The sequence below is a fragment of the Aliivibrio sifiae genome, assembly GCF_002954715.1.
GTDB classification, from domain to species: domain Bacteria; phylum Pseudomonadota; class Gammaproteobacteria; order Enterobacterales; family Vibrionaceae; genus Aliivibrio; species Aliivibrio sifiae.
Genome location: NZ_MSCP01000002.1, coordinates 678,253 through 735,923 on the forward strand (window position 1 = coordinate 678,253; position 57,671 = coordinate 735,923).

The window sequence follows — 57,671 nt, forward strand, 5'->3', positions numbered from 1 at the left end:
TAACGGATTTGCTAAACCAAGACACAATATTGAATGTGATTAAGAACAAGCTTTACTTTATATAGAGCACAGCTTTCCAGATTATTATATTTCCTCTGCTATTACTGGCTACGGGAGATATAGACAAAATTTGCTTGGCGACCATAGCGTTATGGACCCACCTGATCCCATGCCGAACTCAGAAGTGAAACGTAATAGCGCCGATGGTAGTGTGGGGTTTCCCCATGTGAGAGTAGGACATCGCCAGGCTTGAATTTGGTTTTACTTTTCTAAAGTAAAATAAGACAAAGTTAAGTCATTAAAATAACTACAGGGGTGTAGCTCCAACTGGCAGAGCAGCGGATTCCAAATCCGCGTGTTGGGAGTTCGAATCTCTCCACCCCTGCCATATTAAAGAAGGCCCATATCGAAAGATATGGGCCTTTTTACTATCAGTGGTTTGAGAAAAGAGCCGCGGATTCCCCCACCATAAGAACACGCGTGTTGGGAGTTCGGATTTCTCCACCCTTGCCATATTAAAGAAGGCCCATATCGAAAGATATGGGCTTTTTTGCTATCAGTGGTTTGAGAAAAGAGCCGCGGATTCCCCCACCATAAGAACACGCGTGTTGGGAGTTCGAATCTCTCCACCCCTGCCATATTAAAGAAGGCTCATATCGAAAGATATGGGCCTTTTTACTGTTTGTAGCTTGAGAAAAGAATCATGAGTTACCCTTTATAAGAAATGCTATATCGAAAACGATGAGCTTTTTCTTTTCAAATGCCGTCAATTTGTTAGAATATCGCGCATATTTAAAGGAGAGTAATACAATGTCAATGTATGTAGTGGGCCATAAAATCCCAGATTCAGATTCAATTTGTGGTGCAATCGCACTTGCTTACTTAAAAAATCAAATTGGCGAAGCAGCTATTCCAGCTCGTTTAGGTGAACTTTCTCCTGAAACAGCATTCATCCTTGATAAGTTTGGTTTAGAGTCTCCAGAATTTAAAACTAGTTATGCTGGTGAAGAAGTTTATATTGTTGACCATTCTGAGTTGACTCAAGCACCTGACGATATTGCAGAAGCGACAATTGTAGGTATCGTAGATCATCATAAACTAGGTGATTTGACGACTTCAACACCATTAGAATGCTGGATCCGTCCTGTTGGTTGTAGTAATACGATCATTAAGATGATGTACGATTTCTATAATGTTGAAATCCCTAAAAACATTGCAGGTATTATGTTATGTGCAATACTAAGTGATACAGTAATTTTTAAATCACCAACATGTACAACTGCTGATATTAAATGTGTTGAAGCACTAGCAGAGATCGCTGGTATCGAAGATTTTAAAGCATTAGGTATGGAAATGTTTAAAGTGAAATCAGCAGTTGAAGGCACAGCTGTACGTGACCTTGTTATGCGTGATTTTAAAGACTTTAACATGAATGGTGAGCTTGTTGGTATTGGCCAACTTGAAGTTATCGATCTTTCTGTATTTGATGCAATTAAAGCTGAATTAGAAGCTGATATTGCTGCAATGAAAGTGGAAGGTAACCGTCATACTATGATCTTGCTTTTAACTGATATCATGAAAGAGGGCTCAGAGCTATTAGTTGTAAGTGATAATGATGAACTTACAGCTAAAGCTTATGGTAAAGCGACTGAAAATGGCCGAGTTTGGCTTGATGGTGTTCTTAGCCGTAAGAAACAAGTCGTTCCTCAACTACAAGTAGTATTTGCGTAATAGCAGAAATACAAAATTAAAAAAAAGCCCGTACAAATGTATGGGCTTTTTTTATAAGGATTAGATAGCAGCTTCACTTTGAGGTGATTTTATCACGAGCCACATCCCATCTTTTTTGACAACTCCGCAATCTGAGCAGATCACTGTTTTTTGATTCTCTGAAATGAGCAATTCATCAGAAAGGCAGTTCGGACATTCATTAATTTCATTCATGTCATATTCCTTAATCGGCAGTATATATAATGTTTATTATCTCTTTATTATTTTGTATTCAATACTAATCTAACGGCTGATTTAAATCGGTTCAATTAGTGAGATAACCATAAATATATTACAAGAAACATGTCGTATTGTTTGTGTGAAAGTTTAGTTTTGTGAACTGACAGCAAATCTTTGCTGTCAGTAATAGGAAGAGAGTATCTGAAGAAGGTAGATTGTTTTTAACGTGGAAGTTTTAGTCGTAGAGTGCGTTTTTTCCAACTTCTAACGACTGAGTATCGCCAAAGTCCACGAATGCCAAAATAACCGATAAGAGCAGAAACAACGGCACAAATAGCGCAACCAAGAAGAAATGGAGGACCAATCGTCGACATTTGTGAACCAATGAATTCCCATGATAATTCAAAGTGGAAATGTTGTGCGGGTGTTGATAATACCCAAGCTCCAATCTTATACGCGCCATAAAATAACACGGGCATAGTAACAGGGTTACTAACCCATACTAATGCAATCGATAATGGCAGATTTACACTACACAAAATGGCTAACCCAGCAGCCATAATCATTTGACTAGGAAGAGGGACGAAAGCCATAAATAAACCGACAGCAAACGCGCCAGCTGCAGAGCGGCGGTTCAAACACCATAAATTTGGGTTATACAATACATTGCCGAATACTTTTAATGCTTTTTGGCGTTTAATTGTTTCGTGGTTTGGTAAAAAACGTTTAATGAATTTTCTTGGCATGAGTTAATGCTTCTTTTTAATGACATACGCATAAAGATCGTAGTCGTAATTCTTATTCTTTTGTCGTCAGCCTATTGGCCAACAAACCTGCCGTCGTTTGCATTTTTACTGTGTGTTTTTAGTTATTTAATAACACTAAAATATTCCCAAGCTAAATTAATACAAGGCATCCTGCTGGGGTTAATCATCACATCCTCACACATAACTTACTATAAAAGTGTAAACAAACTACTTTATAGTCAGGGGCATGATATTACCATCAAAGGTGAAATTCAAAGTCTAATTGCATTTAAAGAAAGAACATCTTCAATTTTAGTGCAAGTTCGTGATATTGACACTTCTCCTATTAAGTTTTATCAATCGCCCTTACTAAGGCTTTCGATTCGAGATTTTAAAAAGTCTTTAGAAAAAGAAATACCCAAAGCTCTTTTTAAGCAAGGTGAATTATGGGAATTTACTGTCAAACTGAGACCTCCGATAGGTCGACATAATGAAGTCGGCTATAAACTTGAAGATTACGCTCTAGCCAAAAGAATCCACTCATATGGTAAAATTACTAATGCAACGTTGATTGATAATTCTTCTTCGATTAGAAACCAGTGGTTTCTTAATGTCTATGATCGTACTTTGAAGCAAGAGTTTCAATCATTACTTTTAGCGTTAACCTTTGGTTACAAAGGTGATATAGATGCAAATGAGTGGAAAGTATTAAGGAACTCAGGTTTAGCTCATTTAATGGCAATATCAGGTCTTCATATTGGTTTTGTCTTTGCTATTGGTTGGTGGTTAGGAAAGATAGCTAGAAGCTTTTTGTCTTACCGAGTTACCGTCTGGTTGCCTGTTATTACTGGTTGTTTACTCGCTACTTTTTATGCATGGCTTGCGGATTTCTCTTTACCTACAATAAGAGCATTGATTGCCTGTCTTTTAGTATCATTAGTTTTGATTCTTCGTTGGAAGTGGCCTAAGCATTTATTATTTCTATGGTGCTTATTGTTATGCCTTGTTATTAATCCCTTTTCAGCATTATCTATGAGTTTTTGGCTTTCGTTTAGCGCTGTATCTGTGGTTCTTTTATCATTGTATTTTTACCAACGATTCTTTATTAATAAATCTCGTCCATTTATGGAGAAACTGCGTCAGGTGGTTTTTATCCAGTGTGGGCTCTTTGTGTTATTAGCACCGATACAGGCTTACTTTTTTTCTGGAGTCAGTTTTTTATCACCAATAATTAATTTAGTCTCTGTTCCTTGGGTTAGCTTGCTCACTGTTCCTTTAAGCTTACTTGCTGTTCTCTCTGGGCAAGTAAATTATTCTATTTCAGAACTCTCTTGGAGTTTAGCTAATTGGTCATTAACTCCAATATGGTGGTTGGCAGAAAAAGCAGATCAGTCATGGTTCGTATTGTCTCATCATACGAATAGCATTCTTATTATTATCATTGGTTTGATTGGTGTCAGAATCATCTTTCCTGTGAAATATTTCTTTCAACCTTTTGTATTTTTATTACTGTGTTCAGTCTTGATTAAACCAGAGAAAAAATGGCAAGTTGATTTTCTGGATGTCGGGCATGGCTTATCAGTACTATTATCAAACCAAGGACATACCGTCATTTATGATACAGGTATGAAATGGAGCAATGGCAGTATTGCTGAAAGTGTTATTGAACCCATTTTATATTCTCGTGGGGTTAAGTCGATTAATGGTTTGATTGTTAGTCATTCAGACAATGATCATGCAGGTGGAAAAACATACTTAACTGATGTATTCAATCCAGCATGGATTAGAACTAGCGAGATAAGGGTAAACGATAAATATTGTATTAAAGGTGAACAATGGCGGGAGGGAGAGATGTTATTTACCGTGATCTGGCCTCCAAAGAGAGTAAAACGAGCTTATAATCCTCATTCGTGTGTGATCAAAGTTAAGGTTGAACAATGGACTTTTTTATTAACTGGTGACATTGATGCTATTTCAGAAATGTTGATACTAAATCAAAATGACTTTGATGATGTAGATGTTTTTCTCGTTCCTCATCATGGTTCAAATAGTTCTTCAACAATTCGTTGGGCTGAAGAGATGAAAGGGAAGGTTGCTGTAGTGTCCACGGGAAGGTTTACTCCTTGGAATTTACCAAATAGAGAAATAAAAGAAAGGTATAAAGAAAAAGGGATAAAATGGTTAGATACTGCTCAATTAGGTCAGATCAATATTACAAGTGACCAAAATAATTTGGTGATTAAAGGTTATTCACTGCTCAATCACAATGTCTGGTACAGAAAGCTATTTGGCGATAATCTAAATTCAGAGTAGAATAAAGGTAATTGTATATGAAGAATAAGTACTTATGACTATTGAAAAAGACGAATCTACATGGGTAACATTTAAACGTTTATGGCCATTAATCTCTCTCTATAAAGCCGGACTATGGGTAGCTATTGTTGCTCTGGTTGTTAATGCCTTAAGTGACACTTACATGATTTCGCTATTGAAGCCATTATTAGATGAAGGTTTTGGCAGTGCAGATTCAGACTTCTTAAAGAAAATGCCATTTATTATTTTAGCTATGATGTTTATTCGTGGTCTTAGTGGTTTTATTTCTGGTTATTGCATGAGTTGGGTCGCGAGTAACGTAGTAATGCGAATTCGCCGTCAAATATTTAATCATTTTATGCATATGCCAGTAAGTTACTTTGATCAAGAATCTACAGGTCGCTTACTCTCTCGTATTACCTATGATTCAGAACAAGTTGCTTCTGCAACCAGTAAAGCGTTAGTTAATATTGTCCGTGAATCGGCAAGTATTATTGGTTTACTTGGTCTTATGTTTTGGAATAGTTGGCAGCTATCTTTAGTGCTTATTATAGTCGCCCCCGTTGTTGCCTTTGCTATTAGTTTTGTTTCTAAACGCTTTAGAAAGATCAGTAAGAGTATGCAAACAGCAATGGGTTCATTGACAGCAACGTCTGAACAAATGCTGAAAGGCCATAAAGTAGTATTAAGTTATGGTGGTCATAAAGTTGAATCAGAGCGTTTTGATAACATCAGTAATCACATGCGTCAACAAGGAATGAAAATGGTGGTTGCTCAAGGCTTAGCAAATCCAATCATTCAAATGATCGCATCTCTCGCATTAGTAACGGTATTATTCTTAGCAAGTGTTGACTCAATTAAAGAAACATTAACCCCAGGTACATTTACCGTTGTATTTTCTGCTATGTTTGGCTTACTTCGCCCATTAAAATCGTTAACCGGTGTGACGTCTGATTTCCAACGAGGTATGGCAGCTTGTCAAACTTTGTTCGAATTAATGGATATGGATAAAGAAAAAGACGATGGCGTGATTACTAAAGAAAAAGTTGATGGTGAAATTAAAGTTGAAAATGTAACGTTTACTTATCCAACGGCGGAAGGTCCTGCGTTACGAAATATTAGTTTTGATATCCCAAGTGGAAAGACAGTTGCATTAGTTGGTCGTTCAGGTTCAGGTAAAAGTACCATTGCGAATCTATTTACCCGTTTTTACGATGTTGACTCGGGTACAATATCGTTAGATGGTGATAAAGTTGAAGACTATAAACTTCCTAACCTTCGTAAACACTTTGCGTTAGTATCTCAAAATGTGCATTTATTTAATGATACGGTAGCAAATAATATTTCTTATGCTTCAGAGGGTAAGTTTACTCGTGAAGAGATAGAAAAAGCGGCTGAACTTGCTTATGCCTCTGACTTCATTAATAAAATGGAGCAGGGTTTTGACACCATGATAGGTGAAAACGGCGCAAGTTTATCAGGCGGACAACGTCAACGTATCGCTATTGCTCGTGCTCTATTGCAAAATGCATCTGTATTAATCCTTGATGAAGCAACATCAGCGTTAGATACGGAATCAGAGAAAGCGATTCAATCAGCATTGGATGAGCTGCAAAAAGACAAAACCGTATTAGTTATTGCACACCGTTTATCTACAATTGAAAGTGCGGATCAGATACTTGTCATCGATGAAGGTGAAGTTGTTGAGCGTGGAACACATGCTGAACTAATTGCACATGATGGTGCTTATGCACAGTTACACCGCATTCAGTTTGGTGATTAATGATTGAGAAAATTTGGTTTGATAACCATTTTCTAGGAAAACTTTTGTGGCCAATATTATGGCCACTAAGTTGCTTATTTAAGTGGTTGGCTTCAAAACGAAAAGCGGATTATCAATCTGGTAAGAAAGAGAGTTATCGTTCTTCTGTTCCTGTTGTCGTAGTAGGAAATATTACGGCGGGTGGTAATGGAAAAACACCTGTTGTGGTATGGCTAGTTGAACAACTTCAATTACAAGGTTACAGAGTTGGTGTTGCTTCTCGCGGTTATGGCGGTAAAGCTCCGCATTATCCTTTTTTACTTACTGATACAACTACACCTGATATTTCAGGTGATGAGCCAGTATTGATAAAGCAGCGTACCAAGGCGGATGTTGTTGTTGCGCCTGTTCGTAGTGATGCAGTAAAAATGCTTGAAGCACAAGGTGTTGATATTATTATTACTGATGATGGCCTACAACACTATGCACTACAACGTGATATTGAATTCATTATTATTGACGGTAAGCGCCGTTTTGGTAATGGAAATTACATTCCGTTAGGGCCATTAAGAGAGGGAGTAGATCGTTTATCAACGGTTGATTTCTTAATTTGTAATGGAGAAATACCAAAAGATAATGAAATATCGATGAAGCTTGAGCCTAATGAAGCTATTAATCTAATTACAGGTGAAAGGCGTGTTATTTCTTCATTATCGAACTTGGTTGCGTTTGCTGGTATTGGTCATCCTCCGCGTTTTTTTGATACGTTAAAATCATTAAAAGCCGACGTGGTTCACACTCAAGGCTTTGGTGATCATAAAGCGTTTGAACCAACAGAAATTGAAAATTTAATGCAGTATGGCGAGCAATTAATTATGACAGAGAAAGACGCAGTTAAGTGTCAGTCCTTTGCTCAATCGTCATGGTGGTATTTACCTGTTGATGCCAAATTCCCAGAAGAAAAGGCACAACAAATATTAGATAAAATTATAGAGGTAAAAGAACAATATGGATTATCGTCTTCTTGAAATCGTTGCTTGTCCTGTGTGTAATGGAAAACTGAACTACGATAAAGATAAGCAAGAATTGATCTGTAAAATTGATCGTCTTGCATACCCAATCAAAGAAGGTATTCCTGTAATGCTTGAGCCTGAAGCTCGTCGTATGACAATGGAAGAGGTAGAGCTATGTCGTTCACAGTCATAATTCCTGCTCGCTATCAATCAACACGCTTACCAGGTAAACCGCTGGCTGATATTTGTGGTAAACCGATGATTCAATGGGTTTATGAAAAAGCATCAAAAGCTGGTGCTGATCGTGTTATCGTAGCAACTGATGATCCTCGTATTGAAGCCGTAGTTAAAAGCTTTGGTGGTGATGTATGTATGACTTCTCCAAACCATGAGTCAGGTACAGAACGTCTTGCTGAAGTGATTGAAAAGTGTGGTATTACCGCTGATGAGATCGTTGTTAATGTTCAAGGTGATGAGCCTTTGATCCCACCGAGTATCATTCAGCAAGTAGCACAAAACTTAGCAGATTCTATTGCTCCTATGGCAACGCTAGCGGTAGCTATTGATGAAGAAGATGATGTCTTTAACCCAAATGCTGTAAAAGTAGTTACTGATGCTGAAGGGTACGCCCTGTACTTTAGTCGAGCTTCGATCCCATGGGATCGTGATGCGTTTGCACAAGGTGAATCACTAACTGCGAACCCATTACTTCGTCATATTGGTATCTATGCGTATCGTGCAGGTTTCATTAATACGTATATTAATTGGCAACCAAGCGTACTTGAAAAAATCGAATGCCTAGAGCAACTGCGTGTGCTTTGGTACGGTGAGAAAATTCATGTAGCAGTTGCAAAAGAGGCACCGGCTGCTGGGGTTGATACACCTGAAGATTTAGAAAAAGTGAGATCTATCATTTTAAGTAATACTCATTCGGATAAATGATTGTAATTATCCTAAAGTAAGTAAAAATAATCAGATACTTATCGATACGTATAAAAAAGCACGAACCTAATTTGGGTTCGTGCTTTTTTATATCAATAGTTTAAAGCTGCTATTTGCCTTTCGGTAATGGTAGAGATTCTGTTATATCATCTACTTTATCCATAACGTCTTCAAACTCAATTTTGTTTGTTTCTTGTGCTTGTTCTTCTCTTGCCATTAAAAGATCTTTAAGATCCATAAACCAGCGACCCATTTGCTCATACCAAAATCGTTCAGATTGTTCTAAATACTTCGCTTTTGGTGCATATTTTTCCCACGGTTGTTTAATTTGTGAGTGCGCTAAGTAATTTGTTGGTGCTGGTGTTGGTGCTAGCCCTAAATTGTGGAACTCTTTCATTGCTCTTGGCATGTGACTAGCAGAAGTGACAAGGACTAAATTGCTTTTACCTACTGAATTAAGGGTTTGAATCGCCTCTTCGTGAGTATCTCGAGCATTTTCTAATAAAAGAATATCTGATTTATTTACACCAAGAGAAAGGGCTACACGGGCCATCATACGCGCATGGCTTACCGTTGTTCCACCATTGTAACCTGATAAGATTAATTTCGCTCCAGGATACATACGGTAGATACGGATCCCTTCTGTTAGCCTCATAACAGCTGCACGAGATAATTCGGAAATGGGAGAAATTTCATCATCAACAACATGACCGTTCCCTAAAACCAAAACATATTCAACAGGCACATCAGGTGCGATGAATGAGGGGTACATGCGCTCAGTTGTTGTTAATAATGGGGCAGTGATTGGCTGAAAAGACAGCATGAAAATCCCCACAAGAGACAATGTTAGTAAAAAAGAGGCAAATCCTTTCCTTTTTGAAAACCATAAAATGAATAGACCGATGAACCCAATTAGGAGTAATCCAGGCAAGGGCATCAGCATTGATGATACAAACTTCTTTAACTCAAACATATTTTTTGACTATTACCGCTGATATAGAATGAAAAACCACCACTTGAGAGCAAAAAACAGCGTCATGCTGTTACTTCCTTGAGCTCTTATGCGACAATGCTTGTTTCCAATAGATAATATCATAACTTAACCACTGTGAATAAAGACCGTAATTTCGACGACATCGCCCACAAATTTGCTAAGAACATTTATGGTTCTGACAAAGGCGAGATCCGTCAAACTATTGTATGGCAAGATATGGAAACCATCTTAGCTAATAGTAAAGCAAGTTCTGCGCCACTTACTGTATTAGATGCTGGTGGGGGGATTGGCCAAGTATCTCAACAAATTGCCCAGTTAGGACATTTCGTTACTTTATGTGATATTTCTTCAGAAATGTTGAAGTTAGCGGAAGAGTCTGTGAAAGACAATGGTTTACTGTCCCAATACCAATTTATTCATTCTGCTGTACAACAAATTGAACAACACGAAGTGGGTAAGGTTGATATTCTACTCTTTCATGCTGTCATGGAATGGTTAGAAGATCCGAAAGCTGCATTGGATATTTTATTAGAACAAGTAAAACCGGATGGGTATGCCTCGATTATGTTTTATAATCATCACGGTTTAGTATTGAAAAATGTGATTTGTGGCAATATTCCTCATGTTTTAGATGGCATGCCACATAGAAAACGGTTTAAGTTACAACCACAAAAAGGCTTAATGCCAAATGAGGTTTACCAGTGGATTGAAGACGCTGGTTATGAAATTCAAGGAAAGTCGGGTATTCGCTCATTTCATGATTACATCGGTAACATGGAATACATGGGAGACTATCAAATCGAAGACGTGCTTAAACTAGAAGAGCAGTTATGCCGTCAAGAACCTTATCTCTCTCTTGGTCGTTATATTCACGTATGGGCGAAGAGAAAATAATAATGATGTACACAAAGGATACACAATGAGTGAGTTTTCTAATGCTGTTACAGACCAAACGGTTGATGAACTGGTTGGCTGGGTAAAGCAGCACGATTTCTCATTGAACTTGCCGACCGAGCGTCTGGCATTTTTGTTGGCCATTGCTGTTCTCAGTAATGAAAGATTTGATGATGAGCTGGGTGAAGGTGAACTTCACGATGCGTTTGGTATCATCAGTGGTTTATTTGGTCAATCCAATGACACCATTGCTTTTCGTGCGAACAATGCAATCAATGAATTAGTAAAACAACGTTTAATTAGCCGTTTTAGTGGTGAAAGTACCGATGGAATGAATATCTATCGTTTAACACCATTAGCTATTGGTATTACCGATTACTACGTGCGCCACCGCCAATTCTCTAAATTGAAGCTTTCTATTCAGTTGGCGATGGTTGCAGAAGAAATCCAAAAGGCATCGCAAGCGGCTGAAAAAGGTGGCGAAGCGAAACATTGGCGTAAAAACGTATTTGGTGTTCTGAAATATTCTGTTGGGGAGATTTTTGATCGCATAGATCTAAACCAACGTGTAATGGATGAGCAACAACAATCAGTTAAAGAAGAAATTGCAGAGCTGCTAAACCAAAATTGGCGGGAAGCGATTTCTAGCTGTGAAAAGCTGCTTGATGAAACCTCTGGCAACCTACGTGAATTACAAGATTCATTGCAAGCTGCAGGCGATCAACTTCAAACGGAATTACTGAATATTCAAGAAATTGTTTATGGTAATGAAGAGTTAGAGTTTATTGATGCCTTGTTGTATTCATTGCAAATGAAACTTGACCGCATTGTAAGTTGGGGACAACAAGCGATTGATTTGTGGATTGGCTACGACAGACACGTACATAAATTTATCCGGACTGCGATTGATATGGATAAAAACCGTGCGTTCAGTCAACGTCTGCGTGATTCAGTTAAAGGCTATTTTGATGCGCCTTGGCTGTTAACGTATGCCGATACAGAGCGATTACGAGATATGCGTGATGAAGCCTTAATTCTACGTGATGACGAAGTCACCGGTATTGTTCCTGATGAGATGGAATATGAAGAGTTAAGTGTAATTACAGATATCTTAGCAGAACAAGTGAGTGAAATGCTTCAACGTCATAAAGCGACGGGTGAAGCGATTGAGTTAGGTACAATGCTTAAAAACTACCTAATGACTTATCCTCATTCTCAGCACTTTGATCTTGCCCGTATAGTGGTAGATCAAGCGGTGCGTCTCGGTTATTCAGAAGCCGATTTCCAAGCCGTTCAACCTGATTGGCAATCTATTAACGAATTCGGTGCGAAGGTACAAGCAAATGTCATTGACAAATATTGAAGAATTTATGCCTGAGAAGTTAGCAAAAGCAATTGCTAATCCATTATTCCCAGCATTAGACAGTTTATTGCGTTCTGGCCGCCATATTGCCAGTGAAGATTTAGATAACCACGGTCTATTGTGTGAATTTGAACATGAACTCGGTATGTTCTACCAGCGCTATCATGCAGAATTAGTAAAAGCACCAGAAGGTTTCTTCTACTTACGTCCGCGTTCTACCTCTTTCATTGCACGCAGTGTTTTGGCTGAAATAGACATGCTGGTTGGTAAAGTCTTATGTTTCTTATACCTAAGCCCAGAGCGTTTGGCTCACGAAGGTATTTTTACTAACCAAGAATTATTTGATGAGCTATTAGTATTAGCTGATGAACAAAAGCTAATGAAGTTAGTGACTAACCGTGCATCAGGTTCTGACTTAGATAAAGAAAAACTGTTTGATAAAGTTCGTACGTCGCTGCGTCGTTTAAAACGTTTAGGTATGATCATTCAAGTTGGCGAGCAGGGTAAATTCCGTATCAGTGAAGCGGTATTCCGTTTTGGTGCTGATGTTCGCTCTAATGATGATATGAAAGAAGCACAATTACGCTTGATCCGTGACGGTGAAGCAGTGGTAGTTCATCAGGAAGAATCAAGCCAATCAAGCTTTGATCTTGATGAAACAGCAAAGTTAGATGATACGCCGGCTGAAGAGCAGCATGAATTAGAATTGGAAGGTGATGCATGAGCATGATTGAACGTGGTAAATATCAATCACTCACCATGGTTAACTGGAACGGCTTTTTTGCACGTACCTTTGATATTGATAATCTAGTAACGACACTTTCTGGTGGTAACGGTGCAGGTAAATCGACGACGATGGCCGCGTTTATCACAACATTAATTCCAGACCAATCGCTGCTTCATTTCCGTAACACAACTGAAGCGGGTAGCTCACAAGCATCTCGTGATAAAGGTCTACACGGTAAATTAAAGCCGGGTGCATGTTATGCAGCACTAGACGTTGTAAACTCTCGTAATCAACGTGTTCTGTTTGCGGTTAAATTACAGCAAGTTGCTGGCCGTGATAAGAAAGTAGATATTAAACCTTTCATTATCGTTGGTCTTCCAAGTCATGTGAAACCAACGGACTTAATGATCGAGGCAGTGTCTGATAATCAAGCTCGTGTTCGTCAAATTAACGAAGTAAAAGACATTGTTGCAGAATACGAAGGTGTTCAGTTTAAAGCGTTTAACTCTGTTACTGATTATCACGCACAAATGTTTGATTACGGTGTTCTGCCTAAGAAACTTCGTAATACCAGTGACCGTTCTAAATTCTATCGTTTAATCGAAGCATCTTTATACGGTGGTATTTCAAGTGCAATTACGCGTTCTTTACGTGATTACTTATTGCCACAAAATGGTGGTGTTAAGAAAGCCTTCCAAGATATGGAAGCGGCACTGCGTGAAAACCGTATGACACTAGAAGCGATTAAGACTACTCAATCTGACCGTGACTTATTTAAACATTTAATTACTGAATCAACCAACTATGTTGCTTCAGATTACATGCGTCATGCGAATGATCGTCGTAAAAAACTTGAGCAAACATTAACGCACCGCGTTGAGTTAATGAATGCACAAAATAGCTTAGTCGGTTTATCTTCTGTATTAAATAATATGCAGAGTGAACTAGAGCTACTGACTGATTCTGAATCAGGTCTTGAGCAAGATTATCAAGCTGCCTCAGATCATCTTCAATTAGTGCAAACAGCCGTTCGTCAACAAGAGAAGATTGAACGTTACTCTGAAGATCTAGAAGAGCTAACAGAGCGTCTAGAAGAGCAAGTTATGGTGGTGGAAGAAGCTGCTGAACAACTAGCGATGTCAGAAGAGCAAGCACAATTAACTGAAGAAGAAGTTGATAGCCTTAAAACACAACTTGCTGACTACCAACAAGCGTTGGATATGCAGCAAACTCGTGCGCTTCAATATCAACAAGCAGTTAAAGCTCTTGAAAAAGCACAGCAGCTAACAGCAAATGATGAACTAACGCAAAACAATGCGGTAGATCTTCAATCTGAATTAAAAGCAAAAGAAGAGCGTCAAACGACAGCACTTCTTGCGATTAAACATAAGCTAGACTTGTCTTCTGCAGCGGTTCAACAATTTGAACGTGGCTTGGCATTAGTTACCTCAATTGCAGGTCATGTTGAGCGTAGCGAAGCGTCAGATAAAGCGAAGGCCTTAATTGAACAAGCTCGTCAGTTCAGCAATATTGCAGAGCGTGCAGAACAGCTTAAAGCGCAATACAAAGATTTAGAACGTGCCGTGCGTTTACAGCGTCAAGCTCAAGAATTAGCGGCTGAATATGCAAAACGCTTTAATATCACGGTTGATTCTGAAATCGTACTTGAAGAAGAACAAGCTCGTCATGAAGAGATGCTTGAAACAGTTCAAGAGCAACAAGAAAACATCGTAGATAAACGCTCAGAATTAAAGCGTCAAGAACAACAACTTCGTTCTGAAGCTCAACGTTTAGAGTCAATTGCACCTAAGTGGATTGCTGCTAACGATGCTTTAAATAAGCTTAATGACCAATGTGGTATTGAGTTAGAAGATAGCCACATGGTTATCAGCCAGATGCAAGAAACGTTAGAAAATGAGCGTGTGCTTTCTACTAACAAAGATCGTCTTGCTACTCGTAAAGAAGAGCTAGATGGTGAGATTGAACGTTTAGCGGCTCCTGGTGGTAGTGGTGATGCTCGTCTTAAAGGTCTTGCGGATACATTAGGTGGCGTACTGCTTTCTGAAATTTATGATGATATTACATTAAGTGATGCGCCGTATTTCAGCTCGCTTTATGGTCCAGCTCGTCATGCTATTGTTGTTTCTGACTTATCTGGTATTAAAGAGAAATTGGTTGATCTTGATGATTGCCCAGATGATCTTTATATCATTGAAGGCGACATTGACGCGTTTGATGACAGCGTATTTGATGCAGACGAAATGGAGAATGCCGTTTGTGTTCATCTAAATGATCGTCAAATGCGTTACTCTCGCTTCCCTGAATTACCATTGTTTGGTCGCGCCGCTCGTGAACAACGTTTAGATACATTACGTGAAGAGCGTGAAATCGCCGTTGAAGAGCACGCAAAAGCGGCATTTGATTCACAAAAATTGCAACGTTTATACCAAAGTTTTAATGGTTTTGTATCGACATACCTTGCTGTGGCGTTTGATGCCGATCCAGAAGTTGAACTGAAAAAAGCACGTGAGCAATTATCACAAGCAAGCCGTCAATTAAATGAATTGGTAGCGACTGAACAACAACATAAATCTCAAATTTTAGCATCAAAAGAGGCATTGTCTCAATTAGCTAAAATTGCACCGCATATTAATGTTCTTGAAGATGAAACCATCACAGAGCGTTTTGAAGAGATCAGTGTTCAAGTTGAGCAAGTATCAGAAGCAGAAAGTTTCCTACGCCAAAATGGTAAAGCCATTGTTGAGTTAGAAAGCTTGCAACGCGCTCTAGAAGTGGATCCTGAGCAATTTGATGCACTAAAAGCTGAACATGAGCAAATTGATACACAGCTACAAAGCATTAAAGCGCAACTGTTTGCTATTTCTGATTTAGTAGAGCGCCGCCATCACTTCGGTTATGAAGATGCGGTTGCATTACTTAATAAGAGCAGTGAACTAAACGAACAACTTAAAGCAAAATTAGTACAAGCAGAACAAGCGCGTACTAAAGCGAAAGAGCAACAAAAGCAATCACAAGCTCAAGCAAACCAATACAACCAAGTAATGGCTTCGCTTAAGAGTTCACATCAAGCGAAACAAGAAACAGTTCAAGAGTTCAAGCGTGAACTGCAAGAGTTTGGTGTTCATGCAGACCAAAGCGCACTAGAACGTGCTGAAGTTCGTAAGGGTGAATTGAACGAGCGTCTACACAGTTCTCGTGGCCGTAAGAGTGAGCTAGAAAAAGGCATTACATCAAACGAGCTTGAGATCAAAGGTTTAGTTAAGCAATCTCGTAAAGTTGAAAAACTGTACAAAGAGCTACGTACCTTTGTGGTTAACGCAAAAGCAGGTTGGTGTTCAGTTCTACGTTTAGCTCGTGAAAATGATGTTGAACGTCGTCTACATAAGCGTGAATTGGCGTATTTAAGTGCAGAAGAACTGCGTTCAATGTCGGATAAATCATTAGGTGCACTTCGTCTAGCAGTTGCAGATAATGAAGACCTACGTGATTCATTACGTGCCTCTGAAGACACAAGTAAACCAGAGCGTAAAGTTCTATTCTACATTGAGGTTTATCAGCATCTTCGTGAGCGTATTCGCCAAGATATCATCCATACAGATGATCCAGTTGAAGCAATTGAAGAGATGGAAACTGAGCTTGGTCGTCTGACTGAAGAACTAACGTCTCGTGAAAACCGTTTAGCACTAAGCTCTGAAAGTGTTGCGAACATTATTCGTAAGACCATTCAGCGTGAGCAAAACCGTATTCGTATGTTGAACCAAGGTTTATCACAAATTGGTTTTGGTCAAGTAACGGGGGTTCGTCTAAACGTAGGTATTCGTGAAACGCACGCGACATTATTAGCTGGTCTGTCTGAGCATCAAGCACAACACCAAGATCTATTTGGTAACCCTCGCTTTACGTTCTCAGAAGCGATTGCGAAACTGTTCCAACGTATTAACCCACATATCGATGTTGGCCAACGTTCACCACAAACACTCGGTGAAGAGTTACTGGATTACCGTAACTATCTTGAGCTAAACATTGAAGTAAACCGCGGTGCAGATGGTTGGTTACAAGCAGAGTCGGGTGCATTATCAACAGGTGAGGCGATTGGTACGGGTCAAGCTATCCTACTAATGGTTATCCAAAGTTGGGAAGATGAGTCTCGTCGTCTTCGTAGTAAAGACATTATGCCTTGTCGTCTATTGTTCTTGGATGAAGCGGCACGTCTGGATGGTAAATCTATTGCGACGTTATTTGAATTGTGTGACCGTTTGGATATGCAATTATTAATCGCGGCACCAGAGAATATCAGCCCAGAGAAGGGGACTACTTATAAACTGGTTCGTAAGATCTTTAAAGATCGCGAACACGTTCATGTGGTGGGCTTGAAAGGCTTTGGGCAAGAAACGCCAGCAAGTAGAGCTCAGCAAACGCTAGAAGAAGCAGAGCTTGCTGAATAGTGAGTTAAGTTTGTAAATAAAATGGCAGTCAGAAATGACTGCCATTTTTTATGATTAATACCTAAGTAGTGATTAACTGCAGAAGTTATAATAACGGTTAGTAAATTAAATAAAGTAGAGGATATTATCAATGTGGCGAACAATTATTGTATTTTTAGCGTACTGGATAATGGCGGCTCATTTTTTACGAGAAGGGAATGTGATTGTTGTTTCAGCGCTTGTAGCACTTCCTTTTACTCTGTTTTTTAATAAAGAATTTGTGTTTAGAATGCTACAAGCAGGTCTTGTTATTGGTGTCTTTGCTGTGTGGCTTCCTACTATCTACCACATCGCTGAATATCGCTTAGCAACAGAACAACCATGGATAAGAATGGCTGTAATTATGAGTTCTGTGATTCTCTTTAATTTATTTTGTGCTTGGAATCTTAATTCGTTAATTAAACAATTGGAGCACAGAAAATGACGAATAACGGCCTAGATAAAACAAATGGACAGTTTGAAAACCCGTTAGTTTGGCCTTTGTTTGAAGTATTACAAGAGACCGTTCAAGAATGGAAGGTTCATACGTTATCTACATATCTTATTGAAAAAGGCTTATTAACACCGCTTGATGAAAGCCCAGATAAAGATCTATTCAAACGTAACTTCTTGATAATGAATGCGCTTTATCAGCTTCAAACCGAACTATATCCAGAGCAGTGGTTGCAAGTAGAAGCGATGAACATTCATTTATTCCCTGAGAGAAGCTCAGGTTATTCTGACCACGTCATAGATACAGCGCACCCGTTGCGAGAATATTATTTAGAATGGACAAATTACCAAGTAGAAGAAGATGAGGTTAGGCGTTTATTGAATGAGTTTTGGAGTAATTACCGTCGTTATTTAGGTGGTTCTACAATATCATCAATGGATCGTATTCAAGCATTAAAGTTATTTGGTTTATCAGAAAGTGCGACAGGAAAAGAGATACGCAAACAATGGCGTAAATTGGCTATGCAGCATCACCCAGATAGAGAGTTGGGTGATGCTGATAAATTTAGAGTGATGTGTGAAGCGTGGAATCTATTACGTTAGTTATTAGGTGACTGGTGATTTAAAGTCTCATCAAACAATAAACGAGCACGTAACCCCGGGTAATTATCACTTAAACTAATTCTACCGTTATGTATTTTCATGACGGTTTTTACTAGAGCAAGGCCTAAACCAAAACCATGCTCTGTTCGGCTAGGATCTAAACGGACTAACTGATCTAACGCCCGCTCTCTATCTTCAGGTTTTATTCCAATGCCATTATCGGCGACAACAACACCAAAACAATCCACAATAACTTCAATCACCCCGCCTTCGTGAGTGTATTTAATCGCATTATCAATAATATTGAATACAGCACGAAAGAGTAGGCTAGGGTTTGCATATAGTAGGCAAGGCATTTCAATGGTTAAATAAAGTTTTTGTTGTTTATCTAACGCGGTAGGCTCTGCAAACTCCATCGCATCCTGTACTATCTTGCTTAATTCACAGGTTTTTTTACTGATTGGTGCGCCACCGTTTTCTAAATGGTAAAGCTCCATCATGCCATTAAAGGTATCAAGTAACAGTGAAAAATCGGATTGTATGTTTTCTAATTGTAATTGATGGTAAGAGGTTAATTTATCATCGTATAACAGATCCTCAATACGTAATTTAATCCGTCCCATTGGGGTTCTAAGATCATGTGCCATATCAATGGTTAATGATTTAAGCTTAGATTCGCTCTCTTCCATTTGCTCTAGCATGTTATTTAAGTGCAAAGCCAGTAAATCAAATTCATTCATATCAGGACCGACTTTTAAACGAACATTTCGTTCACCTAACATCACTCGATTCATGGTTTGATTAACAAGGTTCAATCGTTTGAGGATGTAAACGGCAATAAGAATTGCAATTAAACACAGGGCGATAAATGGAAAAAATGTCCCCCAAATTACTGAAGAGTCTAGCTGTTTTTTAAAGCTTAAATAGCGTTCCTGATCAATACCAACCGTCAATTGAGAGCCATCAGGCAGTTCAATTCTTGTCGCACGCATATTGGGTAAATCATTATTGGCTTGATATTGCTTAATTTGAGCAATAACAGGATAAGAGGTTGCAGAAGTATCGGTTGGTATTGGAAATGCGTGATTAACAATTTGATAAATATAGCGGCTGTTGTCTTTATTGTTATTAATACTTTGTTGAACAGCCTCAATACCTTCGCTATTTGCGATAGATTGAAGTTGTGAGGTTTCTGCTTGTAGCCAATCATCAAGGTTTTTATTGTATAAGTGTAGAGAGGTGGAATACAGCTGATAAAGCAGTAAAGCCATCATTAAGAATAAGCCAACAGCAAACCAAATTAATAGCTTTAAGATGGATGAGCGGTAGAGTTCATCACGCTTGTCTAATAACATAACCTGTCCCGCGTACCGTTTCGATAAGGTTTACTGCACCACCTTGTTCTAATTTCTTACGTAACTTAGCGATGTGCACATCAATAACGTTAGTTTTTGGGTCAAAATGATAATCCCATGCGGCCTCAAATAAGCGCATGCGAGAAACTACTTCGTCAACATGTTCGACAAGAAAACGTAATAAAATAAATTCTTTGTTTTGTAATACGATAGGGGCGTTATTTATCGTTACTTTTTGAGAGCGAAGATTAATAGTTAGGTTGTTTATTTGTATTTCATTCAACGTATTCTCTATTGGTCGATTACGGCGCAAAATAATATTAATGCGTGCGAGCAGTTCAGCTAAAGCAAAAGGCTTAGTGAGATAATCATCGCTACCTGCGGTTAAGCCTTCAACACGCTGGTCTACGCTATCTAGTGCACTAAGAATAAGAACGGGTGTATTGTTATCTGTCGCTCTAATTGCAGATAAAATCTTTAAACCATCAAGATTAGGAAGCATGCGATCTAATACAATTAACTGATACTCGCAGCTAATTGCCATCATTAACCCTTCTTTACCATCACCAGAGCTGTCAACTATAAAGCCTTCTTGTTCTAATGCCTTAGCAATAAAATCACGGGTAGTTTGATCGTCTTCTATAACCAATATTTTCATTTTTTATCTCTATGTGGTGACATCTTATTCTATCAATAAAAAGGGTAAGATTCATAAAAGTTAAAGCTCAAATGAAAGCGAATTGAGTATTTTTAAGAGCTAAATTAACCTTTTTTCTGAACTTTGCGTAAAGAATGACAAAGTTCATATTTTGCTTCTGGTTGAAGGAGCTTCCTTTTTGTATAAATACCCTTATAGCTTATTGGCATTTTTACTGAGGAAGAACCTATGAATAATTATTTTGATGATTTCCCCAAAGAAAACCCAAATAATGGTGTTGGTAAACAATTTAATTTTGAATTAACACAATATTTTCGAGAGCAACAAGAGCAAAAAGCACTCAAAATGGAATTTTTAGAAAAAGTGGAACATTGTCCTCAATGTGGGGTGAAAGCATTAAATTGTTATCATTTTACCGCTGAAATATACCAATGTGAATGTCAGCACTGTGGTGTATACGCGTCAGAAAATAATGAATTCGAAGCGTATCAAGCGATTAAAAGCCTATCAATGAAAGTATAAGCTTTATGTTATTGAAATAGGAGCACACCATAAAGAGCCTTAAAGGGGGAAGAATTAAGACTCTTGAGTTGTACTCTCATAACATCTGGTACGAATATTATGGAGCTTATATCAATTTAACTAAGTATGGTTCGTACTTAATTAGATTGCTATTCGGCTTTTAAAATGACTTTCATTTCAGCGGCAACTTTATCAACTTTTCCTAGGCCAATGATAACTTGTAAGCCACCTTTACCCATTGGAACAACACCTGCTGCACCAATTGATTTCAGTTTATCTTTATCAGCAAGGCCTGAGTCTTTTACCGTTAAACGTAGGCGAGTAATACAGTTATCTACTTCTAGAATATTGTCTGCACCACCAATGGCTTCAATGTAGGCATTCGTTACATCGGTGATATTTTCTTCTACTGAGTCATCTTTGTTCATGTCTTCGCCACGACCAGGAGTTAGGAAGTTAAACTTCTTAATCGCAAATCTAAAGATGGTGTAGTAAAGAACGAAGAATACAAGACCTTGTGGGATCAGCATGTACCATTTAACCGCTAATGGGTTTTGGCTCGAAAGAACAAAATCGACTAAGCCTGCAGAGAAGCCAAAACCAGCCATCCATTCCATGCTTGCTGCGATGAATAGAGATAGACCCGTTAAGATTGCATGAATCAGGTATAACCAAGGAGCAAGGAACATGAAGCTGAATTCTAGCGGTTCAGTAATACCCGTAAAGAATGAAGCCATTGCTGCTGCAAGCATGATAGAGAATACAGCAGCCTTGTTACGTTTTTCTGCGCAGTGATACATAGCAAGTGCAGCACCTGGAAGACCAAACATCATAATAGGGAAGAAGCCCGCTTGATACATGCCTGTTTGACCAGGAATACCAGTACCATTAGCGATAGATTGAGCACCACCAAGGAAGTTTGGAATGTCATTAATACCAACAACATCAAACCAGAACACAGGGTAAAGCGCATGGTGCATACCAACACTTAACATTAAACGGTTAAAGAAACCGAACAGACCAGCACCAACAGCACCCATTGATTGAAGTTGAGTACCAAAAGAGATTAGCGCATCAAAAATAGCAGGCCAAACGTAAAGAAGCACGAATGATAAAGCCATACCTGCGATTGATGTCAAGATTGGAACAAGGCGCTTACCACTAAAGAAAGCTAATGCTTTTGGTAGCTCAACCGTAGAATACTTGTTGTAAATTTCAGCTGAAATAATACCAACAATAATACCGATGAATTGGTTGTTAATTTTAGCGAATGCGGCAGGGACTTGATCCAAAGGAATGTTTTCAAGTTGGGCTACAACTGCAGGAGAAAGAAGGGTGGTAACAACGGTGAAAGAGATGAAGCCTGCTAGCGCCGCTGAACCATTTTTGTCTTTACTTAAACCAAATGCCACACCAATGGCAAATAGCATCGGCATTACATCAATGATTGCTCCACCTGATTTAATTAAAAAAGCAGCAAATACACTGTTTGCGCCCCAACCGGTTGGATCCATCCAGTAACCAACGCCCATTAATATTGCAGCAGCAGGAAGCGTAGCGACGGGAACCATCAGTGCCTTACCTACCTTTTGCATATAACCTAATACATTCATATTGCATTCCTTAAAGTAAAATTTCGTATTTTTATTTTAAGGTCAGGATACAGAGGGTAAGATTAAGGAAAGATTGTGCCAACATTAACTATAGTTAATGTTGGCAGTAAGTTCTTTAATGTGTGAGTTAGATCTAGTTTATTCGAGCTGAAAATTAACCAGGATGACCATCTACTCGTTTTTTACATAGCATAGGAGCAAAATGCCAAACAAATAGTCCAAAGGCGAATGCCCATAGTACAGCTGCTATGTTGATCATATCTATCATGTATTCGGGGAAAATAATTACCCCAACAGAGCGAATTACTGCGGCAAGAATAATGGCAGAGAAAGCAGGCCACATGACAGGTCCTTTATAGATCTCACGACCAGTATGCCCCATAGTGACTCGAGCGATCATAGCCAAAATAACACCGCCTAGTGCCCCAATTGCAAATAAGTGAATCGCGGTATGTGAAATGAATCCATTACTTGCAAAGCCACGAATTAACAAACTTAATGGAATACATAAATAACCCGCATGAAGTGACCATACTAATGGTTCACTCAATGTTTTGTGACCTTTCCAACGAGTCATACGAACTAATTGTGCAGAGCCTACAATTACCATTAAATACGGACTAATCTCTGCTGAGGTAAGAGGAAAAAAGCTAAGAATAAATAGCATTGCCAGAGGGATATTGCATAAGGCTTCTAACCACATCATTGGCTGTGCTTTTTCAAACTGAAAACGACGAGCAGTAAAGAATGGGATCACCCTTGCGCCCATGACTGAAATTAATAGCGTAAACCACCAAAGCATAGATTCCCACACGGCAGCAGAGGTAAATGGTGGTAATCCTTTAATCGTTGCATAACTAGCGAAGTTTACTGCAATAGCGACTAAAAATAGAGGAATAAAGAAAAAATTACGAACGCCTTTCGTCTTAATAACTCGAAACCCGACCTCATACGCAATAGCCAGCATGAATAAGGCTTCAATACTTGAGATTAACCATAATGGCGCTTGTGTCCAAAATAAAACACGAGGTAGTAACCATAACAAGATAATAAAACCGAGTCGTTTATCTGATGTACCTTTAACGCCAGTCCAGTTCTGAACTGCACTTAATACAAAACCAGCCACAATGGCCATAGAAAAACCAAATAGCATTTCATGCACATGCCACCAAAGTGCAGGTACGTCTAAATATTTAGGTTGGCCTGTTTGAAATGCCCATACCCAGATAGTAACAGCAATAATTGCGTAGATACTGCCTAATAAAAAGAAAGGGCGAAAGCCTAACCGTAAGATTGGTGGGATTTTTTCTTCAACAGATTTATCAGTGATATTTATCATTGGGTGATTCTCAATTTATAACGACGAAATAAGTATAACCGATAGTAAAAATAATAACATGTATTTTTTATGCATGTTTAAACGGGGTGTTACCTTTTACATCATTAAAATTCTATTTGTGATCTAATTGTTAAAAAATAGATTGATTGCTCGACAATAAATACGCTTTATATAAGATAAAGGGATAATAATGAGAGATGGAAGAAATCATGAGTCAGGACATCTATTTTGGAACAGAGAAAAAGTTCAGCTTTAAACGCAGTGCTTTAAATGCTGTTACTCGTTTGCACCATTTATTAATTCCAAATCACGCAAAGAAAATGGGGCGAAAATTACTACTAACCCCAGTAAGAACAAAACCAAAGAATATAGAACCAAAAGGGTTAATTAAGAGTAAGTTAAACTCATCTGAAGGAGAACTTAGTCTTTATCAACTTGGTTCTGGTCCTGTGTGGCTAATGGCGCATGGTTGGTCGGGTAATTCTAGTCAGTTCTTTCCATTAATGGAGTATATTGCTTCCCAAGGTTTTACTGCGGTTGCTTTTGATCATCCAGCTCACGGTGAGAGTGGAGGTGAGCATGCCCATTTACCAGCCTTTATTGAAGGGCTAAATGCAGTATTAGATGCTAAAGAAAATGTGGTTGGTGTGGTGGCGCATAGTATGGGTACAGCAGCGGTTCTAGAGTGTCATCATGTAAAGTTAGAACAGGTTCCATTACTTTTAATTGCACCAGTACTAAATTATACGGAGAATCTCTTTAGAAGTATCGAGCGTTCCGGCTACTCAATTAAATTGTTTAAAGCGATAGTCGGTGACATCGAAGATAAATATCAACGTTCTATTGATAGCTTTAATCCTTATCAGCGCTTACAACAACGCACCAGTCAAACCATTATAGTGCACGATAAGAAAGATAGATTTAGCAGTTTTGATCTCTCTAAATCGGCTTCTGATTACATTGAACACGTCACCCTATATCCAACAGAAAAACAAGGTCATGGACGAGTGATGTCTAGTAAAGAAGCGATGAAGGCTTTTGATGATTTGAATACATAACAAGGTGACGATACCTAAGTAATCACAGTAGATATTTTAGGTATCGCTTTCTTTTATCTAAATAATAAGCGCTTTAATGGCGTTTTATCCATAATAAATACAAAGGACGTAGATAGGGCAACGGTTCCAAATACAATTACAAAATCTCGCATTGCCAAAGTGAGTCCCATCATTCCTGTAATATTTAACATTACTACCACACATAATAAGTGACATACATAAATACTAAGTACATGTTTACTCAATGTAAATGTCATTGGGTGATTACCTAAGTTTGGCTTGGATAAAAGAAGTAAAAATAATCCCATGCCAATTAATGGTGTCCCAACTAAGAAATCATGAAGATTAAATGCAACATCATAGTTAGTTAACCAATAAGCTTCGACAAAGTGAATAACGAAACCCGTCAGCAGTAATAAAAATGAGTTAATTGAGGATAGGGTTATGTTACGACGTCTAAATTCAAAGCCAATCACTACCATTAACGTACTAAAGAAAGGGCCATTACGAGTAAAAAAGGGCGTCCATACCTCAGTTAATGTTTGATAACTTCCGCCCATAACGCCATAAGTATACAAGATAACCGCAACAGGAATAAGCAAAGACGATTTATTAAAATGAATGAATAATGCGATAATCGCAACCGCGATAACTAATGCAGGGATAAACCACAAATGTACCATACCGCCTTCCATTAAGGCATTTAGAGAGTTTTGAGTTAACCAATTCCAGTAACCAGTACGTTCAATTAAGTAACCATCAGTTGCAGCTCGTTGCCAGTTAAATGGCATCGCTAAGCATAAAGCACTCCATACCAGCCAAATCTTCAATAATGGTGATGAGTATTGTTTTAGTGTTTTTCGCGGTGATGTAGATAGTTTTGGTTGAATCAAATAACCAGACAGAATAAAGAAGAAAGGAACGGCGAAACGAGTTAATTGATTAAAAATATAACCAAAAACGGGAACATCATCGACTAATAAATAGGTCATGAAGATTTGAGAGTGCAGAGCAATAATTGCGAATAGAGCAAACAACCTTCCAAGTTCTAAGCTCGCGATTTTATGAGAGTTTTTCATTAAAAGAACATCCTTGAATTTTTGCGTAATCTACCAAGTACTTTTAACTAAATATATGCGTTAGATTAATTCGTTGAGATTTTGATACTGGTTGTTTTCATAAATGAGAGAGCTTTCACATAAAACCGTTGACCTTACCCCTAGTGGAAGCATTACTATCTGGTCAATTCGTTATTACTGGGTATTATTTGTGTTCATTTCTTTTTCTAAATGGTTGGTAACAAGCGTTACACTGATGGCATTAGTGTTATCTAGTGTTGCTTACAGCTATCCAATGAAAATGGAAGGTATGATGAATATGCAGATGAATGTAGTTCAAGATTCTGGTTCAATGAATGACATGAGTGATTGCATGCCAGAGTGTGATTCCACACAAAGTAACTCTTCAGAAAATAATGAAAATAGTTATATACAGTGTGATATGTCATCAATGTCGATGAATAACAGTCATCATTGTTCTGATAAAGGTGATAGCTGTTGTAAAACTATTTGTGTTGTATCTGTTTACGCTTTACCTATCGGTCTTACCGCTTATACCAATGCAATGACATCTGTCGTTACCTATGCTCAATATAATGAACAAAAACGTTCATTTACCTCTTCATCTCTTTATCGTCCCCCAATAGCATAATTCCAATTAAATCAATTCTCTAAATAAGATATCTAACGCTTATTTGTCGGTTTAATCATGGCAGTGATCCGTCTTTATGATCATGCCACTATTGGAATGATTCCATGAAAAATATACTACTTACACGCTCTAAAAAGGTGTGGTTAGCTTCTGTGATCTCGTTGGTACTTTCAAGCCAAGCTATTGCTGAAAGTCAGTTAACAACGCTCATTGAACAAGCATTGTCTTCTGATGCAAGTCGAGAGCAAATATATGCGCAATCACAAGCACTACGCTCCACTGGTATTGCAAGTTCAACGCTTGCTGATCCAACACTTAAAATCGGTTTTGGTGGCTTACCTGTCGATAGTTTTAAGTTTGATGAAGATCCAATGACCAATATCTCTGTAGGACTTATGCAGAAGTTTGGACGAGGCTCAAGCTTAGATTTACAACAAAAGCAAACTGGGCAACAAGCAGATGTGTTAGCAATGCAAATTCAAGTTCGAGAGCTAGATGTCGCAAATTCAATTACTCAATTATGGATAGAGTTAGGCTTCTTACAAAAAGCTGAGGTGATTTTACATGAAAATCGTCAGTTATTATCTGAGATGGAAACGTATATTAATACTAATTATTCTATCGGTAAAAGTGAAAGTCAGGATCTGCTGCAAGCACAACTTCAATTAACTCGCTTAGATGAAAAACTGCAAACAAATCGCCAACTGCAAGGGCGGATTTATGCGCAATTAAGTGAATGGTTACCCAACTTAGCTGATTATTCCTCAAAAGAAATAAAACCATTAAAGTGGTTTACATTAGAGCGATTATTAGCGACTAAATCACCTCAAGATACTGAGTATTATGACTTATTAAGTGAAAATCCAACCGTTAAAATGAGTGAATTAACAATCACGGCAACTAAAACCAAAGTGGATATAGCTAATGAATCCTACTCTCCCCAATTTGGTGTCGAGGTAATGTACGGTTATCGTCAAGCGAATGGAATGGGGGGACAACCCGCCTCTGATTTAGTCAGTGCTTATTTAACGATGGATATCCCATTATTTACTGATAAACGCCAAGATCAAAATTATACAGCAGCCCAATATCAAGTGGGTTCAGCAAAGTCGCAGCGTGATGTTCTGTTACGCCAATTAAACGCTAAAGTGAACTCACTACTAGTGGATAAAAGTAATTTTGAGCAGCGTCTTTCCCGTTACAACAGCACGTTATTACCCCAAGCAAAAGAAAGAACTCGTGCCGTTGAACGTGGGTATGAAAACAATACAGCGCAATTTAATGATGTAATTGCTTCTGCCAATGATGAACTCAGTATTGAACTTGAAAAACAGCGTTTATTCAGTGACTTAAGTAAAACATACAGCAGCTTAGCTTTTTATTTAAACGGCTTCGATTATGTTGTTTCTGCCCCACAATTTGCACCGTCAAAGCAGTAAGGAAGAGAAAATGAAACCATTTAAAATAGCGTTACTTTCAGTCGTGATTGGCGGTGTTGTGGGCGCAATGAGTATGAGTTTGTATTCGGGACATAATATGAGTGCAATGGCACCTCAAAGAGATAATATTTCATCAAGCAGTGAGCCTTTGTACTGGGTTGCTCCAATGGATGCTAATTATCGTCGAGATCAGCCAGGTAAATCCCCAATGGGTATGGATTTAGTGCCTGTTTATGCAGACAGTACACAAAGTGAGACTTCACCAGTGGGAACCGTAATAATAGATCCAAGTGTGGTTAATAACCTTGGTGTAAAAAGTGCATTTGTCGAGAAAACAATTTTGTCACCAAATATAGATACGGTGGGCTACATCGCATTTGATGAAAGTCAAATATGGCAAGTCAATGTACGGGCGGCGGGCTGGGTTGAGAAATTGAATATCAACGCCATTGGTGAAAAAGTAAATAAAGGCGATGTTTTATTTACGCTCTACTCTCCAGAGCTAGTGAAAGCACAAGAAGAATTATTAAATGCCTATCGAACAGGACGAAAAGGGTTGGTCAAAGGCGCAAGAGAGCGCCTGTCTTCTCTTGGTGTTGATAAAACCCAAATTAATTCTATTGTTAGAAGCGGTAAAGCGAATAAAAACATAGAGGTAAAAGCCATATCTAGTGGTGTTATTGCGAGTTTAAATATTCGAGAAGGTGGTTATTTATCACCATCTCAAGTAGTAATAAGTGCGGGACCTTTAGAGGAAGTATGGGTAGATGCTGAAGTTTTTGAGCGTCAGGCTCACTGGTTATCTTCTGGTAATAAAGCCGTTATGACGTTGGATGCTGTTCCCGGTAAAAGATGGAAAGGTGAAGTGGATTATGTTTATCCAATTTTAGATCCAAAAACACGAACCATGCGTATGCGCTTAAAGTTTGATAACCAAGATGGTGCATTAAAACCAAACATGTTCGCTAATATTACAATCCACCCTAAAACAAAAGAAGAAGTATTGACGATTCCTCGCCAAGCAGTAATACGTTCAAATAGCATGGAGCGTGTTGTATTAGACGAAGGAGACGGTAAGTATCGTTCAGTTCGCATTATTGCAGGCCGTGAAGCAGCGAATAAAGTTGAAATAGTTAAAGGTCTGAAAGAAAACGATAAAGTAGTCACGTCAGCTCAATTCTTATTGGATTCTGAATCAAGCAAGACGGCAGAACTGAGCCGAATTAATGGACCAGAAAATAGTGTTTGGATCTCTGGAAATATCACTATGCTAATGGCTGATTTTGGAATGGTTACTTTTAATCATAAAGCTGTATCACAATGGGATTGGAAGCCCGGTGAAATGAATTTTTCGGTTGAAAATAACATTGATCTTTCTGCTTTTCGTGAAGGTGAATCAGTTCATTTTTTAGTGCAAAAAGACAATGATGAATTTAAATTACTGGAAATTGAAAAAGAAGGGGAGCTATTATGATCCCTGCCATTATTCGTTGGTCGATAAAAAATCGATTCTTAGTGTTAGTTGCGACGTTTGCCCTTGTTGTTGCAGGGATTTACAGTGTAAAGAATACGCCTGTTGATGCTTTGCCAGATCTTTCAGATGTTCAAGTGATCATTAAAACCAGCTACCCAGGCCAAGCGCCTCAAGTGGTAGAAGATCAGGTCACTTATCCATTAACAACAGCAATGCTTGCAGTCCCAGGAGCTGAAACTGTTCGCGGTTATTCTTTCTTTGGCGATTCTTATGTTTATATCATTTTTAATGATGATACCGACATGTATTGGGCACGTTCGCGTGTTTTAGAGTACTTAAGTCAGGTAGCGCCTAAACTACCCGCAGAAGCAAAACCAACATTAGGACCTGATGCAACAGGGGTGGGCTGGGTATACAGTTATGTATTGCAAGATAAAACCGGTCAGCATGACTTAGCAGAATTACGCAGCTTGCAAGATTGGTTCTTAAAATATGAATTGCAAACGGTCGATGGCGTATCAGAAGTTGCGACCGTCGGCGGAATGGTGAAACAATATCAGGTGGAAATTGATCCTGATAAATTGCGAGCTTATAACCTAACGCTACAACAAATTAATAAAGCGATTAAAGAGGGGAATCAAGAGGCGGGCGCTTCGGTTATCGAAATTGCTGAAGCAGAGCACATGGTTCGTACTTCTGGTTATTTAAGCAGTATTGAAGACATTAAATCATTGCCGTTGAAAGTAACGGATAAGGGAACGCCTTTATTACTTGGTGATATCGCTGATATTAATCTTGGACCACAAATGCGCCGTGGGATCTCCGAATTTAATGGAGAAGGCGAAGCGGTTGGTGGTGTGATAGTAATGCGATTTGGTGAAAATGCCAGTTACGTCATCTCAAATGTAAAAGAGAAATTAGCTCAATTACAAAAAGGCTTACCAGAAGGAGTTGAAATCAAAGCGACGTATGATCGCTCTACGCTTATTGATCATGCAGTAACTAATTTATGGGAAAAGTTGGCAGAAGAATTTATCGTCGTTGCGATTGTCTGTGCTTTATTTTTATTTCATATTCGTTCTTCATTAGTGATCGCGCTGAGTTTACCTGTTGGTATCTTAACAGCATTTATCGTAATGCATTGGCAAGGCATTAATGCCAATATCATGTCATTAGGTGGGATCGCGATAGCCATTGGTGCAATGGTTGATGGTGCGATTGTAATGATAGAGAACGTACATAAGCATATAGAAAAAACTCCACTAACAGATAAAAACCGTTGGCAGGTAATAGGAAAAGCGGCAGAAGAAGTTGGGCCACCATTATTTTTCTCATTACTTATCATTACGTTAAGTTTTGTTCCTGTGTTTGCATTAGAAGGTCAAGAAGGGAAAATGTTCTCTCCATTAGCTTTCACTAAAACTTTTGCAATGGCGACTTCTGCTGGTTTAGCCATTACCTTAGTGCCTGTATTAATGGGGTATTTTGTTCGAGGGAAAATTTTACCTGAACATAAAAACCCAATTAATAAAACGTTAGTTGCATTTTACAGACCATTACTGAATTTGAGTTTACGTTTTCCAAAAACAATACTTTTGGTTGCCGTTGTATTAATGGGCTCCTCATATTATCCAATCTCTAAAATGGGCAGTGAGTTTATTCCTCCATTAGATGAAGGGGATTTAATGTATATGCCAACAACGTATCCAGGGATCTCAATTGGTAAAGCGCGTGAGTTGCTACAACAAACTAATAAGCTCATTAAAACCGTTCCAGAAGTCGATACCGTGTGGGGAAAAGTGGGTCGAGCAGAAACCGCGACCGATCCGGCACCATTAACAATGATAGAGACGGTTATTCAGTTCAAGCCTAAAGATGAATGGCGTGACGGTGTAACTACTGAATCAATTAAAAAAGAGCTAGACCAATTGATTCAATTTCCAGGAATAACGAATGCGTGGGTGATGCCAATCAAAACACGCATCGATATGCTAGCAACAGGAATTAAAACCCCAATAGGGATAAAGATAGCAGGGCCAGATCTAAAAGTTATAGAGAAGATCGGCGCAGAGTTAGAACCTATTTTAAATAACATTCAAGGTACAACGTCTGTTTATGCAGAGCGTGTTGCTGGAGGGCGTTATGTAACTATCGATATTAAACGTCGCCAAGCCGCTAGATATGGTTTGAATATTAAAGATATTCAACAAGTTATATCAACAGCTGTGGGTGGAATGAATGTAGGAGAAACCATTGAAGGGTTGGAGCGTTACCCAATTAATGTTCGTTATCCACAATCGTATCGTGATTCTGTTGTTAAGTTGCAGAACTTGCCATTGATAACGGCGAACGGTGCTCGAATTGCTTTAGCTGATGTCGCTGATATTCGCTATGAAGATGGTCCACCAATGATAAAAACAGAAAATGCACGACCTAATGGTTGGGTGTTTGTTGATATTGACGGTCGAGATCTAGGCTCTTATGTGCATGAGGCTCAACAAGCAGTGCATGATCAATTGGATTTACCCGCGGGCTATTCCCTTGGTTGGTCTGGCCAATACGAATACATGGAACGAGCAAAAGAGAAATTAACGACGGTTATTCCTGTAACCATCGCGATTATTATGCTGCTTTTGTATTTAAGTTTCAAACGAGTGGGGGAAGTGTTAATTATCATGGGGACATTGCCGTTAGCTATGGTTGGCGGTCTGTGGCTAATGCATATCTTAAACTTCAATTTCTCGATTGCCGTTGGTGTAGGGTTTATTGCTTTATCCGGTGTTGCGGTTGAGATTGGTGTGATCATGTTGGTGTATTTGAACCAAGCATGGGATGAAAAACAAGCCACGGCAAAAGAAAACAGTAACTCGGTAACACAACAAGATTTAACGTTAGCCATTGGTGAGGGCGCAGGGTTACGTGTTCGTCCTGTCATGATGACTGTATTAACAGTGATTATCGGTTTAATTCCAATTATGTATGGCTCCGGTACGGGATCAGAAGTAATGCAGCGTATTGCAGCCCCAATGATTGGCGGGATGGCGTCGGCATTATTATTGACCTTAGTCGTTATCCCTGCGGTATTCAAATTATGGAAACAGCGTTTGTGTAAAGATTTTTCAAAATAAAGCTTACATATAAATACGTTAAATAAATAATAATATTAGTGGCTTATACCGATAATGGAATAAGTCACGTAATAAATAATTAAACAAAAAAGGAAATAAAAATGAAAAAAACAGTATTAGCAATTGCACTATCATTGATAGCAAGTTCTGCAATGGCAAAGATGGACCAGAGTAAGATGGATCACAGCTCAATGGATATGAAAGAAATGGACATGAGCAAGATGGAAGGCATGTCTATGGACGATATGAATGCGGTAGGAATGCCAGCAACTGGCATGAAAGCAAATAAAGTCGTTCATGTCATTTTATCTGACGATATGAAAATTACCTTTAAAAAAGAAGTCGATATTGAACCTAATGATATCGTTCAATTTGTGATTATGAATACAGGTAAAATCGATCATGAATTCTCAATTGGTAATGAAACCGAGCAATTAGAACACCGTGAAATGATGAAGAAAATGACATCAGGCCATGCTCATGACAGTGGTAGCACTGTAACGGTTCAACCAGGTAAAGCAAAGCAAATTACGTGGCATTTCCACGGGGATAATCACGTAGAGTTTGCGTGTAATATTCCAGGGCATGCTGAGGCGGGTATGGTGAAAAAAGTAACATTATAAGGTTATTTAAGCTATGACAAAGCGGTAAGGTGGGTGGCCTTACCGCTTTTTTATTGTGCAATCAAATTATAATTTGAAGAACGCTAATTGTTCTTTTTGTTCTTCTGCTAGTCTTGATAACTCAGAGCTTGCACTTGCGCTTTGGCTAATACCCGTTACGTTTTGATTCACAAGTTCCGACATATTGACTACGTTACGGTTAATGTCTTGAGTTACTTGAGATTGCTCTTCAGCGGCGGTGGCAACTTGAGTATTCATATCATTAATTGCAGTGATAGACTCTGTAATACCAACCAGAGCATCACCTGCTTTTGCTGTTAGCTCTTTATTTAGCTCTAACATATCAAGGCTTGATTGCATACTGTCGTTAGCTAAACCTGATTGCTCTTGAAGAGCTTCAATGATCGTTTGAATTTCTTGAGTTGATGATTGGGTGCGAGCGGCAAGTAAGCGTACTTCATCAGCCACAACAGCAAAACCACGACCAGATTCACCAGCACGAGCAGCTTCGATAGCAGCATTTAATGCAAGTAAGTTTGTTTGGTCAGAAACACCACGTATCACTTCAACTACGTTATTAATTTGCTCTGATTGTTCTTTTAAGCGATTTACTACAACTGCAGCATCGGTTAGTGCGATTGCCATCTTGTCACTAGCATCGGTACTTTGAGCAAAGATGTCTAAACCAGCTTTAGCTAAATCATTAGTATTTTGCGCGGTTTGATCTGCAGCAAGAGCATTGTCGCTTACATTATTCGCCGTGCTTGAAAGTTCATTTACTGCTGAAGCAACTTGTTCGATCTCTGAAAGTTCTTTTTGAGAATTTAATTCAGCTTCATTCATTACAGCAGCAAGCTCAGTCGATGCAGAGGCAACGCTCTCATTTATGTTATGAAGCTCTTCGATGGTTTTTTGTAACTGTATAGCGGTAGTATTAATGTCTTTACTCAATTGAGCAATTTCATTTTCACCATCAGATTCTGTCCGTACTGCTAAGTTTCCTTCTGCTAGCTTACGGATAACTAATTGTAGTTTTTGAATAGGGTGGACGATTAAGCCTGATAACCACCAAGATGTAAGTAAGGAGACAACAAAAACAAGCAGAATTGTAATGATAGCATTGTGTTGTACTTGAGTATTTCGCTCAGAGCTATTTGTTAATTCAACAGTAGAAATATCATTTATTTTCAGTGATAAGTTATTAATTGATTCCGCCATAATATTGCCCAACTTACTGTATTGTGCAATTAATGAACTATAATTATTATCTACAGTTAATCCTTGTTCTTTCTGTTCTTGATAGGCAAGTACTTTTTTTGAAAACTCTAAATAATCATGAACCGATTTTTTAACTGCATTAGCATCAGAGCCAAAGGTTTTGTGCTCTGATATTTCTAAAAGAAGTTCATTAAGTATTTTTTCATTTTTATCCAGACTTTTTAAAAAACCAACTCGGCGAGAATGGTCATAAATTGCGTACACTGCATTGATTCTCATTGGGTACATATGATCATCAATCTTCGCTAGTTGGTCTTTATAGAAAATAAATGAAGTTGTGTTGTCATGTAGGATCTTTTGTTCTTTATCTAAGCTATAAGAGGTATACCAAAGAGAAATTAATAGAGCTAGTGCTGTAAAGAATACAGGAAGTAGAACTTGAATTCGTATAGATGTGTTTTTTAATGAAAATTGCATTATCGCCTCGTCAAAAAAACAAAAGTAAAGAAAGTTCATCCATGAAAGTATATTTTCTCGAAATATAGACCCTTGTCACATTGTTGTCGATATTTAATGTAAGTAAATGTGTATTTAGAATTGAACTTTATTTTATTTTGACATTTGTATAATTTTAACTTTGTACTTAATGTTTTAAGTATTGGCTCTGGTTATGGTTTTGGCGAGTATTTAGGCTTAATTTAAGGGGGGAAGAATATGGAGATAATGCGGTAAGGAGATGACCTTACCGCATTGTTAAGTAACTCTACAGTTTAAAGAAAGCTAATTGTTCTTTTTGCTGTTCAGCTAATCGAGATAGTTCATTGCTTGCGCTTGCACTTTGACTAATGCCAGTGACGTTTTGATTTACCAGCTCAGACATGTTTACTACATTGCGGTTAATGTCTTGAGTAACTTGAGATTGCTCTTCAGCAGCAGTAGCAACTTGAGTATTCATGTCGTTAATTGCGGTAATTGACTCAGTGATACTTACTAAAGCATCGCCCGCTTTTGTTGTTAGCTCTTTATTTAGTTCAAGCTTATCAAGGCTAGTTTGCATGCTGTCATTAGCTAAACCTGATTGCTCTTGTAGAGATTCAATAATGGTTTGAATTTCTTGAGTTGATGATTGGGTACGAGCGGCAAGTAAACGAACTTCATCAGCAACAACAGCAAAACCACGACCAGACTCACCAGCGCGAGCGGCTTCAATTGCGGCATTCAATGCTAGTAGGTTTGTTTGTTCTGAAACGCCACGTATAACTTCAACTACGTTATTGATCTGTTCTGATTGCTCTTTTAAGCGATTTACAACAACAGCGGCATCAGTTAGGGCATTTGCCATATCTTCACTTGCTTGATTACTCTGAGTGAAAATATCTAAGCCAGAACGGGCAAGTTCGTTAGTATCTCGTGCTGTCTGATCTGCAGATAGAGCGTTATCACTTACATTATCCGCAGTGCTTGATAGTTCATTTACCGCTGAGGCAACTTGTTCGATCTCGCTTAATTCTTTTTGTGAATTGGCTTCTGCTTCCGTCATTACTGCTGCTAACTCAGTTGATGCTGCCGCAACATCTTCACTGATACGAGAAAGTGCTTCAACTGTTGTTTGTAGTTGAGTCGCTGTTGTATTTATGTCTTTACTTAATTCTGCAATTTCATTATCACCGTTAGCATCAGCGCGAACGGTTAAATCCCCTTCAGCTAAGCGACGAATGATAACTTGAATTTTTTTGATTGGCGTAACGATAAGACCAGACAACCACCATGCACTGATCATTGAAAGAACAAATACCGCTAAAATACTTAGGCCTGCATTGAATTTAACTTGCGTGTTTTTCTTATAGCTTTCACGCATGGCAATGTCAGAAAATTTATTTACTTGCTGAGAAAGGCTGTTGATAGACTCAATCATGCGGTTGCCGATATCACGGTACTGAGAGATTAAATTACTATAATTTTCATTAACTGTAGCGCCACTTTCTTTTCTGTTTAAATAATCAACAACTTTGTGTGAAAATTGAACGTAATCATTAATATTAGAGCGAACTTGGTCTACTTCTCGATTGAATGTTTTTCTTTCTGCCATCTCATCAAGCAGGGCATTAATGTTATTTACTTTGGTTTTTAATTCGTTAGTAAAACCAGCACGACGATTTGTGTCATAAATAGCATAAACAGCACCTATGCGAAGTGGATAAACAATGTCATCTACTTTAGCTAGTTGGTCTTTGTAAAATACAAAAGAATTCGTGTTGCTTGCAACGGTGTTTTGTTCTTCTTCTAAAGTAGAAGCTGTGAAACCTAGAGAAATAAATAAGGCTAAAGCAGTAAGGATGACGGGTAGTAGTATTTGAATACGTATTGACGTATTTTTTAAAGAAAATTGCATTTGAGTCTCTTATTTTTGAGAAAAAGGTAAATAATGTAATATTTATGTCATGTTTTCGCAAATTTTAGACTTTTGTCACGGTTTTGTCGATAGCAATTGTAACAAGTTATGGTTTTTTTTGTCTTTAATCATTGATTTATCAGTTAACTATTTGTTCTAAATTCAAATGTATATTAATGATATTAATTCTCAATCATTTCAATCTCATAGATTTCATCAGCAATATCTTGTGTTTTGCGTTCTATAATTGTTTGTGCATCAGCTAACCCTTGGTTGTAGAAAACAGGTCCAGCTTGTTTAATTATAAAGTCCAACAAGAATTCGCCATCAAATTGGCCAAGTTCAGTGTCTAGCTCTTGTTCAAAATAGTGTTGGAATTTTTGTACTAATTCAGCTCGTTTGTTTTTTGGTAATGTAATTGTTGTCATGATATTCCCTCAATTCTAATCGTTATTTTGAAGCTTATTAATCGCTTGAGTGTACATTATCCAAGCCATTATCCCTGCCATTGTATTACCAATTAATGCCCCGATGAAAACGCCATCCAGTCCAAATAATGTAGAACCGAGCCATATCATAGGTAAAAAGCAGATGAATAATCTAAGTATCGAAATAGTGAGAGCCCGCATTGATACACCTAGAGCATTACAAACAGATACCATCAACATGCAGATGCCTAAAGAACCAAGACTTATTGGCACCCACATAAGGTAAGATTGAATCACGGCAATTACATTGATGTCTGTACTAAGTAAATTGGCTAATGGCTTGGCAATAACAAACAATAAGACGGCAAGACTTATTTGCCAAGCTAAGACAAATTTAGCAGCGATGTTGATCAGCTTTTGAATTTCATTAAATTGTTTAGCACCAAGCATTTTCCCAACCATTGGGGGAATTGACATGGTTAAAGCAAGTACGACCACAATTGCAAAAAATTCGATACGTGAAGCCATTGCCCAACCGGCAACTGCTGCTGCCCCAAAACCTGCAATAATTTTAGTTGCCATCATCGAAGAGAATGGTGGCAGTAATTGACTCATCATTGCTGGAGACATAACTGAATTCAGTTCTTTTATAGAGTGAAGTATTGGCAAATTACCCCAAGAAAAAGAGATCCAGTGACGTTTAAATATAGAAGGGAGGATGATAAAGAAACCGATAGAAAAAGAGACAATAGTTGCCCATGCCGCACCGTTTAGTCCTAAATCAAAGTGAAAGATGAAAATAGGGTCTAATATCATATTCATGATACTGGTTATTACCATCATTAAGCCTGGCAGTTTTGTATCTCCATTCGCGCGACAAACACTATAGGCAAAATAAATCATAGCGCCAGCCCAACAACTTGCTAACCATATTGGCCAATAACTATCAATTACTGGAAAAACATTAGCTTGTGCACCAAGTAAATTCAGTATTAATCCGCGAGAAAACCAAATTAATAGGCACATAGCAAATACCATGACAGCACCTAAAACCATGACTAAACCACCGAGTTGTTTGGCTTTTTCATTATCCTTTGCACCAAGAACACGAGCTATTATTGCAGTGGTTGCGATGCCTAGACCGACTTGAAGACCAATAATTACCATTTGTAATGGCATAGTAAAGCCTTGGGCTGCAAGAGGAAGGATTCCTAATTGTCCAATAAAAGCACTATCAACTAATTGAAAACTCATTAAAGAAAGCACACCAAACATCATTGGCCATGTCATTTGAAAAAGCTGTTTTGCGAGAGAAGAAGTAGACATGATGATTAAATGCTCATTAACTATTGGTCGGTCATTGTACTGATTATAGAGCAAGACACAAACAGGAGTCTGGTTACTTTTTAAATTATAAGAAAAAGCCTCTATGAAAATAAATTCTTATAATTATTCATAGAGGCGAAGAATGGGTATCTCGTGTTTCGTTGGTAAATCTATTAAATACTCGGTAATAAAGAGTGAGGCATTAACGCATTGTATTTTGCTTCAAGTAATAAGGCATTAGCTTTGGCAATATCTGGCGCAAAGTAACGGTCTTTATCATAAAAATCGACACGTTCACGTAGCATTGCTTTTGCTTCCTCTATTCGTTCAGAGCTTTTTTTTGGTGCTCTGAAATCCAATCCTTGTGCTGAAGCAAGCAATTCGACTGCTAATATTCCACGAGTGTTTTCTGCCATGTCTCTTAGACGGCGGCCTGCAAAAGTAGCCATTGATACATGATCTTCTTGGTTTGCTGAAGTTGGTAAGCTATCGATTGATGCTGGATGAGCTAATGTTTTGTTTTCACTGGCTAATGCAGCGGCAGTAACTTGAGCAATCATGAAACCAGAGTTTACGCCACCGTTATCAACTAAAAATGGCGGTAATTTGCTTAAACCACTGTCGATAAGAAGCGCCATTCTACGCTCTGATAAACTGCCGATTTCAGCAATTGCTAATGCAAGATTATCAGCGGCCATAGCAACAGGCTCTGCATGGAAATTACCGCCAGAAATAATGTCGCCATCATCAGCAAAAACAAGAGGATTGTCTGATACCGAGTTGGCTTCTATTTCAAGTGTATCTGCTGAATTTCTGATCTGTTGCAAACAAGCGCCCATCACTTGAGGCTGACAACGCAGTGAATAGGGATCTTGTACTCGTTCACAGCATTGATGAGATAATCCGATTTCACTGTTTTGAGCTAATAAGTGGCGATAACCTAATGCTGCATCCATTTGGCTGCGATGTCCGCGTACGCGATGAATTCTAGGGTCAAAGGGTTTACGGCTACCTAAAGCCGCTTCAACTGACATTGCACCGCACACCGTAGCTGCAGCGTATAAGTCTTCTGCTGCGAATAATCCTTCTAAAGCAAAGGCAGTAGAGGCTTGAGTGCCATTTAATAAGGCTAACCCTTCTTTTGGGGCGAGTGTTATGGGTTCTAATCCTGCTATTTCTAACGCTTTTTGGCCGGAAATGATTTCTCCTTTATATCGAGCTTCACCTTCACCAAGTAAAACGGTACTCATATGGGCCAAAGGGGCGAGATCACCTGAAGCACCTACAGATCCTTTTTTAGGAATGCATGGATAAACCTCTGAATTGACCAATTGCATTAACGCATTAACGACGGATGGACGAATACCAGAATAACCACGTGATAGGCTATTTACTTTAAGTACAATCATTAAGCGGACGGTTGCATCATCCATGAATTCGCCAATGCCCGCAGCATGAGAGAGAACAATACTGCGCTGTAGTGTTTCTAAATCTTCTTCTGCAATTCGAGTATTGGCGAGCAGACCAAACCCGGTATTAATCCCGTAAACGGTTTTATCTTCACGGATCACTTGAGCAACCACCTCGGCACTTGTCAGCATATCGGGCAGTGCATCTGGGCTTAATGATACTTGGGTTGAGTTGCGGTTAACTTCGCGCAATTGCTTTAGAGATAACTTTCCTGGAATAATTTCTAATGAATACATAGTTCGTTTCTCGTTATGGTTGTGATACCAACTCGTGTCACTAGGTTGGTATTCTTTATAATTATTTTGAATACAGAGTTTATTGCTACTTATTTTGGTTCAGATAGCATCGGTAAATCTAAGTTTTGCTCTTTGGCACAATTGATTGCAATGTCATAACCCGCATCGGCGTGACGCATAACTCCCGTTGCTGGGTCATTATGGAGAACTCGCCCAACACGTTCAGCTGCATCATCAGTGCCATCACACACAATAACCATGCCTGAATGTTGAGAGAATCCCATGCCTACGCCGCCGCCATGATGTAATGATACCCAAGTGGCACCAGATGCAGTGTTAAGTAGCGCGTTTAATAATGGCCAATCGGATACCGCATCAGAACCATCTATCATGCCTTCGGTTTCACGGTTTGGACTGGCAACCGAGCCTGAATCAAGATGATCTCGACCAATAACAATCGGTGCTTTTAACTCTCCATTTTTTACCATTTCATTGAAGGCTTTACCGAGGCGAGCACGATCTTTTAAACCAACCCAACAAATACGTGCGGGTAATCCTTGGAATTGAATACGCTCACGCGCCATATCAAGCCAATTATGCAGGTGTGGATTATCAGGAATAAGCTCTTTTACTTTTTGATCGGTTTTATAGATGTCTTCAGGATCGCCAGAAAGAGCAGCCCAACGAAAAGGTCCAATACCTTCACAAAAGAGAGGGCGAATATAAGCAGGAACAAAGCCCGGAAAATCAAAGGCATTGGTAATACCTTCCTCTAATGCCATTTGGCGAATATTGTTGCCGTAATCGACAGTCGCAGAACCTGCACTTTGTAAATCCAACATAGCTTGTACTTGAATCGCCATTGATTTCTTAGCTGCAATAACAACGGCAGATTCATCTTTTACACGCATATCTTTTACGTGTTCCATTGACCAACCTTGAGGTAGATAACCATTAAGAGGATCATGAGCTGAGGTTTGATCGGTCGTCACATCTGGAACAATGCCACGTTGAACTATTTCTGCATAAATGTCTGCGGCATTACCGAGTAACCCCACGGAGACAGGAACCTCTGTATGTTTGGCATCATCAATAATTGTTAGAGCTTCATCTAGAGTTGTGGCTTTACGATCAACATAACCAGTGCGAAGACGATAATCGATACGAGATTCATCACATTCAACGGCAAGCATTGAAAAACCTGCCATTGTCGCAGCAAGAGGTTGTGCACCGCCCATACCGCCAAGCCCCCCTGTTAATACCCAACGTCCTTGGGCATTACCATCAAAATGTTGTTTTGCCATTGCAACGAAGGTTTCGTAAGTGCCTTGAACAATGCCTTGAGAACCAATATAGATCCAGCTGCCTGCGGTCATTTGACCGTACATCATCAATCCTTGCTTATCTAATTCGTTAAAATGTGCCCAATTTGCCCAATGAGGTACAATATTTGAATTGGCAATTAACACACGTGGGGCATTGGTGTGAGTTTTAAATACACCAACGGGTTTACCTGATTGCACTATTAAGGTTTCATCGTCTTCAAGGCGTGTTAGTACTTCTACAATCTTGTCGTAACATTGCCAATTTCTTGCTGCACGACCAATGCCACCATAAACCACTAACGCATGTGGGTGTTCAGCTACATCTGGATGTAAGTTATTCATTAACATACGCAATGGAGCCTCGGTTAACCAAGACTTTGCCGTTAACGTAGTACCAGTGGGTGCGATAATAGTACGAGATTCATCCAATCTAGGGTTAGACGATGGTGTATGTGTCATTGTTGCTCTCCTTGCGAGTGATGGCTAAGTCATTATTAGTTGGTTTTCATGCCGTGGGCGATAGTCCAAGCTATTCTTGCCGCTAATCGTGCAGTTTGGTTATCAATATCAAAGTTAGGGTTAAATTCAGCCATATCAGCTAAGAGTAACTTAGGGGTGCCTTGGTTACTCTTAGCCGCTAAAATAGTACAAATAAGAGGTTCGATGAGTTCGAGAGATACGCCACGAACGGCTGGTGCGCTCACACCTGGAGCGACTGACGCAGGAAAAACATCAATATCAATGGTGAGGTAAAGGTAGTCGTTTTGATCAATAAAGTTGGATAAACCACGTTGTATTAATGGAAAATTAGCGTGAGTCATTTCTGTATCATCAAAATAGAGTACACCAAGGGTATCAGCTTTTTTATAAAGAGCTTGGGTATTACTGCTACGATTTAAGCCTAAACAGGCATAATTAAAAGGCCAATGATGACTACGACAATATTCAGCTATCTGATGAAATGGAGTACCAGAACTGCCACTGTATTGATGTGATGACTTTATTGAGTTGTCGTTTATTTCTGGTGGGTTTCTTAGATCAAAATGAGCATCAAAGTTAATGATCCCAACGCGTGGCGGTGTCTTTTTTGGGTTTGATTCAGTGACACTTTTTACATGACGCGCAAGACCTTGGAATGAGCCCCATGCCACTTCATGACCACCACCAAAAACAATGACTTTCTGTTGATTAGAGAGGGCGTGTTCAACCGACTCACCAAGCTGTTGTTGCGCTAACTCGAGATTGTCGTCATCACAATATACGTCACCGCCATCAAAAATAGAACCTTGATGATGCCAAGCGAGATTAGCCAATGCACGGCGGATCGCTTGCGGCGCAAAATAAGCACCAACACGACCTTTGTTACGAGAAACGCCTTCGTCACATGCAAAGCCAAGCAGAGTGATCCCATTGTTAGATGAGTTAGTTAAAGGGGTTATTTTTTGGTGCCAACGTAAACCGAATTCTCCATCTTCAATATCAACTCTTCCTTGCCATGCGGACATATCAATTGTTGGATTAGTTTTCATGAAAGAGGACTCCATCAACAACACGAGCAATAAGGTCGGGTACACCTAAGCGATATGACAGTTCTGCGGGAGAGTTTAGTTGCCATAATGCAAAATCTGCTTCCATACCAACGTCAATTTTTCCGCGGGAGTGTTGTAATCCAAGAGCGCTAGCTGCATTGCAAGTAACACCTCGTAAGGATTCTTCAGGGGTTAACTTGAACAATGTGCAGGCCATATTCATTATTACTCTTAACGATGCAATAGGAGACGTACCAGGGTTAAAATCAGTAGATATTGCCATGGGTACAGAATGTTTGCGTAGTAAAGTAATAGGAGGAAGCTGAGTTTCTCGTAAAAAGTAAAAGGCACCGGGAAGAAGTGTCGCGACGGTATTGTGTTGGGCTAAAGATTTAACGCCATCTTCATCAAGATATTCAATGTGGTCGACAGAATTAGCCCCCATAGATGCAGCTAATGCACTTCCACCTAGATTAGATAATTGTTCAGTATGACCTTTTATGCCTAATCCATGTTTTAACGCGGCATGAAAAACACGTTGGCATTGCTCGATTGAAAAACCAATACCTTCACAAAATACATCGATATGATCAGCCAGTTTTTTCTCTGCTACTGTTGGGATCATTGTGTCACAAATTAACGTAATGTAATCATCTGAGCGATTGTGATATTCAGGAGGTAGGGCATGTGCAGCAAGAAGAGTGGTTGATACTTTCATATCTGGCAGTGTAGCAATACGTTTAGCGACGTTAAGCATTTTAATTTCATCATCAAGAGTTAAACCATAACCTGATTTAATTTCAACGGTCGTGACGCCGTCACGTTTTAGCCCTTCTAAGCGTTGAACGGCCAAGTGGTATAGCTCATCTTCAGTTGCCTCACGAGTAGCGTACACTGTTGATAAAATGCCACCACCTTGTTTTGCTATTTCTTCATATGGAACACCTTTTAAACGTAATTCAAATTCATTAGCTCGGTTTCCAGCAAAAATAAGATGTGTATGACAATCAATCAATCCCGGAGTAACTAAAGCATGACCACAATCAATCACGTCTGGATGGCCATGGAATACGTCTGAACAAGCTGGCCCTACGTATTCAATGATCCCATTGGTTACACCAATCATTGCATTGTTTATCACTTGGTAGCCATCACTAGGATTAGAAAGAGAGGTTTGCATTGTGACGAGATTGAGGTTGATAAATAATCTGTCCATACATTCTCCTTGTTATGACTGAGTAATTTCAATTTAATATGTATATACAAATTAATAGTCGTTTTTAAGAAGAAAGACAAGATAGGATGTAATGGAATTGTGATCAAAAGAGCGATTTATAACCACTAAATAGTAAAAATTGAGAGAATGATAAAAACAGAAAAGTGAGATAAGAGAAAAATAAAGAGGACGTAATATGGGTATTAGTTCCGTTATCGTCTGCTCTCTGGATAACGGAACTTTTAGTTATATAAAAGTAATTATAGAAAATTTAATCATAGATAAATACGGTAATTACACTTTGGTGCGAGAGGTGAGTTTATACTTATCTCCAGGGTGATATAACAACGCAATACTAATAAGGTTATCTTTACTCCATGTTCTACGATTAAGTAATAAACAAGGGGTCGTGTCATTCATGCCTAATAGTTCGATAATATGGGAGGGTGGAATGATAGCTTCAACCGTGTGTTCTATATCACTAAGAGGACAGGCTTGTACAAGGTATTCATTAGGTGTTTGCTTCGTAAAGTCCTGCTCTATATAGCTTGGTGCAAAAATTGGATTAACCCAACGTTCTTCTACTTGGATGGGGCTATCATTTTCATAATGAACTATTTGAGTAAAGTAGATATTGCTGTCGCTGTGAACACCTATATGAAGGGCAATATCATCACGTGCTAATATCGTTTCTATTTTTATGATTTTACAACGGTAATGATGCCCACGCTGGCGAACTTCTGTTGCAATATTACGGATCTCCATCAATGGAGACTCTGCTTTTTTGTGACAAACAAACGTTCCAAGTCGTGGTGTTCGTTTTAATAACCCTTCAGAAACAAGCTCCTTAATTGCCTTATTCGCTGTCATGCGACTCACCGAAAATTCATTCGCTAATTCAACCTCGGCCGGAATTTTAAAACCAACAGGCCAAGTTCGTGTTTGAATCTTGTCATTAAGGTACATTTTTATTTGTAAATAGCGTGGGGATTGAGTCATTATGATTCACTTTTTAATTTGACTATACAAATAAAGCAAGTTTTAGAGTAGGTTGCAAGAGAATTAACGAGTTCGCTTTCATTTATAAGGTATCAAAGGGGGCATTATGTATATCAAGATAAATAAAGAGATGAAAAATGGCATTGCTAAGAGTACACTTTTCAAAAATTGAGTAATGAAAAAAATTAGAGCACAGAGTAATCATGCATTTATTAGATAGATTAAGTATTCGCCTTTTTCATGATGATAGACAGAAACAGTTTTCAGGTGATCATGCGAGAAGTTTAGGGTGGAGTTCAACTGAATCTCAATTTTTACGTTTTAAAACAATAGTCAACGCACTGAACTTTGATAATAAATGCGTATTGGATTTGGGCTGTGGTTATGGTGATTTTAAAACCTTTCTTGATATGAGCTGTTGTGTAAAGTCGTATGTTGGCGTAGATCAACAAGGTAGCTTTATTAAACAAGCAAAAAATCACTTTAAACACCAAACTAATTGTGAGTTCATTAAAGGCGATTTTTCATCAACCACATTGCCAAATGTTGATATTGTGGTAGCAAGTGGCTCGCTTAATTATCGGACAAGAAATAAGACGTATCATACAAAAGTAATTAGAACTATGTATGAGAAGGCAGAAGAGGCAGTAATTTTTAACTTATTGAATAGTGATCATTTTGAATCTTCAAGCTTGTTGGAAGCGCATAATCCAGAACAAGTACTTAATTATTGTTTAAGCTTATGCCCAAATAGTGAATTAATTACAGATTATACCGATGAAGACTTTACGATAGTGATGCGTAAATAAAGTTATTACCCTTTAGATCCAAAAAATGGCTAACCATAAAGATTAGCCATTGTAGAGTGTCATTCGTTTTAGCTTATTGAGTATTAATTATTTAAAGTCTAATAACTCAACGTCAAAAATTAGCACTGATCCCGGTTTAATAGAACCAGCAGCACGGTTACCGTAAGCTAAATTACTTGGAATAAAGAAACGCATCTTTTGACCAACAACCATCAATTGAACGCCTTCTGTCCAACCTTTGATCACTTGACCTAAACCAAACTCAATCGGTTCACCACGCTCAACTGAGCTATCAAATACATTACCGTCAATTGTTGTACCGTGGTAATGCACTTTTACTTTGCTCTTTGTTGTTGGGTGCTCAGTACCTGTACCTTCTTGAAGTACTAGGTATTGAAGACCTGATGCCGTTGTTTGAACACCTTCTTTTGTTGCATTTTCAGCTAAAAATGCATTTCCAAGTTCAATGTTCTCTTTTGCTGCTTTTGGGTTATTTACAAAGTGCTGAAACAGCATATAACCAAGAATAATAACAGCAATAGTGATGATGATTTTAGACACAATATTTCCTTATATAAGATATCAACCTAGATAAACTGTAATAGCTTAGCTGTATTGATATTAGTTAATTACTTTTCTAATAAGTAACGGATAGTTTCAGCGATTTTCTTCGGATCGTCATGACCGCCAATTAACACGTTGTATTTACCGTTAACGACAAAAGTAGGAACAGAACTGATACCTGATTGCTCAGAAAGCATTTTTGCATTATCTACTTTTTTGATCAGAATATCACGTTGCTCTTCATTAAATTCGTAAGGGCTTGTTAGGCCACGAGAGGTAAACGCCTTAGAGTATGCTTCTTGTTGTTGAGTCAGGGTTGTACCTTCACCCATTTGCGTTGCTGCAAATAAGTCTTCCATAAATGCGTGATCAGGTGTGCCTTCTACTTGCATTTCTGCAGCGTAGTAGAACATCGCTGCAACATGCGCTGATTGGTTAAATGTGATGTGCATTTTACCGATATCAGTACCTGCTTCTTGGCTAATCACTGGTAAGAAGTTTTCCATGTTACGACAGTGGCCACAAGATAGGGCAAAAACTTCAGTTACTGGTGCGATTGAATCTGAAGGCAATGTGGTAGAAAGTACTTCATATTGAACGCCTTCTTTTGGTTCATTGGTATCACCACACGCTGTTAGAAAAAGGGCAGAAGAAAGGACAAGCAATAATGGTTTGATAATAGATTTCATGTAAATTTCCATTGATTATGATATCGAATGAAAATAGCATGATTTGTAGAAAGTGGGAATGAAATAGGACAACAAATGTTGTCCTATTTTAGTAAAATTGTGTAAAGAATTTATATAATTATACTTTACGCACCTGAATGATCATTCCCATTAAAGGATGATCAATGTAATGAGTTTCACCACTGCGCATTTTACGCTTTTCTTCCATGCGGTAAGATTTTAAAAATTCTTTAACTTCAGTTTCTGGTGTTACGTCTTCTAAATGACCTAATTGAACATCTGCGTTTGGATCTTGAATTTGCGTAATACCCGTTGTCACTGTTTTACTTTCAGTTATCGTATTGTCAGAAGTTGTTGATGTTGTATCAGTTACCACTTCTTCATTTTCTTCTTTTGGTGTATTGACGATAAACTCATGTTGACCCGGTACTTTTAGATCAAGAATCGTATTTACATATAAATAGTGTTGTACATAAACTTGCATCGTGCCACCAAGCTCTAAAAGAGGTCCTGATTTCACTGCAGTTACGCTTTCTGGTTCAAGTGATTCACTTCCTTCTGCTAATGCTGGCATAGGCTCTGGTGCATCAAGAGGAGTGAGTGATAAGTCTGCTTTTGCATCTTCAATAGTTCGGCCATCTGCAACAAAGCGATCAGAAAAGTCCTGTCCAGCTTGAATGTGGAAGATAGGAGAGCGTGAAGAACCTGAATCGCCTTGACGCCAAGCTACATGCACCAACGGTTTAAAACCTGCGTGATTTTGTAGTTTAGTGTAAGTTTTATTTAATTTGTAATAACCAGAAGGCAGAAGAGATGCACCATTACGGCTCATCATTGTTTTATCACGGTATGAGAAAGCACGCTCTAGGTTAATAGGGGCAAGAATATCTGGCCATGATTCTTGGAAAGATGATGGCTCGACATTGCGTTTAAAAATGATGACCTCAATGTCAAATTGACGAGCAAATGAAGGCCAACTTGCTAGTAAAATCAACGCGTAAATAATTTTTTTCATTCAAACTCCGGTAAAATGCTTCTCATAAAGCCTCGGCTATCCGTAGGTGAGGCTTAATATTTTATATTATTATCAATCTAATAGTTAGATTCTATTTTCGTAAAACAGATTGAGCAAGTCTATTACGTATTTAATTCGCACTTGTCTCTCTGTTAAGTCTTTTATAAATTTAACCTTAGTTGGTCCATCTAAGGCAAAACCTGTCGGATCTTTTTGCAATAATGACACAAGGAACATAGGGTTTATGTCAGCAGTAGGTTCAAATTCAATATAACCACCGTTACCATGAGCCTCTAGTTTCTTCACTTTTAATGAAGCGGCCAACATTTTAACTTCAGAACTGACTAATAATGTTTGAGTTGCTTCTGGTAATGAACCAAAGCGATCAATGATCTCTACTTTTAACTCATCAAGCTCACCATTACTTGCCACACTTGCAATTCGTTTATATAAAGACAGACGTGTATTTACATCTGGAATGTAGTCTTCTGGAATTAGTGCCGGTAAACGCAGTTCTACTTCTGTTTGTTCACGTAATAAGTCATCGAGTGAAGGCTCTCTGCCTTCTTTTAATGCTTCTACTGCTTGCTCTAGCATTTCCATATAAAGCGTAAAGCCAACAGATTGAATTTGACCACTTTGACCATCACCCAGTAATTCACCCGCACCACGGATTTCTAAATCGTGCGTTGCTAAGGTAAAGCCTGCGCCTAAGTCTTCCAGTGACGCGATAGCATCTAAACGCTTAATGGCATCTTTACTCAATGCTTTAGGGTGAGGAGTTAACAGATACGCATACGCTTGGTGATGTGAACGACCGACACGACCACGTAATTGGTGCAGTTGTGCTAAACCGAGTTTATCGGCGCGATCCATAATAATGGTATTTGCCGTTGGTACATCAATACCTGTTTCAATAATGGTTGTACAAACAAGAACATTGAAACGTTGATGATAAAAGTCACTCATAATACGTTCTAATTCACGCTCGCGCATTTGTCCATGAGCTAAGGTAACTCGAGCTTCAGGGATTAGCTTTTCAATCTCTTCTGCGGCGTTCTGAATTGTTTCTACATTATTATGTAGGACATACACTTGACCACCACGTTTGATTTCACGAAGAATCGCTTCTTTGATGACATCATCTGCTTTTTCACGAACAAATGTCTTAATCGCTAATCGACGAGCAGGTGGTGTGGCGATGATTGATAAATCGCGCATTCCACTCATTGCCATATTCAAGGTTCTTGGAATAGGCGTTGCAGTTAGAGTTAGGATATCTACGTCTGAGCGCATTGCTTTTACTTTTTCTTTTTGACGTACACCAAAGCGATGTTCTTCATCAACAATCAGTAAGCCAAGATCATCAAACTTAATGCTGTCTTGCAGTAGTTTATGAGTACCGATTAAGATATCCACTTTGCCTTCAGCGGTGGCAGCTAAAATTTCTTTCTGTTCTTTGGCTGATTTAAAGCGTGATAATACTTCCACTCGTATTGGGAAGTTAGCAAAACGGTCACGGAAATTCTCAAAATGCTGTTGAGCAAGTAGGGTTGTTGGGACCAATACTGCCACTTGTTTTTCATTGTGCGTTGCTAAGAATGCTGCACGCATGGCAACTTCTGTTTTACCAAAACCAACATCGCCACAAACGAGGCGATCCATGGCTTTTGCTTGGCACATGTCGGATAAAACGTCGTTAATGGCGATTTCTTGATCGTGTGTTTCTTCAAATGGGAAACTTGATCTAAAATCAGCATAAGCATCGCGATCTTGCTTAAAAGCAAAGCCCGGTTTAATAGCTCGTTTTGCGTATACATCCAATAGTTCCGCGGCCACGTCGCGCACTTTTTCTGCGGCTTTACGACGAGCTTTACTCCATGTTTCACTGCCTAACTTACTGATTGGTGCGGTTTCATCAGCACCTGCTGAGTATCGGCTGATTAGGTTTAAAGAAGAAACAGGAACATACAGTTTGGTTTCGTTCAAGTACTCTAACATCATGTATTCTGCTGGCATATCACCAACATCTAACGTTTCAAGTCCCATATAACGACCAATACCGTGATCTATATGAACGACTGGCTGCCCAATTTTTAGTTCAGCGAGATTGCGTATCAGAGTATTACTGTTGATTGATTTATTGTCACCACGGCGACGGCGTTGAATTACTCGCTCACCTAATAAATCACTTTCACAAATAAAGGCAACGCAAGGATCTTGCAGAATAAAGCCGTGTTCAGCTGAACCAATGACTAAGGTTGCTTTATTTTTATGCGCAACCGCGTCTTTCATGGAATTACAAATTGCAGGTTTTAACTTAATGCGAGCAAGCAATTCAAGTAATGCTTCACGACGACCTTCTGATTCCACTGAGAAAATAACCTGACCGCTGAATTTCTCATAGAATTGACGAAACTGTGCAAACGGTTCTTTATTTTGGTGTTGAATTGCAATTTCTGGCAGTTCTAATAGATCTGGATTAAAACGCCCAGCTTTTTCAATCTCAGGCTCTTTGGCTAATTTTACACGAGGATATTGCTTGAAGAGACCAAACATATCGGTTGTTTGAAGCCACAATTCGTTTACTGGTAGAAGAGGGCGCAATGGGTCAACGCGTCGTTGGTCGTAACGGTATTCAGCATCGGCTAAGAAATCATTTGCTGCTTTCTCAATATCACCAATGGTAACTAATAACGTATTATCTGGTAGGTAATCAAATAGGGTTTCTGTCTCATCAAAAAACAGTGGTTGCCAATATTCAATACCGGCAGGCCAAGCGCCTTTACTGATTTGCTGATAAACAGATTCTGGCTCACGACGAGCATCAAAACGTTGACGCCAACGGATACGGAAATCTTCAATCGCAACGTCATCGGTTGGAAATTCATGAGCGGGCAGTAAGTTGATTGATGTTACTTCTTCAATTGTACGTTGATTTTCAGGATCAAACTGACGAATGGTGTCTATTTCATCATCAAAGAAATCAATTCGATAAGGGTGAGCATTACCCATTGGAAATAAATCTAGAATTGAGCCTCGGCTTGCATATTCACCGTGACTCATTACTTGGTCAACGTGTAAGTAGCCTGATTTTTCTAGTTGTAATTTCAGTTTATCAAACGAAAGACGATCACCAATCTTTACCACTAAAGCATGTTTATGCAGAAATGATTGCGGTGATTGACGTTGCAATAAGGTGCTCACAGGAACGATTAGTGTGCCATCTTTTTGCTGAGGCAAATGATATAGACGTGATAAACGGTCAGAAATGATATCCTGATGCGGTGAGAAACTGTCATAAGGAAGGGTTTCCCAATCAGGAAAAACGTCTACCGAGCGTTGGCTAAATTGACTGATTTCATTTTGTAAACGAAACGCCAATTGTGGCTCAGTTACGGCAACCACGACAGGTCCAGTGTGTTGTTGTTCAATCTCCGCAATCGCAAGTGCTAAAGATGAACCCGTTAAGTTACCAACAGAGCGAATATCATTGGCTTTAGTTGGTAATGTTAATGACAGTAAGTTTTTTATAGGCATCAGGACATTCAATTATTAGGTTAAGTTTCGTTCTTGGGCACGAAGTTTAAGCACTTTTTGTTGCTGGAACAGCGCGGCTTTGATCAGTAAATCTTGGTCAATATCACGAAGGAGATCGTAAGTCATCTCTATTGAATAACCAGATTCAGTTTGCGTACATTGCGTTACTTGAGCATAGCAATAAATTGCAGAAGGCGGATGTTCAAGAAACAATTTTACTTTGGCTTTTTGAGTAACGGTTAATGCTGTTTTACTTTCATAAGTAAACTTACTCGCTCCGAAAGAGGTTGTTTTATGGCGGTAAGCTTCATCATCTTGTTGAATTAACAGATAAGAGAGTAATAAATTGAGTTTTTGATTCTGATTATTTAGGTAATTAGCTAAGCGTTTACCGTCATCTAGTTTTAGAAAAGAAAGTTCGTTCTCAGAAACATCATCTAAAGAGCTGCATTCTTGTGCAACTCTGAATGGGGCTGGGATCTCACGCTCAAACGTTTCTATCGCCGGTAACGCCGCGTCTAAAGCAAGAGGTTCAACATTGATGGTTAAATCGTAATGAACCGAAAAGTATTCATCATGTGACATAAGTGTCCCTTTATTTATTATTATTGTTTAATTATGGCGAAGTCACTGAGCATCAGCAAGTCTTTAATATGTAACTTTGAGTAAGAGTCGAGTAAAAAAAGGAATAAATACCAGTATTTTACGTGATAGAATGAAATCATTGTTATAGCTTTTATAAGCGTTTGAGAGAATTTATGTTTCATCCAGTATCAGTGTTTATAGGATTGCGATATTTAAGAGGACGTTCAGGCGATAGATTCAGCCGTTTCATCTCTTATATGTCGACTGCAGGTATTACCATCGGAGTATTGTCTTTAGTGACGGTGTTATCTGTGATGAATGGTTTTGAAGCACAACTAAAAGATCGTATTTTAGGAGTATTACCACAAGCGGTGATTTCAACGACGAATGGTCAAATTACTCCTTCAGAAGATGAACGAAATTACGTCGCAAGTTTACCTCATGTTACTCAAGTTACGCCGGTTGTTCGTGGTGAAGCTATTATACAAAGCGCCAAAGGTTTGAGTGCAGGAATGTTGGTTGGGATTGACCCCAATGAATATGATCCTATTGCTTATGAATTAATTTCGGGCAATGTGCGTCAGCTTAAAGCGGGTGAATATGGTATTTTCTTAGGTTCAAAATTAGCGCGTGAATTAAGTGTTCGTTATGGTGATACCGTGCGTATTATGGTGACTAATGCCAGTCAATACACGCCATTAGGACGTATTCCAAGTCAACGTAATTTTAAAATCGTCGGTGTATTTAATACGGGATCTGATGTTGATGGCCAGTTAATGATTGCGAACATTCAAGATACGGCTCGTTTGATGAAATTGGAAAAAGGAAATATCACGGGATGGCGCTTATTTTTCGACGACCCGTTCCAAGTTACAGAATTAGCAAAACTGCCTTTAGATCATAATATGGCATGGAGTGATTGGCGTGATCAGCGCGGTGAGTTATTTCAAGCTGTGAAAATGGAAAAAAACATGATGGGCTTAATGCTTGGTCTTATTGTAGCTATCGCGGCGTTCAATATCATATCTGCTCTTATTATGGTAGTGATGGAAAAACAAGCAGAAGTCGCGATATTAAAAACACAAGGCATGACGAGTAATCAAGTACTTTCTATTTTTATGGTTCAAGGCGCAAGCAGTGGTGTTATAGGGGCGATTGTTGGTGGAACGTTAGGTGCTCTATTTGCCAGTAATATCAATGTTATCCTTTCCACGCTAGGTTTGTCGTTGTTTACTGTAGGAGGTTCTTTACCTGCTCACGTTGAACCATTGCAAGTGTGTGTAGTCATTATTCTAGCAATTTTATTAAGTTTATTAGCGACCGTATTCCCATCTTATCGAGCGGCAGTCGTACAACCAGCAGAGGCATTAAGATATGAGTAATCCATTATTAGTTTGTCAGGGTATTCGTAAGGTTTACCAAGAAGGCACAATGGAAACTGAAGTGCTTAAAGGGGTTGATTTTCAAATTAATGAAAGTGAGTTGGTTGCAATTGTTGGATCATCTGGGTCTGGTAAAAGTACCTTATTACACATTCTTGGTGCGCTTGATGAGCCAACAGCTGGCACCGTACATTTTCAACAGAATGAATTAACAAAGTTAAGTGCTAATAAACAAGCAAAGATCCGTAATCAACACATTGGCTTTGTGTACCAATTTCATCACCTTTTGTCTGATTTCAGCGCATTAGAAAATGTAGCCATGCCACTGTTAATTGGTGGTATTAATAAAAAAGAAGCGACAAAACGTGCGACCGAATTACTAGCGAAAGTAGGGCTAGCCCATCGCATTGAGCACCGTCCATCAGAATTATCAGGTGGTGAACGTCAGCGCGTGGCGATTGCGCGAGCGTTAGTGAATAAACCTGCATTAGTTTTAGCTGATGAGCCGACGGGAAACTTGGATTATAAAACAGCATTAGACATCTATAATTTAATGCGTGAATTGAATCAAGAGTCCGGTACGGCTTTCTTAGTTGTTACGCATGATAATGAATTAGCAGCAAAACTAGATAAGCAATTAAGCATGCAAGATGGTCGCTTTATTACTGAAACTGTTCGTTCAAATAGCAATCAAGAGCAGGAGGCGTAATGTTTTCACCGCTTTCTCTTTTTATTGGTGGGCGTTTTGCACGAGCAAAGCAGCGTAATAAAATGGTGTCGTTTATTTCGATCTCATCAACATTGGGTATTGCTATCGGTGTTGCCGTTATCATTATCGGTCTTTCAGCAATGAATGGCTTTGAGCGCGAACTGCAAAATCGTGTGTTATCTGTTATTCCCCATGCTGAACTTGAAGGGGTTAAAAGACCAATTGATGATTGGCAAACTATGATGAGCCAAGCGAAAGAGCATCTAAAAGTGACAGGTGCAGCACCTTATGTTCGCTTTACTGCTTTATTAGAAAGAGGCAGTAAGCTAAAAGCGGTTGAAATTAGAGGTGTTAAACCTTTATTAGAAGCTTCAGTGTCTAAGTTGCCTCAATTTATTGATAAAGATGCTTGGGATAAATTTGAAGCGAATAAACAAAGCGTCATTTTAGGTAAAGGCGTTGCTGATACCTTAAATGTTAAGGTTGGTGATTGGATCACTGCGTTGATCCCTGATGAAAATAGCGATAAACAACTCCGTTCACCAAAACGACAACGTCTGCAAGTGGTGGGCTTACTTTCATTAGGCGGACAAGTTGACCATGGTTTAGCGATTATTCCTTTAAAAGATGCACAGCAATACATAAACTTAGGTGACAGTGTCACTGGTGTGTCATTGCAAGTGAGTAGCGTTCTTAATGCTCAAGATATTGTTAGAGAGGTCGGTGGGACACTAACGGAATACGTTTATTTACGTAGTTGGATTCAAAAGTATGGTTATCTATACCGAGATATTCAATTAGTACGTTCAATTATGTATCTTGTAATGGTTTTAGTAATTGGTGTAGCTTGTTTTAATATTGTGTCTACATTAATGATGGCAGTAAAAGATCGCTCTGGAGACATTGCTATATTAAGAACCATGGGCGCGAATGATGGGTTAATTAAACGCATTTTTGTATGCCAAGGTATCTTCTCTGGCGTGACAGGAAGCTTAGCCGGTTCAGCTTTAGGATCATTTGTAGCATTAAATTTAACCCCAATGATTAAGGGATTAGAATCACTAATAGGGCACCAGTTTTTATCTGGTGATATCTATTTCGTTGATTTTTTACCCTCAGAATTGGTGTGGAGTGATGTGGCTATCGTAACAGGAACGGCAATTGTGTTGAGTGCTATCGCAACGTGGTATCCAGCGAGAAGAGCAAGTCGATTACATCCAGCGGCAGTATTGAGTTCTAAGTAATAAAAATCAGATAGGATTGTCTGGATAAAAAGGCTTCTAAGTTTATTAGAGGCCTTTTTTATATTTGTTAGGTTTTACCTATCAATATAATAACTAAAACTGATTAGTAAAATTGCGCTATTGTTTCTATTATAGATAAATACTTTGATGTCTACCGGATAGAAAAATAATGACAATATCGGACAACAATACCATTGTAATTTTTGGGGCTTCTGGTGATTTAACGTACCGAAAGCTTATTCCCGCTCTATATCATTTATACGCTAGCAATCAACTTTCTGATTCTTTCTCTATTTTAGGCGTTAGCCGAACTCAATATGATGACGAGTCATATCGAGAAAAAATGAAGCATTCTCTGCAAGAGATGGAGGAAACGGATCCTGAAATATTAGCTAAGTTTTGTGAGCATCTGCATTATCAGGCGTTAAATACTTCAGAAGTTCAAGACTATGCTCTGTTAGTCGAAAAGTTAGATTTCTTAGCTGAAAAATACCAACTTGAACAACAAAATACACTTTTCTATCTAGCGACACCTCCAAGCCTTTATGGTGTTATTCCATCGTGCTTAGCTGCTCATGGTTTAAATGAAGAATCAAACGGTTGGAAACGCCTAATCATAGAAAAACCATTTGGTTATGATCTCGCATCAGCACTAAGTTTAGGTAAAGAAATTCATCAGCATTTTGAAGAACATCAAATCTATCGCATAGACCATTATCTTGGCAAAGAAACGGTTCAAAACTTATTGGTATTACGATTTTCTAATGTCATGTTTGAACCATTGTGGAATCGTAATTTTATTGAATATGTAGAAATCACTGGTTCAGAGTTTTTAGGTGTAGAAGAGCGTGGCGGTTATTACGATGGTTCAGGTGCTATGCGTGATATGTTCCAAAACCATTTATTGCAAGTACTTGCGATGGTTGGAATGGAATCGCCTTCAGCGATAAATGCAGATGCAATGCGTGATGAAATAGCAAAAGTGCTGCAAAGTTTACAACCTATTTCAGATGATGATTTAAGAAACAATCTCGTATTAGGTCAATATACTGAGTCTGAAGTAAGAGGTAAATTTTTACCAAGTTACCGTGATGAACATGGCGTTGCTGATGATTCTCGAACGGAAACGTACGTTGGTTTGAAAATGTTCATTAATAACTGGCGTTGGAATGGGGTTCCTTTTTATGTTCGTACAGGTAAGCGTCTTCCTACTCGTGTAACTGAGGTTGTTGTTCACTTTAAGAAAACACCGCACCCAGCGTTTGCTGCAAATGCACCAGAAAATAAATTAGTGATCCGTATTCAACCTGATGAAGGGATCCAAATGCGTTTTGGCTTAAAAGAGCCTGGTTCTGGTTTTAAAGTGAAAGACGTATCAATGGATTTTCATTATCAGTCGTTAACTGAAACAACCATGTTAACCGCATATGAGAGATTACTCTTAGATGCATTAAACGGTGACGCAACACTCTTTGCTCGCAGTGATGCAGTGAATGCATGTTGGAAGTTTGTGCAACCAATACTAGATTTTAAACAAGATCCTCAATCACTATTTGGCTACGCCTGTGGAACGTGGGGACCCAAAGAAGCCGATCAATTGTTAGAACGAGACAATCGAGCATGGCGTTTTCCTTGTAAAAACCTAACTGATACGGATTATTGTGAACTATGATAAATCATCAAATATTTCAAACACCAGAACAAGTTGTGATTAGCCTTGCTGATGAATTAAAAGCGTTAAGTAAACAAGGTAAACCAGTACATGTATCACTCTCTGGTGGCAGTACGCCTAAGATGTTGTTTTCATTATTAGCATCAGAGCCTTACGCGAA

General features: G+C 38.7%; 47 protein-coding genes, 1 tRNA gene and 1 rRNA gene (1 of these 49 running past the window's edge). 27 read left to right on the top strand and 22 right to left on the bottom strand.

What is annotated here, in order from left to right:
* Window positions 1-133 precede the first annotated feature (133 nt).
* From rrf to BTO23_RS14225, 3 genes are all read left to right on the top strand, one after another.
* Window positions 134-249: ribosomal RNA gene (gene rrf, locus BTO23_RS14215) — 5S ribosomal RNA — on the top strand.
* Between the two features lie 62 nt (window positions 250-311).
* Window positions 312-388, top strand: a tRNA-Trp gene (locus BTO23_RS14220).
* Between the two features lie 422 nt (window positions 389-810).
* Window positions 811-1,731 (top strand): manganese-dependent inorganic pyrophosphatase, encoded by a 921-nt coding sequence (locus BTO23_RS14225; protein ID WP_105063837.1) that lies wholly within the window; start codon window positions 811-813, stop codon window positions 1,729-1,731.
* A gap of 60 nt (window positions 1,732-1,791) precedes the next feature.
* On the opposite strand, the gene BTO23_RS14230 is transcribed toward BTO23_RS14225, so the two are convergent.
* Window positions 1,792-1,944 carry a nonsense-mediated mRNA decay protein NMD3 family protein gene (locus tag BTO23_RS14230; protein ID WP_060993858.1) on the bottom strand — a complete coding sequence of 51 codons (153 nt, stop codon included), beginning with the start codon at window positions 1,942-1,944 and terminating at the stop codon, window positions 1,792-1,794.
* A 227-nt stretch (window positions 1,945-2,171) separates the two neighbouring features.
* Window positions 2,172-2,696 carry a DUF2062 domain-containing protein gene (locus tag BTO23_RS14235; protein WP_061005445.1) on the bottom strand — a complete coding sequence of 175 codons (525 nt, stop codon included), beginning with the start codon at window positions 2,694-2,696 and terminating at the stop codon, window positions 2,172-2,174.
* A 6-nt stretch (window positions 2,697-2,702) separates the two neighbouring features.
* On the opposite strand from BTO23_RS14235, the gene BTO23_RS14240 reads away from it, so the two are divergent.
* Genes BTO23_RS14240 through kdsB form a run of 5 tightly spaced genes read left to right on the top strand, consistent with a single transcriptional unit; the run spans window position 2,703 to window position 8,726 of the window.
* Window positions 2,703-5,009, top strand: coding sequence for a DNA internalization-related competence protein ComEC/Rec2 (locus tag BTO23_RS14240; RefSeq protein WP_105063838.1), 2,307 nt, complete (start codon window positions 2,703-2,705; stop codon window positions 5,007-5,009).
* Window positions 5,010-5,043: 34 nt separating this feature from the next.
* Window positions 5,044-6,792, top strand: a complete 1,749-nt coding sequence (gene msbA, locus BTO23_RS14245) for a lipid A ABC transporter ATP-binding protein/permease MsbA (protein WP_060993856.1) — start codon at window positions 5,044-5,046, stop codon at window positions 6,790-6,792.
* On the top strand, window positions 6,792-7,799 hold the full coding sequence (gene lpxK / locus BTO23_RS14250) for a tetraacyldisaccharide 4'-kinase (RefSeq protein ID WP_061005444.1): 1,008 nt from the start codon (window positions 6,792-6,794) through the stop codon (window positions 7,797-7,799). The genes msbA and lpxK overlap by 1 nt, the downstream gene beginning before the upstream one ends.
* Window positions 7,780-7,977 (top strand): Trm112 family protein, encoded by a 198-nt coding sequence (locus tag BTO23_RS14255; RefSeq protein WP_060993854.1) that lies wholly within the window; start codon window positions 7,780-7,782, stop codon window positions 7,975-7,977. Before lpxK ends, BTO23_RS14255 begins: the two co-directional genes overlap by 20 nt.
* Entirely contained in the window at window positions 7,959-8,726 is a 768-nt protein-coding gene (kdsB, locus tag BTO23_RS14260; RefSeq protein WP_105063839.1) for a 3-deoxy-manno-octulosonate cytidylyltransferase, read from the top strand. The genes BTO23_RS14255 and kdsB overlap by 19 nt, the downstream gene beginning before the upstream one ends.
* Window positions 8,727-8,835: 109 nt before the next feature.
* On the opposite strand, the gene elyC is transcribed toward kdsB, so the two are convergent.
* A complete protein-coding gene (elyC, locus tag BTO23_RS14265) occupies window positions 8,836-9,699 on the bottom strand; it encodes an envelope biogenesis factor ElyC (protein ID WP_061005442.1) in 864 nt (287 codons plus the stop codon).
* Window positions 9,700-9,834: 135 nt separating this feature from the next.
* Here elyC and cmoM point away from each other — a divergent pair, with 135 nt between their 5' ends.
* The 6 genes from cmoM to BTO23_RS14295 all read left to right on the top strand — a co-directional run bounded on the left by cmoM (window position 9,835) and on the right by BTO23_RS14295 (window position 18,244).
* Entirely contained in the window at window positions 9,835-10,614 is a 780-nt protein-coding gene (gene cmoM, locus BTO23_RS14270) for a tRNA uridine 5-oxyacetic acid(34) methyltransferase CmoM (protein WP_061013809.1), read from the top strand.
* 25 nt (window positions 10,615-10,639) lie between these two features.
* A complete protein-coding gene (gene mukF, locus BTO23_RS14275; RefSeq protein ID WP_061005438.1) occupies window positions 10,640-11,977 on the top strand; it encodes a chromosome partition protein MukF in 1,338 nt (445 codons plus the stop codon).
* Entirely contained in the window at window positions 11,958-12,701 is a 744-nt protein-coding gene (gene mukE, locus BTO23_RS14280; protein ID WP_060993849.1) for a chromosome partition protein MukE, read from the top strand. Before mukF ends, mukE begins: the two co-directional genes overlap by 20 nt.
* Window positions 12,698-17,170, top strand: a complete 4,473-nt coding sequence (mukB, locus tag BTO23_RS14285; RefSeq protein ID WP_170066748.1) for a chromosome partition protein MukB — start codon at window positions 12,698-12,700, stop codon at window positions 17,168-17,170. Before mukE ends, mukB begins: the two co-directional genes overlap by 4 nt.
* Before the next feature lie 130 nt (window positions 17,171-17,300).
* Window positions 17,301-17,633 (top strand): hypothetical protein, encoded by a 333-nt coding sequence (locus tag BTO23_RS14290; protein ID WP_061005431.1) that lies wholly within the window; start codon window positions 17,301-17,303, stop codon window positions 17,631-17,633.
* On the top strand, window positions 17,630-18,244 hold the full coding sequence (locus tag BTO23_RS14295; RefSeq protein WP_105063840.1) for a DNA-J related domain-containing protein: 615 nt from the start codon (window positions 17,630-17,632) through the stop codon (window positions 18,242-18,244). The genes BTO23_RS14290 and BTO23_RS14295 overlap by 4 nt, the downstream gene beginning before the upstream one ends.
* On the opposite strand, the gene BTO23_RS14300 is transcribed toward BTO23_RS14295, so the two are convergent.
* Entirely contained in the window at window positions 18,241-19,599 is a 1,359-nt protein-coding gene (locus BTO23_RS14300; RefSeq protein WP_105063841.1) for a sensor histidine kinase, read from the bottom strand. The two genes, BTO23_RS14295 and BTO23_RS14300, sit on opposite strands and share 4 nt — an antisense overlap.
* Window positions 19,580-20,257, bottom strand: a complete 678-nt coding sequence (locus BTO23_RS14305) for a response regulator transcription factor (protein WP_061005426.1) — start codon at window positions 20,255-20,257, stop codon at window positions 19,580-19,582. Before BTO23_RS14305 ends, BTO23_RS14300 begins: the two co-directional genes overlap by 20 nt.
* 228 nt (window positions 20,258-20,485) lie before the next feature.
* Between BTO23_RS14305 and BTO23_RS14310 the strand changes: the two genes are divergently transcribed.
* A complete protein-coding gene (locus BTO23_RS14310) occupies window positions 20,486-20,779 on the top strand; it encodes a hypothetical protein (RefSeq protein WP_061005424.1) in 294 nt (97 codons plus the stop codon).
* A 149-nt stretch (window positions 20,780-20,928) separates the two neighbouring features.
* On the opposite strand, the gene nagE is transcribed toward BTO23_RS14310, so the two are convergent.
* Window positions 20,929-22,392, bottom strand: a complete 1,464-nt coding sequence (gene nagE, locus BTO23_RS14315) for an N-acetylglucosamine-specific PTS transporter subunit IIBC (RefSeq protein ID WP_045104014.1) — start codon at window positions 22,390-22,392, stop codon at window positions 20,929-20,931.
* 154 nt (window positions 22,393-22,546) lie between these two features.
* Complete coding sequence (locus BTO23_RS14320) at window positions 22,547-23,731, bottom strand: NnrS family protein (protein WP_105063842.1); 1,185 nt, start codon at window positions 23,729-23,731, stop codon at window positions 22,547-22,549.
* Window positions 23,732-23,940: 209 nt separating this feature from the next.
* On the opposite strand from BTO23_RS14320, the gene BTO23_RS14325 reads away from it, so the two are divergent.
* On the top strand, window positions 23,941-24,789 hold the full coding sequence (locus BTO23_RS14325; protein WP_060993840.1) for an alpha/beta fold hydrolase: 849 nt from the start codon (window positions 23,941-23,943) through the stop codon (window positions 24,787-24,789).
* A 53-nt stretch (window positions 24,790-24,842) separates the two neighbouring features.
* On the opposite strand, the gene BTO23_RS14330 is transcribed toward BTO23_RS14325, so the two are convergent.
* Window positions 24,843-25,868, bottom strand: a complete 1,026-nt coding sequence (locus tag BTO23_RS14330; protein WP_105063843.1) for an acyltransferase — start codon at window positions 25,866-25,868, stop codon at window positions 24,843-24,845.
* Between the two features lie 103 nt (window positions 25,869-25,971).
* Between BTO23_RS14330 and BTO23_RS14335 the strand changes: the two genes are divergently transcribed.
* The 5 genes from BTO23_RS14335 to copI all read left to right on the top strand — a co-directional run bounded on the left by BTO23_RS14335 (window position 25,972) and on the right by copI (window position 33,163).
* Window positions 25,972-26,499: a hypothetical protein gene (locus BTO23_RS14335; RefSeq protein ID WP_245922116.1), complete on the top strand. Its 528-nt coding sequence runs from the start codon at window positions 25,972-25,974 to the stop codon at window positions 26,497-26,499.
* A 104-nt stretch (window positions 26,500-26,603) separates the two neighbouring features.
* A complete protein-coding gene (locus BTO23_RS14340; protein WP_105063844.1) occupies window positions 26,604-27,938 on the top strand; it encodes a TolC family protein in 1,335 nt (444 codons plus the stop codon).
* Between the two features lie 10 nt (window positions 27,939-27,948).
* Window positions 27,949-29,412: an efflux RND transporter periplasmic adaptor subunit gene (locus BTO23_RS14345; protein WP_105063845.1), complete on the top strand. Its 1,464-nt coding sequence runs from the start codon at window positions 27,949-27,951 to the stop codon at window positions 29,410-29,412.
* Entirely contained in the window at window positions 29,409-32,540 is a 3,132-nt protein-coding gene (locus tag BTO23_RS14350) for an efflux RND transporter permease subunit (RefSeq protein WP_105063846.1), read from the top strand. Before BTO23_RS14345 ends, BTO23_RS14350 begins: the two co-directional genes overlap by 4 nt.
* A gap of 101 nt (window positions 32,541-32,641) precedes the next feature.
* Complete coding sequence (gene copI, locus BTO23_RS14355; RefSeq protein ID WP_105063847.1) at window positions 32,642-33,163, top strand: copper-resistant cuproprotein CopI; 522 nt, start codon at window positions 32,642-32,644, stop codon at window positions 33,161-33,163.
* 66 nt (window positions 33,164-33,229) lie between these two features.
* Here copI and BTO23_RS14360 read toward each other — a convergent pair whose 3' ends face one another.
* The 9 genes from BTO23_RS14360 to hutC all read right to left on the bottom strand — a co-directional run bounded on the left by BTO23_RS14360 (window position 33,230) and on the right by hutC (window position 45,302).
* Window positions 33,230-34,858 carry a methyl-accepting chemotaxis protein gene (locus BTO23_RS14360; protein ID WP_105063848.1) on the bottom strand — a complete coding sequence of 543 codons (1,629 nt, stop codon included), beginning with the start codon at window positions 34,856-34,858 and terminating at the stop codon, window positions 33,230-33,232.
* Between the two features lie 286 nt (window positions 34,859-35,144).
* Window positions 35,145-36,773: a methyl-accepting chemotaxis protein gene (locus BTO23_RS14365; RefSeq protein ID WP_105063849.1), complete on the bottom strand. Its 1,629-nt coding sequence runs from the start codon at window positions 36,771-36,773 to the stop codon at window positions 35,145-35,147.
* Window positions 36,774-36,955: 182 nt separating this feature from the next.
* Entirely contained in the window at window positions 36,956-37,201 is a 246-nt protein-coding gene (locus BTO23_RS14370) for a DUF2164 domain-containing protein (RefSeq protein ID WP_060993832.1), read from the bottom strand.
* A gap of 15 nt (window positions 37,202-37,216) precedes the next feature.
* Complete coding sequence (locus BTO23_RS14375) at window positions 37,217-38,527, bottom strand: MATE family efflux transporter (protein WP_105063850.1); 1,311 nt, start codon at window positions 38,525-38,527, stop codon at window positions 37,217-37,219.
* Window positions 38,528-38,700: 173 nt separating this feature from the next.
* On the bottom strand, window positions 38,701-40,233 hold the full coding sequence (gene hutH / locus BTO23_RS14380) for a histidine ammonia-lyase (RefSeq protein ID WP_105063851.1): 1,533 nt from the start codon (window positions 40,231-40,233) through the stop codon (window positions 38,701-38,703).
* 89 nt (window positions 40,234-40,322) lie between these two features.
* Window positions 40,323-42,017, bottom strand: a complete 1,695-nt coding sequence (gene hutU, locus BTO23_RS14385) for a urocanate hydratase (RefSeq protein ID WP_105063852.1) — start codon at window positions 42,015-42,017, stop codon at window positions 40,323-40,325.
* Between the two features lie 35 nt (window positions 42,018-42,052).
* Entirely contained in the window at window positions 42,053-43,087 is a 1,035-nt protein-coding gene (gene hutG, locus BTO23_RS14390) for a formimidoylglutamase (RefSeq protein WP_061005401.1), read from the bottom strand.
* Entirely contained in the window at window positions 43,077-44,303 is a 1,227-nt protein-coding gene (gene hutI / locus BTO23_RS14395) for an imidazolonepropionase (protein ID WP_061005400.1), read from the bottom strand. Before hutI ends, hutG begins: the two co-directional genes overlap by 11 nt.
* A 294-nt stretch (window positions 44,304-44,597) precedes the next feature.
* Window positions 44,598-45,302 (bottom strand): histidine utilization transcriptional repressor HutC, encoded by a 705-nt coding sequence (hutC, locus tag BTO23_RS14400; protein WP_105063853.1) that lies wholly within the window; start codon window positions 45,300-45,302, stop codon window positions 44,598-44,600.
* 203 nt (window positions 45,303-45,505) lie between these two features.
* On the opposite strand from hutC, the gene BTO23_RS14405 reads away from it, so the two are divergent.
* Window positions 45,506-46,111, top strand: a complete 606-nt coding sequence (locus BTO23_RS14405; protein ID WP_060993825.1) for a class I SAM-dependent methyltransferase — start codon at window positions 45,506-45,508, stop codon at window positions 46,109-46,111.
* A gap of 87 nt (window positions 46,112-46,198) precedes the next feature.
* Here BTO23_RS14405 and bamJ read toward each other — a convergent pair whose 3' ends face one another.
* The 5 genes from bamJ to BTO23_RS14430 form a co-directional block, all read right to left on the bottom strand.
* Window positions 46,199-46,672: a BamJ family beta-barrel-assembly machinery protein gene (gene bamJ, locus BTO23_RS14410; protein WP_060993824.1), complete on the bottom strand. Its 474-nt coding sequence runs from the start codon at window positions 46,670-46,672 to the stop codon at window positions 46,199-46,201.
* 68 nt (window positions 46,673-46,740) lie between these two features.
* Window positions 46,741-47,364 (bottom strand): thiol:disulfide interchange protein DsbA/DsbL, encoded by a 624-nt coding sequence (locus tag BTO23_RS14415; RefSeq protein ID WP_060993823.1) that lies wholly within the window; start codon window positions 47,362-47,364, stop codon window positions 46,741-46,743.
* Between the two features lie 118 nt (window positions 47,365-47,482).
* Window positions 47,483-48,379, bottom strand: a complete 897-nt coding sequence (locus BTO23_RS14420) for a peptidoglycan binding protein CsiV (protein WP_105063855.1) — start codon at window positions 48,377-48,379, stop codon at window positions 47,483-47,485.
* 84 nt (window positions 48,380-48,463) lie between these two features.
* Window positions 48,464-51,919, bottom strand: coding sequence for a transcription-repair coupling factor (gene mfd / locus BTO23_RS14425; protein WP_105063856.1), 3,456 nt, complete (start codon window positions 51,917-51,919; stop codon window positions 48,464-48,466).
* Between the two features lie 15 nt (window positions 51,920-51,934).
* Window positions 51,935-52,504 carry a hypothetical protein gene (locus tag BTO23_RS14430; RefSeq protein ID WP_061013778.1) on the bottom strand — a complete coding sequence of 190 codons (570 nt, stop codon included), beginning with the start codon at window positions 52,502-52,504 and terminating at the stop codon, window positions 51,935-51,937.
* Window positions 52,505-52,677: 173 nt separating this feature from the next.
* Here BTO23_RS14430 and lolC point away from each other — a divergent pair, with 173 nt between their 5' ends.
* The 5 genes from lolC to pgl form a co-directional block, all read left to right on the top strand.
* A complete protein-coding gene (lolC, locus tag BTO23_RS14435; protein ID WP_061013776.1) occupies window positions 52,678-53,886 on the top strand; it encodes a lipoprotein-releasing ABC transporter permease subunit LolC in 1,209 nt (402 codons plus the stop codon).
* Entirely contained in the window at window positions 53,879-54,595 is a 717-nt protein-coding gene (gene lolD / locus BTO23_RS14440) for a lipoprotein-releasing ABC transporter ATP-binding protein LolD (protein WP_061005390.1), read from the top strand. Before lolC ends, lolD begins: the two co-directional genes overlap by 8 nt.
* Complete coding sequence (gene lolE, locus BTO23_RS14445) at window positions 54,595-55,839, top strand: lipoprotein-releasing ABC transporter permease subunit LolE (RefSeq protein WP_105063857.1); 1,245 nt, start codon at window positions 54,595-54,597, stop codon at window positions 55,837-55,839. Before lolD ends, lolE begins: the two co-directional genes overlap by 1 nt.
* Window positions 55,840-56,008: 169 nt before the next feature.
* Window positions 56,009-57,511, top strand: coding sequence for a glucose-6-phosphate dehydrogenase (gene zwf / locus BTO23_RS14450; protein WP_061005387.1), 1,503 nt, complete (start codon window positions 56,009-56,011; stop codon window positions 57,509-57,511).
* Window positions 57,508-57,671, top strand: the start of a protein-coding gene (pgl, locus tag BTO23_RS14455; RefSeq protein WP_105063858.1) for a 6-phosphogluconolactonase. It continues 559 nt past the right edge of the window; 164 of the gene's 723 nt are visible here — the first part of the coding sequence; its start codon is at window positions 57,508-57,510; its stop codon lies off the right edge, out of view. The genes zwf and pgl overlap by 4 nt, the downstream gene beginning before the upstream one ends.

Coding starts and splice junctions, on each gene's coding strand:
- BTO23_RS14225 (WP_105063837.1), top strand. CDS start 811: ATGTCAATGTATGTAGTGGGCCATAAAATCCCAGATTCAGATTCAATT.
- BTO23_RS14230 (WP_060993858.1), bottom strand. CDS start 1,944: ATGAATGAAATTAATGAATGTCCGAACTGCCTTTCTGATGAATTGCTC.
- BTO23_RS14235 (WP_061005445.1), bottom strand. CDS start 2,696: ATGCCAAGAAAATTCATTAAACGTTTTTTACCAAACCACGAAACAATT.
- BTO23_RS14240 (WP_105063838.1), top strand. CDS start 2,703: ATGCTTCTTTTTAATGACATACGCATAAAGATCGTAGTCGTAATTCTT.
- msbA (WP_060993856.1), top strand. CDS start 5,044: ATGACTATTGAAAAAGACGAATCTACATGGGTAACATTTAAACGTTTA.
- lpxK (WP_061005444.1), top strand. CDS start 6,792: ATGATTGAGAAAATTTGGTTTGATAACCATTTTCTAGGAAAACTTTTG.
- BTO23_RS14255 (WP_060993854.1), top strand. CDS start 7,780: ATGGATTATCGTCTTCTTGAAATCGTTGCTTGTCCTGTGTGTAATGGA.
- kdsB (WP_105063839.1), top strand. CDS start 7,959: ATGTCGTTCACAGTCATAATTCCTGCTCGCTATCAATCAACACGCTTA.
- elyC (WP_061005442.1), bottom strand. CDS start 9,699: ATGTTTGAGTTAAAGAAGTTTGTATCATCAATGCTGATGCCCTTGCCT.
- mukF (WP_061005438.1), top strand. CDS start 10,640: ATGAGTGAGTTTTCTAATGCTGTTACAGACCAAACGGTTGATGAACTG.
- mukE (WP_060993849.1), top strand. CDS start 11,958: ATGTCATTGACAAATATTGAAGAATTTATGCCTGAGAAGTTAGCAAAA.
- mukB (WP_170066748.1), top strand. CDS start 12,698: ATGAGCATGATTGAACGTGGTAAATATCAATCACTCACCATGGTTAAC.
- BTO23_RS14290 (WP_061005431.1), top strand. CDS start 17,301: ATGTGGCGAACAATTATTGTATTTTTAGCGTACTGGATAATGGCGGCT.
- BTO23_RS14295 (WP_105063840.1), top strand. CDS start 17,630: ATGACGAATAACGGCCTAGATAAAACAAATGGACAGTTTGAAAACCCG.
- BTO23_RS14300 (WP_105063841.1), bottom strand. CDS start 19,599: ATGTTATTAGACAAGCGTGATGAACTCTACCGCTCATCCATCTTAAAG.
- BTO23_RS14305 (WP_061005426.1), bottom strand. CDS start 20,257: ATGAAAATATTGGTTATAGAAGACGATCAAACTACCCGTGATTTTATT.
- BTO23_RS14310 (WP_061005424.1), top strand. CDS start 20,486: ATGAATAATTATTTTGATGATTTCCCCAAAGAAAACCCAAATAATGGT.
- nagE (WP_045104014.1), bottom strand. CDS start 22,392: ATGAATGTATTAGGTTATATGCAAAAGGTAGGTAAGGCACTGATGGTT.
- BTO23_RS14320 (WP_105063842.1), bottom strand. CDS start 23,731: ATGATAAATATCACTGATAAATCTGTTGAAGAAAAAATCCCACCAATC.
- BTO23_RS14325 (WP_060993840.1), top strand. CDS start 23,941: ATGAGTCAGGACATCTATTTTGGAACAGAGAAAAAGTTCAGCTTTAAA.
- BTO23_RS14330 (WP_105063843.1), bottom strand. CDS start 25,868: ATGAAAAACTCTCATAAAATCGCGAGCTTAGAACTTGGAAGGTTGTTT.
- BTO23_RS14335 (WP_245922116.1), top strand. CDS start 25,972: ATGAGAGAGCTTTCACATAAAACCGTTGACCTTACCCCTAGTGGAAGC.
- BTO23_RS14340 (WP_105063844.1), top strand. CDS start 26,604: ATGAAAAATATACTACTTACACGCTCTAAAAAGGTGTGGTTAGCTTCT.
- BTO23_RS14345 (WP_105063845.1), top strand. CDS start 27,949: ATGAAACCATTTAAAATAGCGTTACTTTCAGTCGTGATTGGCGGTGTT.
- BTO23_RS14350 (WP_105063846.1), top strand. CDS start 29,409: ATGATCCCTGCCATTATTCGTTGGTCGATAAAAAATCGATTCTTAGTG.
- copI (WP_105063847.1), top strand. CDS start 32,642: ATGAAAAAAACAGTATTAGCAATTGCACTATCATTGATAGCAAGTTCT.
- BTO23_RS14360 (WP_105063848.1), bottom strand. CDS start 34,858: ATGCAATTTTCATTAAAAAACACATCTATACGAATTCAAGTTCTACTT.
- BTO23_RS14365 (WP_105063849.1), bottom strand. CDS start 36,773: ATGCAATTTTCTTTAAAAAATACGTCAATACGTATTCAAATACTACTA.
- BTO23_RS14370 (WP_060993832.1), bottom strand. CDS start 37,201: ATGACAACAATTACATTACCAAAAAACAAACGAGCTGAATTAGTACAA.
- BTO23_RS14375 (WP_105063850.1), bottom strand. CDS start 38,527: ATGTCTACTTCTTCTCTCGCAAAACAGCTTTTTCAAATGACATGGCCA.
- hutH (WP_105063851.1), bottom strand. CDS start 40,233: ATGTATTCATTAGAAATTATTCCAGGAAAGTTATCTCTAAAGCAATTG.
- hutU (WP_105063852.1), bottom strand. CDS start 42,017: ATGACACATACACCATCGTCTAACCCTAGATTGGATGAATCTCGTACT.
- hutG (WP_061005401.1), bottom strand. CDS start 43,087: ATGAAAACTAATCCAACAATTGATATGTCCGCATGGCAAGGAAGAGTT.
- hutI (WP_061005400.1), bottom strand. CDS start 44,303: ATGGACAGATTATTTATCAACCTCAATCTCGTCACAATGCAAACCTCT.
- hutC (WP_105063853.1), bottom strand. CDS start 45,302: ATGACTCAATCCCCACGCTATTTACAAATAAAAATGTACCTTAATGAC.
- BTO23_RS14405 (WP_060993825.1), top strand. CDS start 45,506: ATGCATTTATTAGATAGATTAAGTATTCGCCTTTTTCATGATGATAGA.
- BTO23_RS14415 (WP_060993823.1), bottom strand. CDS start 47,364: ATGAAATCTATTATCAAACCATTATTGCTTGTCCTTTCTTCTGCCCTT.
- BTO23_RS14420 (WP_105063855.1), bottom strand. CDS start 48,379: ATGAAAAAAATTATTTACGCGTTGATTTTACTAGCAAGTTGGCCTTCA.
- mfd (WP_105063856.1), bottom strand. CDS start 51,919: ATGCCTATAAAAAACTTACTGTCATTAACATTACCAACTAAAGCCAAT.
- BTO23_RS14430 (WP_061013778.1), bottom strand. CDS start 52,504: ATGTCACATGATGAATACTTTTCGGTTCATTACGATTTAACCATCAAT.
- lolC (WP_061013776.1), top strand. CDS start 52,678: ATGTTTCATCCAGTATCAGTGTTTATAGGATTGCGATATTTAAGAGGA.
- lolD (WP_061005390.1), top strand. CDS start 53,879: ATGAGTAATCCATTATTAGTTTGTCAGGGTATTCGTAAGGTTTACCAA.
- lolE (WP_105063857.1), top strand. CDS start 54,595: ATGTTTTCACCGCTTTCTCTTTTTATTGGTGGGCGTTTTGCACGAGCA.
- zwf (WP_061005387.1), top strand. CDS start 56,009: ATGACAATATCGGACAACAATACCATTGTAATTTTTGGGGCTTCTGGT.